Origin of the sequence: Shewanella aquimarina (assembly GCF_023349185.1) — a bacterium.
Classification (GTDB): Bacteria; Pseudomonadota; Gammaproteobacteria; order Enterobacterales; family Shewanellaceae; genus Shewanella; species Shewanella aquimarina.
The window spans coordinates 403,700-456,628 of record NZ_JAKIKY010000003.1 but is presented as its reverse complement, the minus strand read 5'-3'; the positions used below and the strand labels follow the sequence as shown (position 1 = coordinate 456,628).

Here is a 52,929-nt window from a genome sequence, read left to right as displayed (position 1 = left end):
GCAAACCGTTTTAATTCTTGTTTGAGGAATTGGTTGCGGGAGCCGGATTTGAACCGACGACCTTCGGGTTATGAGCCCGACGAGCTACCAAGCTGCTCCATCCCGCGTCCGATGTGATGCAAACCGTTTTAATTCTTGTTTGAGGAATTGGTTGCGGGAGCCGGATTTGAACCGACGACCTTCGGGTTATGAGCCCGACGAGCTACCAAGCTGCTCCATCCCGCGTCCGGATGTTTACTCTAACCTCTGTAGTACCTACAGCTTCTGCCGTTTGGTGCTCAGTGCGTCAAAGCGGGGCGAACTATATCGACATGTGCGTTGCAATGCAAGTCGGCGTCGTGAATTTCTTACCAAGCGTTTATTTATCAGGCAAAGTGCTGGCTTAACGCGCAAACCAGGAAATTTTAAACCTTCATTTGGCAGAACTTTTTATCATTTACTCTGAGGACAAGGTATAATGACGGATTGATTTTTGAAGTGTGTCTATCTATCCATGTTGAATTTTTTTGCCGCAGCCCCAAGAGGCTATGAGTACGCCCTGTCTTTGGAACTGGCTGAGTTGGGCGCCGCCGAGATTAAGGAAAGCGTTGCCGGTGTCTATTTCTCTGCGCCCCTTAATCTGGCTTACCGTATCACCCTGTGGTCGCGACTCGCCAGCCGTATCATTCTAGTGATCTATAAGGGGCCCTGTGAGAATCCTGAGCAGCTCTACAATGCGGCTTATTGCATCGACTGGCAGACCCATTTCTCCAATAAGAGCAGCTTCAGCATAGATTTTCATGGTGTGGGTGGCTTTATTAAGAACTCACAGTTTGGCGCGCTTAAGATAAAAGATGCGGTCGTCGACCGTTTTCGTGACGATGGCTGCCCACGTCCCGATGTGGCCCGTGTCGATGCCGATTTTAAGATAGATGCCCATTATCGCCGGGGTCAGATAACCCTAGGGATTAACTTCTCCGGGCCTGCGCTGCATCAGCGCGGTTATCGCTCCACCACAGGGGAGGCACCGCTGAAGGAAAATCTGGCGGCAAACATGCTGGTGCGTAGTGGCTGGCAGCAGGCGCCTAAAGATCTGCTCGACCCCTTCTGCGGTAGTGGCACCATTTTAATTGAGGCGGCCATGATGGCCTGCGATATCGCACCTGCGCTGCAGCGTCGTCGTTTTGGTTTCGAGCATTGGCTACGCCATCAAGATGCCGACTGGCAGGAGCTGCTTGCTGAGGCCAAGGCCCGCGCCTCTATCGGTATCAAGCGCTGTGAGATCAAGTTTTATGGCTCAGATATCGATTCGCGTCTGGTGGCATTGGCCAAGCGCAACGTGCAAAACGCTGGTGTTGCTGAGCTTATCGAATTTTCAGTGGCCAACGCCCTCAATGTGACGCCGCCGGTGGAGCAGGGCTATCTGATCACCAACCCGCCTTATGGTGAGCGTCTGGGCAATGTCACTTCGCTGTTGCAGCTCTACTATCAACTGGGTGATAAACTCAAGGCCGAATTTGGTGGCTGGCAGGTGGCGGTACTTAACAGCGACATCGAACTCCTCTCTGCTCTTAAGCTTAAAGCCGATAAGCAGATGAAGATGTATAACGGTGCGCTTGAGTGTGCCTTTAACCTCTATACCTTGCATGCCAACAGCACCCGTCGTCTTGACCCTAGCCAGGTGTTGAGCCAGGGCGGTGAGGTGAGCGAGGTCGCCACGGCCTTTAGTAACCGTATCAAGAAAAATCATAAGCAGCTGAGCAAATGGGCTCAGCGCGAGGGGATAGATAGCTATCGCCTCTACGACGCCGATATTCCAGAGTACAATGTGGCGGTGGATGTCTATCTGGACCATGTGGTGATCCAGGAGTATTCGGCGCCTAAGTCGATTCCCGAGGCGGTGACTAAGCGTCGCCTGACCGATGTCTTACTGGTGTTGCCCCAAGCCATCGGCGTTGACCCCGATAAGATTATTCTCAAGACCCGCGAGCGTCAGAAGGGCACCAACCAATACCAGAAGCTGGATGCCACTAAGCTCGAGTTGATCACCACAGAGTACGGGGCCAAGTTTAAGCTCAACTTGAGAGACTACCTGGATACAGGCCTGTTTTTGGATCATCGACTCACCCGTAAGCTAGTGGGCGAGAAGTCGAAAGACAGAGACGTGCTCAACCTGTTTGCCTATACCGGCAGCGCCTCGGTTCACGCCGCCCTGGGTGGTGCCAAGTCGGTGACCACAGTCGATATGTCTAACACCTACCTTAACTGGGCGCAGGATAACTTTGAATTAAACGGCCTAAAGGGCAAGCAGTATCAGTTTATTCAGAGTGATTGCCTGCAGTGGATAGATGACTGCGATACCCAATATGACCTGATCTTCATCGATCCGCCGACCTTCTCAAACTCTAAGCGTATGGAAGACTCTTTCGATGTGCAGCGTGATCATGTCAAGTTGTTGACCGCGTTGGTCAAGCTGTTGCGTCCGGGCGGAGAGATCCTGTTTTCCAACAACAAGCGCAAATTCAAGATGGATAGCGAGGCGTTAAGCGCGCTTGGCTTGTCGATCACTAATTTGGATAAGCAGACACTGCCGCTGGACTATAAGCGTAATCCGCATATTCATAATACCTGGTTGATTCAGCATGCCTAACACCAGCGCCTTTATTCTTTTTCATACCGATGCCTGCCATCTTTGCGAGCAGGCTCAGGCGCTTATCAGTGCGCTGAATATCGATTTTGTCTTGCAGGATATCTGCGATGACGAGCAACTGGCGCAGCGCTACGGCGTGCGTATCCCAGTGCTGTTACGTCAGGCCGATGGCGCCGAGTTAGGCTGGCCTTTCGACAACGAGCAGTTGCAACAATTTACAGGAGCATAAATTGAGTCTGGTTCGTATAAATAACGGCTCATTGGCCTATGGCTACACCCCCTTACTGCAAAATGCTGACTTTACCATAGAGCCGGGCGAGCGCGTCTGTATCGTGGGCCGCAACGGCGCCGGTAAGTCAAGCCTGATGAAGGTGATCGGCGGTGAGGTGTTACTCGACGATGGCGAGTTTAACATTGCGACCGACGTTAAGGTCAGCCGACTGCAGCAGGACCCGCCTAAGGCGGAACAGGGCACTGTGTATGCCTATATCTCGGCAGGTTTGCAGGAGGTGGGTGAGAAGCTAGAGCGTTATCATCAGCTGTCACATGATGTTGCCCATGCCGATTCCCAGGAGATGGAGCGTCTGCTCAAGCAGATGGAGCGTCTGCAGGCAGATCTTGATCATCTCAACGGCTGGCAGCTCGATACCCGCATCAATCAGACCTGTGAACTACTGGGACTGGACGCCGATGCGAGCCTGGCTAGTCTGTCTGGTGGCTGGCAGCGCAAGGTGGCGTTGGCGCGCGCCCTGGTGAGCGAGCCGGATCTGCTATTGCTCGACGAGCCTACCAACCATCTGGACATCGACACCATCGAGTGGTTGGAAGAGTTTCTGCTTAATTATCGCGGCGCCATCGTCTTTATCAGTCACGACCGTGGCTTCATTCAGCGCATGGCGACCCGTATCGTGGATCTCGACCGCGGTGTGGTAACCTCCTGGCCCGGCGACTATCAGACTTATCTTGATGGTAAGGCGGAGTGGCTGAGGGTGGAAGAGGAGAAAAACGCCCAATTCGACAAGAAGCTGGCCGAAGAAGAGGCCTGGATCCGCCAAGGGATCAAGGCGCGTCGTACCCGCAACGAGGGCCGCGTTCGAGCCCTGAAGGCGCTGCGAATGGAGCGTATGGAACGTATCAATCGTCAGGGTGGCGCCAAGATGCAGGTGGCCGATACCGAGCGTTCGGGTAAGCTGGTATTCGATATCAAGGATCTAAATTACAACCTGCCAGACAAGAACCTGGTGAAGAATTTTACTACTTCTGTGATGCGCGGCGATCGCATCGCGCTCATCGGTCCTAACGGCTGTGGTAAGTCGACCCTGATCAAGCTATTGATTGGTCAGCTCGCGCCTCAGTCGGGGGAGGTGAAGGTCGGTACCAAGTTGGAAGTGGCTTATTTTGACCAGTATCGTGAGGCGCTTGATCCGGAAAAAACCGTTGAAGACAACGTAGGTGAAGGCAAGAAGACGGTCACGATCAATGGTCAGGACAGACATATTTTAAGCTACCTGCAGGATTTCCTGTTTTCACCCATGCGCGCCCGCACGCCGGTGAAGGCACTTTCCGGTGGGGAGAAGAATCGGTTACTGCTGGCGCGTCTACTGCTCAGGCCGGCAAACCTGATCATTCTCGATGAACCGACAAACGATCTTGATATTGAGACCTTAGAGTTGCTAGAGTCGCTGTTGACCGATTATCAGGGCACTCTGTTGTTGGTGAGTCACGACCGTGCCTTTATCGACAACACTGTCACCAGCTCCTGGTGGTTCACCGGCAACGGTGGCTGGAGTGAATATGTCGGCGGCTATCAAGATGCCGTGTCTCAGGGGGCAAAATTTTATTCTGAGGAACCAGTTGCCAAGGACGCTGTCCAACCCAAGGTTGCCGAGCCGGTTAAAAAGACCGCCGCTAAGGCAGAGAAGAAACTTTCTTATAAATTACAGAGAGAACTCGATGCCTTGCCTGCCAAGATGGAGCAACTCGAATCGGAGATAGAAAGCTTGCAGGCGGTCATCAATGAACCCGATTTTTATACCCAAGCACAAGATCTGGTCAGTAGTCGATTAAATGAACTGGCGGCACTGGAGCAGGAATTGGAAGTGTGTTTCGAACGTTGGGAAGAGCTAGAAGCTCTCAAATAGACGATAGAATAATAGGAAAAGTACATGAAGTTGAAGTTTGATAGAGCCATCTCTTTAGTTGCCGCCGGAGTGATCACCGCGCTGCAGACGGCTCATGCTGCACCTGTCTATGAGATCCAGAATATCGATGACTATGATCTAAACGGCACGCTAGAGTCGACCATCAACGGCTACGGCATGTTTGTCAATCAGCAAGATAAGATGGTAGGTATCTCTAAGGGTAAGAAGAAGCTTGAGGTAGACGACGAGACTGGTGGCGCTATCGATATCGAAGATGGCATCCCGCCCGAGCAGTTGGTGTCTTACTCTATCAACAAGCCTATCATTGCCAATAACTTCACCTTCAATGCCGACGGCAATGGAGCGAGCGGCAGCTGGATCCCAACCTTCGATTCGGTTTTTGGCACGACTCACCCTAAAGATACCGACGAAGCCTTGCCGGAGACCATTAACTCCATCAATGCCTATTATTACGGCATCAACAACAATGGCATAAAGGTCGGTAGCTATACCGCCCCTGAGCTGAAAACCGAATATACAGGTGAGACAGAAGGTCAGGAGTACTGGTACTACCGTGAATTTGAGGAGCGTGGCTTCCTCAAGACCGCCGAGGGGACTGACATCGCCCTAGTACCGCCTTATACCGTCTACAGTAAGGATGATACCGATGTGATCATGGGTGGTGTGTCGGTTGCAACCGCGATCAACGACAATAACCTTATTACGGGTTACGCGACCACAGATCTGGCCAAGTCGAGTAAGACACGGGTCGATAACTGTATTACCGGTGAGACCTATCCTATCGACGTCTGTGTGCAGAAGGATCAATATCCAGATAGTAACAATATACGCCGTATTCTCTATCAAACGCGCGGGTTTGTGTGGCAGTTTGACGGCACAGATGTTACACCGACCGAGCTACCGCTGGGACTTGAGTCGACCTCAGACAGCGTGTTTACCGCTCAAGGTCTTGGTGTTAATAGCCTGGGAGTTGTCGCTGGCCGCTCTCATGTTTACCGTAACGATGATAAGGATAAGCTGGCGTTCGATGCGGCCTATTGGAAGAAAGATGCTCAAGGTGATTACCAATATCACTGGGTGAAGATGACTAACGATCAGCTCTCCTCTGTGGCTTATGATGTCAACGATAATGGTATCTTGGTGGGTAGCTACCGTCGCTACATCGAAGGCTATCAGCGTGACAAGTTCTTCTATCTGGATACCAACGCCGAAGATCCCACCTTCGTGACCCCTAATGATTTCTATGAGGTGATGTCCGACCGTAGCTCTCGTCCACGAGATATTAACAACAAAGATCAGGTAGTGGGTTTCGTGGAAGTGACCTCAGAGAAAGAGAAGCCACGTATGAAGGGCGCCTTTCTGTATGACAAGGCAAGCGATGAGTTTAGTGTCATCGATGATCTTCTTGTGTGTGAATCGAAAGGCTATGTCAAAGATGATGCCGGTAAGTGGACCCGGAACAAGGTCGAGGTGGTCGACGGTGACGGTAAGACGCTCTACTACGATAGTGAGATCCGCATCGTAGAGGCTAGCAGCATTAACGATGATGGCACCATAGTGGGTACCGCCTTCATCCGTAAGCCTTCTTACCAATATGATGAAGATGGCAACTTGGTTATAGGTGAGAATGGTAAACCATTGTTCGAACTCAACGCCAACGGTCAGCCGGTAACGGCCTACCTGCCGCGTATGGTGGTGCTTAAGCCAACGACATCAGGTTCGGCTTGTGATGTGAAGGAGAATGATGACTCGGGTAATGGTAACTATGAGCGCAAAGGCGCCGCCAGTTTTGCCTGGTTGTTGCTATTGCCTCTGCTCTGGTTGAGACGCCGAGCTCGGGTCTAAGGGCCATTAGAACTTATTGAACTAAAAATCGGGGCTTATGCCCCGATTTTTTATTAATAAGGAACTCATGCGTTTAAATAATAACCCTTTCGAAAGGTAAATTTTTGATTGATCTCGTGATGAAAAAGTTCTATTTCTATGGATGAGGCTTCGGCCTTTAGGATTTGAGAACAGAGGATGCTTGCATGAAAAGACAAAAAAGAGATCGTCTCGATAGAGCTTTTTCAAAGGGATTCCAGGCCGGGATAGGTGGCCGCTCGAAGGATAACTGTCCTTATTCTACTTTAGACTCTAAATCACAATGGCTCGGAGGGTGGCGCGAAGGCGTCGATGGCCGTCTCAGCGGCCTGTTCAACAAGTGATTTAGCTGTTTGCCCTCTGTTTAGAGGGCATTTTCATATCTAGCGCAATGATAATTGCTTAGAAGCTTGAGGTATCGGTAAAGATACCGACTTTTAGATCTGTGGCTGAATAGATCTCGCGGCCATCCACTTCCATCACGGCATCTGCGATACCCATGACTAGCTTTCTATAGACCTTACGCTTGATGGTTAATTTGTAGGTGACTTTCTTGGCATCGGGCAGTACCTGGCCGGTGAATTTCACTTCGCCAACACCCAGTGCGCGACCTTTACCCTGGGCACCTTCCCAACCGAGGAAGAAGCCAACCAGCTGCCACATGGCGTCAAGGCCCAGACAGCCTGGCATCACTGGATCTGTCTCGAAATGGCAATCGAAGAACCAGAGTGATGGATCGATATCCAGTTCAGCTACAATTTCCCCCTTACCAAATTCACCACCGTCATCGTTGATCTTAGTGATGCGATCTATCATCAACATATTGTCGATAGGCAGGCGTGGCGAGTTGGCGCCAAAAAGATTACCGTGGCCGCAGGCGACTAATTCTTCTTTACTGAAACTGTTAGCTTTATTCATTGTTAACTTCACTCTAGCAATTTGAGTCGCCAAGGTTAGCTAACACGTGTACGCCAAACAACTCCGATCAGCTAGAAAGTTTCAGTTTCTGGAGCAAGTTGGCAAAAAAAGATCGCTCTTCATCGGGATAACCCGCGAGTCCTTCTAATCGCGCCTGCACCATGCCATATAGGCTTTCCTCGGGGAACTGGCCATTGTCATCGCGGCTGCCGGCGGGTTTGTTCATCAAGATGGCCACGGCCTGGTCGGTATGCTCGACTTGGTACAGGTGAAACTCTTTTGCCTCTACGGCGGCGATGACCGCCGGGGCCAGGTTGAGTTGCTGAACGTTGGAGGCGGGGATGATCACCCCCTGAGTCCCAGTGAGGCCACGACGTTGGCACAGATCGAAGAAGCCTTCGATCTTCTCGTTGACGCCGCCGATGGCTTGCACCTGACCAAACTGATCTATCGCGCCGGTTGCGGCGATACCTTGGTCAATCGGCTGCTCGGCGATTGCCGACATCAGGGCGCAGTACTCCGCGAGCGAGGCGCTGTCGCCATCGATCTCCTGGTAAGACTGCTCGAATACTATGTTGGCATTAAGGTGCAATGGTGCATCTTTACCGAAGATACGGTAGAGGCAGGAGGTGAGGATCATCAAGCCCTTGGCGTGTATGTTGCCACCCAACTCTACCTTACGTTCGATATCGGCCACTTCACCGTCACCATAATGCACTGCAGCGGTGATCCTCGCCGGTTCGCCATAGGTATATTCGGCGGCGTCTAACACGGTCAGGCCGTTGATCTGGCCAATCATGGCGCCTTTGGTCGGTAGGTTAATAAAGTTATCATCGAAGCTCTGTGCCGACAGGCTCTGAGATGCATTGTGGCGGGCCTGGTGTCTGGCGAGGGCCAGGGTCACACTGTCACCATTTAGCGCCTTGCTGTTGCCGTAGAGGCTGGCCTGAACCATAAGCTGGCTTATTCCTTGAGTCTCCAGGCTCAGATGGCGCTGATGCTCCGCCAGGCGGGCACTGTGATTAAACAGTGGTGCCAAGGCCGATTGCGTTAAGGAGAGCCCATTGGCGTTAGCAATCTCCATCAGGTAATTGCCATAATCCAACTCACTAAATTCATTGAGATCTATTTCATCCACTAATTCACCCAGCAGCGGAAAGGCTGCGGGAAAGTTGCGCTCCTCCAGGTAGCTGACACTATATAAGCTGCTACTGCCTACCAGAATGATCTTGCTGTGTAGGGGGATGGCCGGCCAGCCAGAGTGTAGCGGATACTCACCGCTGTGGGCGGCCTCTATCACCAACTCCCATAGGGCCTCGCGTTTCCACAGTGACTCGGCGCAGATAAACAGGTAATCGCAGTCGGCTAGGGCGCCGGGGTGATAGATATTTGGGTTATGACTATCGAGATGGCCGATGAGATCCCGGCGTTTAATGGCCCCGCTCAAATAGCGATAGGGCTTGCCCGCCTGGCAAAGGCATTCTTCTCCGGCTTCTGTCTGCCACGCCAGGCCGGCATCAGGTGCCTGGCGATTAAGGTAGTGAGTGGGCCTGTTGCCTTGATAGTCAACTAATGCCTTTATCAACGCCAGCCTATCGATACCGCTTTGGTCGGCCAGGTACATATGTTGGCCCTTTGCCTTAGCCAATAGGTTGAAGGCGTCTAGGGTGCGCTCCTGGCCGAGGAGGCGACTGTGAAGATTTGGCTTAAGCTGGTCAACCTGGGGTAAGTCAAATTGGGGCGATAAAGCGGTGGCGTCGATGGAATGTGCGATCATTTCTGGGGTGAATTATTGAAACATGGGCTGATGTTAGCACAGATTAGCCAAGGCTCGATCTTTGTTTCGAGGCGAGATTCCTAAGATTTCTATTTGTTGTGGTGATTTGTCGACAATCTTAGTGGGTTTACTTGGAGGCTGTCGTTAGCCAACACCCATTCTCAAGTGCGCGTACGAGTCGATGTGGCGGGTCGATTAGCCTGTACGGTTTAAATCTAGATGACGGTTTAATGACCTGGTTTAAGGTCGTTTTCTGTCCTGCCTTGTATCGAATTCGTTACGACTTTAGTCGAAAAACAAGTCTTTTTGTCGACAATTTTTGGTGTTTGGCTTGAGAAAGGTGAATTTGGCGGCTATATTGTCGACAACTAATTGTTTGACGGCGATCACAATAATCATGACCCGATACAGCCAAACGCCCGTGACAACGGCAGATAAAACCTTCTATCAACTCAGGCAAGACATTGTCGAAGGGGTGATAGCGGCGGGTGCTAAGCTGAGTGAGACAGAATTGTCGACAACTTATGGGGTTAGCCGAGCAGTGATCCGCGAGGCGATCAATCGTCTCGAATCTTGTCATATCGTCGAGCGCCGCGCCAACGTAGGGGCCAGAGTGGTGGCCTTGAGTGAGGAGGGGCTGCTGGCGCTGTATGAGATCCGTGAATCCCTAGAGGGCATGGCGGCGCGCCTGGCAGCGAAGAACATGAGTGATGAAGAGATAGCCGAGCTCGAAGCCCTGCTTATCAGCCACTTTCAAGACGTCAAACAAGGCGAATCCTATTACCAAGAGGCCGGCGATGTGGATTTTCATTACCGCATCATTCTGGGCAGCAAGAACAAGCATCTTATCTCTATGCTGTTCGACGGCATCTATCATCTGGTGCGTATGTACCGCGTACAGCTTGGCATGGCGGGCCCCAGAGTCACTACCGCCTACGATGAGCACAGACACATAGTGCAGGCGATCGCCAATCGCGATCAGGAGCTGGCCGAGATGCTGATGCGCAGACATATCACCTATTCAAGAAACAACATCAGAAACAAACTCTCATCAATTCAGTCATAAGAGGAAGCGAGCATGAGCGCAGGAAAGAAATTCCGTCAGGCCTTGGCCGACAATAAGCCGTTACAGATTGTCGGTACCATTAATGCCTACACGGCCATGATGGCCAAGCAGATAGGCCACAAGGCCATCTATCTCTCAGGCGGCGGGGTGGCAAACGCCTCTTATGGTCTGCCAGATCTGGGGATGACCTCGTTAAACGATGTGATTGCGGATGTGCAGCGTATCACCTCGGCCTGCGATCTGCCGCTACTGGTGGATATCGATACCGGCTGGGGCGGGGCATTTAACATCGCCAAGACCATCAAAGACATGGAAAAGGCCGGTGCGGCGGCCGTACACATGGAAGACCAGGTGGCTCAGAAGCGTTGTGGTCATCGCCCTAACAAAGAGATCGTCTCGGTTGACGAGATGGTCGATCGCATCAAGGCGGCGGTAGATGCACGCACAGACCCAGACTTCTTCATCATGGCCCGCACCGATGCGTTCGCCCAGGAAGGACTAGAGGCGGCCATCGAACGTGCCAAGGCCTATGTGGCTGCCGGCGCCGACGGTATCTTCGCCGAGGCAGTTAAAACAGAGGAGCATTACCGCGCCTTTGCCGAGGCCTTAGATGTGCCCATCTTGGCTAATATCACCGAATTTGGTCAGACAGAGCTGTGGAATCGCGAGCAGCTGGGACAGTGGGGCGCAGCCATGGTGCTCTACCCGCTAAGTGCCTTTAGAGCCATGAATAAGGCGGCGGAGACTGTTTATCAGACCATTCTGCGCGACGGCGACCAGAAGGCGGTACTCGATACCATGCAGACCCGTATGGAGCTTTATGACTATCTCGGTTATCACGACTACGAGCAGAAGCTCGACAGCCTGTTTGCCGAAGGCAAGAACAAGTAACACCTAAGGGCCCGCCCTGGGTGGGCCAAATTGACAGCATACCCCCTACAACCTAGATAATGCAGTACTAGGGATAGACAAAAATATAATAGGAAGACGTTATGGTAGATAAAAAATTAGGCGGCGCCGGACTACGTGGACAGAGTGCGGGCGAAACAGCGTTATGTACAGTGGGCAAATCAGGCTCAGGCTTAACCTATTGTGGTTACGATGTATCGGATCTGGCCGACAACGCCACCTTCGAAGAGGTTGCTTACCTGCTATTTAATGGCGAGTTGCCCAATGCGGCTCAGCTCGATGCCTACAAGAGCCAGCTGATGTCGATGCGCGACCTGCCGAAGACTCTGAAAGAGGTGCTGCAACGTATTCCGGCCGATGCTCATCCCATGGATGTGATGCGCACCGGCTGTTCTTTCCTGGGTAACCTGGAGCCAGAAACCGATTTCAGCCAGCAGCATAAAGCGGCTAACCGTCTGCTAGCGGCGTTCCCTGCCATCATGTGTTACTGGTATCGTTTCAGTCATGACGGCGTCGAGATCGACTGCGTGACCGACGAAGACTCGCTAGGCGGTCACTTCCTTAAGTTGCTGAACGGCAAGACGCCTTCGGATCAACATCGCCGCGTGATGGATGTGTCGTTGATTCTGTATGCTGAGCATGAATTCAACGCCTCAACCTTCACCGCGCGCGTCTGTGCCTCTACTCTGTCTGACATGTTCTCTTGTATTACCGGTGCTATCGGCTCGCTACGCGGCCCGCTGCACGGTGGTGCTAACGAGGCGGCGATGGAGATGATTCAGAAGTTTAGCTCGCCAGAAGATGCCAAGGTGCAGATGGCGGGTATGCTGGAACGCAAAGAGAAGATCATGGGCTTTGGTCATGCCATCTATCGCGAATCAGACCCACGTAACGTGATCATCAAGGCCTGGTCTGAAAAGCTGGCGAAAGAGTTCGGCGACACCTCACTCTACGATATCTCTGTGGCCTGTGAAGAGTATATGTGGGACACCAAGAAGCTGTTCTGTAACGCCGATTTCTTCCACGCGTCTGCCTATCACTTCATGGGAATCCCAACCAAGTTGTTCACCCCTATCTTCGTCTGCTCACGCCTGACAGGCTGGGCGGCCCACGTGATGGAGCAACGCGCCAACAACCGCATCATCAGACCAAGTGCGGATTATATCGGCTCTGCGCCGCGTAAAGTGGTGCCAATCAGCGAAAGATAAGCCTAGATACCAGCCCCTATGCCTTTAAAGGCTCAGGGGCTGTTTTGGTTTGCTTGCTTTAACTCTTAAATCGTTTGGATGATTTTATGAACTCTCTACATCGTAAACCGCTTCCCGGCAGCGCGCTCGATTACTTTGATACTCGCAGCGCTGTCGAGGCCTTAAGCGCTGGCGCCTATGACAAACTGCCCTATACAGCTAAGGTGCTGGCTGAAAACCTGGTAAGGCGCTGCGAACCTGAATTGCTAAATGACGCCCTGAGCCAACTCATCGAGCGTAAGCGTGATCTCGATTTCCCCTGGTATCCGGCGCGCGTGGTATGCCACGATATTCTCGGCCAGACGGCACTGGTCGACCTGGCTGGCCTACGTGATGCCATCGCCGAGAAGGGGGGGGATCCCTCAAAGGTTAACCCCGTGGTGCCGACTCAGCTGATCGTGGATCACTCGCTGGCGGTTGAACATGCGGGCTTTGAAAAAGATGCCTTCGAGAAGAACCGCGCGATTGAAGATCGCCGTAACGAAGACAGATTCCATTTCATCAACTGGACCAAGACGGCCTTTAAGAATGTCGATGTGATCCAGCCTGGCAACGGCATCATGCACCAGATCAACCTGGAAAAGATGTCACCGGTGATCCAGGCCCGTGACGGCGTGGCCTTCCCCGACACCTTAGTGGGTACCGACAGCCATACGCCTCACGTGGATGCGTTGGGCGTTATCGCCATCGGCGTGGGCGGCCTGGAAGCCGAGAACGTCATGTTGGGCCGCCCATCTTACATGCGTCTGCCGGATATTGTCGGTGTCGAGCTGACGGGTAAGCGTCAGAGCGGCATCACGGCGACGGATATCGTGTTGGCACTGACCGAATTTTTACGTAAGGAGAAGGTGGTTTCTGCCTATCTCGAATTCTTCGGTGAAGGGGCTGCGGATCTCACCCTTGGGGATCGTGCGACTATTTCTAATATGACGCCTGAATTTGGCGCCTCGGCGGGCATGTTCTATATCGACCAGCAGACCATCGACTATCTCACCATCACAGGCCGTGACAGTGAGCAGGTTAAGCTGGTGGAAAACTACGCCAAGACCACAGGCCTGTGGGCCGACAGCCTGAAAGAAGCCGAGTATGAGAGGGTACTGACCTTCGATCTCTCCAGCGTAGTGCGTAACATCGCCGGTCCTTCGAATCCACACCGCCGAGTGGCCACCAGTGAGCTGGCCAGCCAAGGCATTGCCGGCGTGGTCGAGCAGGATGAGAAGCTGATGCCAGATGGCGCAGTGATCATCGCCGCCATCACCAGCTGTACCAACACAAGTAACCCAAGAAACGTGATCGCCGCGGGTTTGCTCGCCAAGAAGGCCAACGAGATGGGCCTAGTTCGCAAGCCCTGGGTGAAAACCTCTTTTGCCCCAGGCTCTAAGGTAGCCGAGCTTTACCTGAAAGATGCGGGGCTTCTGCCTGAGCTTGAGCAACTGGGCTTTGGTATCGTCGGTTTTGCCTGTACCACCTGTAACGGCATGAGCGGCGCGCTGGATCCTGTTATTCAGCAAGAGGTGATAGATAGAGACCTCTATGCCACCGCCGTGCTGTCGGGCAACCGTAACTTCGACGGTCGTATCCACCCCTATGCCAAGCAGGCGTTTCTGGCCTCGCCGCCATTGGTGGTAGCTTATGCCATCGCAGGCACCATCAGATTCGATATCGAAAAAGATATCTTAGGTCATGATGCCAAGGGTGAGCCGATTCGCCTCAAAGATATCTGGCCGAGCGATGAGGAGATCGACGCTATCGTCAAGGCGAGCGTGAAGCCTCAGCAATTTAGGGATATCTATACCCCTATGTTCGACTTGGCGGTGGACTATGGCGAAGATGTCAATCCGCTGTACGACTGGCGTCCACAGAGTACCTATATTCGTCGTCCGCCTTATTGGGAAGGCGCATTGGCTGGTGAGCGCACGCTCAAGGGGATGCGTCCGCTGGCGGTACTAGGCGATAACATCACCACAGATCACCTCTCGCCTTCAAACGCCATCTTGGCCAGCAGCGCCGCCGGCGAATATCTGGCTAAGATGGGGCTGCCCGAGGTGGACTTTAACTCTTACGCGACTCACAGGGGCGATCACCTCACGGCCCAGCGCGCGACCTTTGCTAACCCTAAGCTGATCAACGAGATGGCGCTGGTGGATGGTGAAGTTAAGCAAGGCTCACTGACTCGCCTAGAGCCAGAAGGTGAGGTGATGCGTATGTGGGAGGCGATCGAGACCTATATGGATCGTAAGCAGCCGCTGATCATCATCGCCGGCGCCGACTATGGTCAGGGTTCATCCCGTGACTGGGCGGCCAAAGGGGTGAGACTGGCAGGGGTTGAGGCGATTGTCGCCGAAGGCTTCGAGCGTATCCACCGTACGAATCTTGTGGGTATGGGCGTACTACCGCTGGAATTTAAGGCCGGCGAGAACCGCCACACCTATGGCATCGATGGCAGCGAGACCTTCGATGTGATCGGTGAGCCAACGCCGAGAGCGGATCTCACTGTAGTGATCACCCGTCAAAACGGTGAGCGCGTCGAGGTGCCTGTGACCTGTCGTCTGGATACGGCCGACGAGGTACTTGTCTATCAGGCGGGCGGCGTGTTGCAGCGCTTCGCGCAGGATTTCCTCGAAGCGAATGCCTAAGGCAGTCATAGCGGGTAGGGCAGATGTGTCCTGCCCGCTTCTTAAAGGATAAGCCAATGAAACAGATGAAAATTCCGGCAACCTATATGCGCGGTGGCACCAGCAAGGGGGTCTTTTTTGCGTTAAAGGATCTGCCTTTAAATGCCCAGCAGCCTGGCCCGGCCCGAGATGCCTTGTTGCTGCGGGTGATCGGCAGTCCAGATCCCTACGGTAAGCAGACAGACGGCATGGGTGGTGCCACATCCAGCACCAGTAAGACGGTGATTCTGGCTAAGAGTCAGCGCGATGACCATGATGTCGATTACCTCTTCGGTCAGGTAGCAATAGACAAACCCTTCGTCGACTGGAGTGGTAACTGCGGCAATCTGACGGCGGCGGTTGGCGCCTTCGCTATCAGTCAGGGATTGGTGGACAAGGCTAAGCTTCCTGATAATGGCACCGCCGTGGTGCGGATCTGGCAGGCCAACATCAACAAGACCATCATCGCCCATGTGCCTATGGTGGACGGTGAGGTGCAGGAGCTGGGAGATTTTGAGCTCGATGGCGTGACCTTCCCGGCCGCTGAGGTGCAGGTGGATTTTGTAGACCCAGCAGACGGCGAGGGGGATATGTTCCCCACAGGTAACCTGGTCGATAAGCTTGAGGTGCCGGGCGAGCCGGTTTTCGATGCGACATTCATTAATGCCGGTATCCCAACTATCTTCCTCAAGGCGGAGCAGCTCGGTTACCAGGGCACAGAACTTCAGGAGGCGATCAACGGCGATGCGGCCGCGCTTGAGCGTTTCGAAACCATACGCGCACACGGCGCCCTCAAGATGGGGCTGATAGAGTCGCTCGGCGAGGCGGCGGGTCGTCAGCACACGCCCAAGATAGCCTTTGTTGCGCCGGCTAAGGCCTATACCTCCTCCAGTGGCAAGGCGATTTCGGCAGATGAGATCGATCTGCACGTGCGCGCCCTGTCTATGGGTAAGCTTCATCATGCCATGATGGGCACCGCAGCGGTGGCTATTGGCACGGCGGCTTCGATTCCCGGCACCTTAGTGAATCAGGCGGCTGGCGGTCAGGCTAGTGAGAGCGTGCGTTTTGGCCATCCCTCTGGCACCCTCAAGGTGGGGGCCAAAGCCAGAGAACAGGCAGGCAAGTGGCAGGTCGAAAAGGTCAGTATGAGCCGTAGTGCCCGCGTCTTGATGCAGGGCTGGGTCTGTGTCCCTGAGTCGTTAGGCTAGCGGCCTGCTGAGTCGATAAATCGAGTTGATAAAAAAGGATGCTACGGCATCCTTTTTCGTTTCTATGGGCTAGCGCATTAATGCTTTAGTATGATTGGGCGCCGATGGCTGTGGAACGAGTGCTATAATTGTGGCTTAAGCTTTGCTGCGGATAAAAATAGTTCACTTATAATTCATATGCTTAGTTGAACTTAATTTCCGCTCGCTTCTTTATCCCATTTGGGATAAATTACCAAGTGTTGCCCACATGCCGTATATGTGGGCCGAGTATTCGCTGAAGGGTAGATTCACGTTGATTTCTGTATTTTTAGTTGATGACCATGAGTTAGTGAGAACAGGCATCCGCCGCATCCTTGAGGATGAGCGCGGTATCAAGGTTGTCGGTGAAGCAGGGGATGGCGAATCTGCCGTGCAGTGGTGCCGCAATAACGAGGCAGATGTGATCCTTATGGACATGAATATGCCAGGCATAGGCGGACTCGAGGCGACGCGGAAGATCTTGCGCTATCAGTCCCATGCCAAGATCATCGTCCTGACCATACATACCGAAGATCCTTTCCCGACTAAGGTGATGCAGGCCGGTGCCTCAGGCTATCTCACCAAGGGGGCAACGCCACCCGAGGTGATACAGGCGATTCGTCAGGTGGCCCATGGTCAGCGCTATCTGTCACCTGAGATCGCTCAGCAGATGGCTCTGAGTCAGTTTAATCAGTCGGAAGATAACCCGTTTAAGTCACTGTCTGAACGCGAATTGCAGATCATGATGATGATCACCAATGGCGAACGTGTGAGTGACATCTCTGAGCAGCTCAACCTGAGCCCCAAGACGGTCAACAGCTATCGATATCGTTTATTTGCCAAGCTTGGGATCAGTGGCGATGTCGAGCTGACCAGGCTGGCGATCCGTTATAAGATGTTGGATACTGGCCAATTCTAATTTGTTAACCTGCGCGATGATGGGCTCGATGTGACAGACAGCTTCAATGCGACCCAATTTTTAAAAACCGTTTCTTCCTCCGCCGGCGTCTACCGTATGTATGACGCCGATGGTGTCGTCATCTATGTGGGCAAGGCGAAAGATCTCAAGAAACGCCTAAGCTCCTATTTCAGACGTAATCTCCCTAACGTAAAGACTCAGGCACTGGTGTCTCACATCGCCAACATCGATGTGACCCTGACCCCCAGCGAGACAGATGCACTGATCCTGGAAAACGATTACATCAAGCAGTACATGCCCAGATACAATGTGCTGCTCAGAGACGATAAGTCTTACCCCTATATCTTCTTGAGTGGCCATCGACATCCAAGACTGGCCTATCACCGTGGGCCTCAGTGGGAGAAGGGCCAGTATTTTGGGCCTTATCCTAACGGCGGCGCGGTGAGAGAGAGCCTGCATCTGATGCAGAAGCTGTTTCCTATCCGTCAGTGTGACGATCTTTACTATAAGGCGCGTTCTCGTCCCTGCCTGCAATATCAAATCGCCCGCTGCAGCGCCCCCTGTGTGGGTAAGGTAAGCGATGAGGATTATGCCGAGCAAGTGAAGTTGGCGAGCCTGTTTCTGCGGGGCAAGGATCAGCAGGTGATCGCCACCTTAGTTGCTAAGATGGAACAGGCGGCGATGGCGCTCGATTATGAAGAAGCCGCCCGTTATCGCGACCAGATCAGTGCGCTGCGCCGCGTCGCCGAGCAGCAGGAGGTCTCCAGCGATTCCGGTGACATGGATGTGATTGGCGCCTACTATGCGTCGGGGATCGCTTGTTTTCATCTGCTGTTTATTCGCAGCGGTAAGATCTTCGGTAGTCGCAGCTATTATCCTAGTGTGCCCGACGAGACAGAGGTCAGCGAGGTACTGCGCGCCTTCATGTTGCAGTTTTATCTGAATCTCGACAGCCAGCGGACATTGCCACGGGAGATAGTGGTCAGCCACGAGTTTGACGATATTCATGAGCTCGAAGATGCCATCGCTCAGGCTTCTAACAAGCGTCTGCTGATCAAGACCAAGGTGCGTAGCGAGCGTGCCAGTTTCTTGCGTATCGCCGATGCCAACGCCAAAAATGCGGTTGAGACGCGGCTGTCTCATCAAAATACCGTCGAAGAGCGTTTCCTATTGTTAGAAGAAGCGCTGGAGCAGAGCCAGGCGATCAATCGCATGGAATGTTTCGATATCAGCCATACCATGGGCGAGAGCACGGTAGCCTCCTGTGTGGTCTTTAACCGCGAAGGTCCGGCCAAGGGGGAATATCGCCGTTATAATATTAATGGCATCACCCCGGGGGATGATTATGCGGCGATGAAACAGGCGATCGGCCGCCGCTTCGACAAGATAGAGGCGGACGGTAAGATACCCGATATCCTGTTTATCGATGGTGGTATGGGGCAGCTGAGAATTGCCCAGAAGGTGGTGAATGAAAAGTTTGCCCATCTGGATGTTGCGCCGACACTTATCGGCGTGGCCAAGGGGGAGGGGCGTAAGCCTGGACTCGAGACTCTCATCTATGGCGAAAACGAGGTGGCCTTTAGTTTGCCGGCAGATTCAGGTGCGCTGCACCTGATTCAACACATTCGCGATGAGTCGCATCGTTTTGCCATCACAGGCCATCGTAACAAACGTCAGAAGACGCGTAATACCTCGACACTCGAGTCTATCCCGGGTGTCGGACCAAAGCGTCGTAAGGCGCTGTTGCAATACCTCGGGGGATTACAGCAAGTTAAGGGAGCCAGCGTAGCGCAGTTGTCTAAAGTGCCGGGCATTAGCCTAGAAATGGCACAAACAATACATGATGCGTTGCGAGGGTGAGAAAATTAAGGCAAGATTGGCGCTGCTTTTAGATAATTGGTTTTCACATGCCGTTTAATGTACCGATAGCTCTCACATTTTTTAGATTAATATTACTACCTGTTTTTGTAGTGCTTTTTTACGTGCCCTATAGCTGGTCACCCTTTGCGGCAGCCTTCGTTTTCTGGCTGGCGGCGGTGACCGACGCATTAGATGGCTATGCGGCGCGAAAATTACAGCAATCGACCCGATTCGGTGCATTTTTGGACCCGGTGGCCGACAAGATCATGGTCACTACGGCGTTGGTACTCTTGGTCGCCGAATATCAGAATATCTGGTTGACCTTGCCTGCGCTGTTTATGATTGGCCGCGAGATAGTGATCTCTGCATTGCGTGAATGGATGGCCGAGATAGGGAAGCGCGGTGCGGTGGCTGTGTCCTGGATAGGTAAATATAAGACGGCGGCGCAGATGGTGGCCATCATAGGTCTGATCTGGAAGCCCAATGATTTTCTGACTTATACGGCTATGGCGCTGTTTTATGTGGCGGCTATCCTAACGTTTTGGTCTATGGTGAGCTACATTATGGCCGCCTGGGCAGATCTTACCGACGAATCGAACAATTAAAATGCAATGCGATCACTTAGTGTGCAAACAGTGCATTAAGGTGAAATAGGGCGTTGACACTTGAGGGTAAATCGGTAGAATGCCATTCCGCAGTCAGGGGAAACATTGGTAAGACGCTGACGCGAAATAAGATGAAACAGGCGACATTAGCTCAGTTGGTAGAGCGATACCTTGCCAAGGTATAGGTCATCGGTTCGAACCCGATATGTCGCTCCAATCTTAGCCTAAGGCGCGATGGCAGAATGGCTATGCTGCGGATTGCAAATCCGTCGATCTCGGTTCGACTCCGGGTCGCGCCTCCACTTTATGTTTTAGTGCAACTATGCGGTAAAACACACTTTGCCCGAGTGGTGGAATTGGTAGACACAAGGGATTTAAAATCCCTCGCTGGTAACAGCGTGCCGGTTCAAGTCCGGCCTCGGGTACCATCATTTGATGACAAAAAGGCCTCAACGCAAGTTGGGGCCTTTTTGTTTGTGTACAAACTCTGCTTACCCATTATATATCATAGCCTTATCTCACTTTTATTATGTGCTTGATGGGGTTTGGGTAAGTTAGGGAAGTAGCGAATAAGCCCTTGTGGCACTCTGGTTTACACAGCAATTGACGTTCAAGGCGTCTGACACTGGGGATGGCGGGGCCTGTCCAAGTCCGATAACGCAGAGGGCCGGTTGCTGTGTAAGCCCCGAAGGGCGTGGCCAACAGGCCTATCTGCTGTGTTGTGCTTCTTGCAAAGGACTTGGGCCATTAGCCGCGAACCGCGCCTGCATCCAGGTCTGTAAGCCGACGCAGAGCACACATGGGACCTGTTTGCACCTTCCTCAGTAATACAACGAACGAATTGTTTAATGGATCCATTATTAAGGTCGTGAATCTATATGCGTAAAATTAGCGGGTTTACCCTGATTGAGTTAGTCGTGGTGATAGTGGTGTTGGCTATTCTGGCGGTGGTTGCATTGCCCAGATTTGTTTCATTGAGGCAGGATGCCCACGATAGTGCGGCGAAGGGGGCATTTTCTGCCTTTACCTCAGGTGTGTCACTCTATCACAGCTGTTGGGCCGCTTCCGGGGCCAGCGGCCAAGTGGTAGATCTAGCCTGCTTTGGCGACGGTACAATTGACTCGACCACCACAGGTTATCCATTGGGTAAGACGACGCAAACCGGCGGCAACAATGGTACCCAGTTGCAAGGTGATTTCTGTCGTCAGCTTTGGGAAGGTTTGTTAGATAACAGCGACCACCAGTTGGCATCTCATGATGACGCGTCATTTGGCGGTTCGACCGATATTATCTATTGGTACTCAGGTGGGGACCTAAGCCTCAGTAACACCTATTGTTACTTTAACTATATTCGTGACAACCGTGAAAAAGGGAACGAAAACTGGCAACTAAGGTATTACCCAGCTACGGGGAAAACCCTAATCACACGCTCTACCCTGAGTTGATAGCCCACTCCACCCAGCATTAATTGCCGCTCAAATCTGCTGTATCAACATGCCCGGTTTGTATGGACCGGGCATTAGCTTATAAAAAATCCGTCTTTAGTCACCTAGGTTGGCCTGAGATCTATGAGCCATAATTATCCAAGGAGGTATTTATGGCTTTGAGATGCATTTTCATATTGCTTCTGCTGTGCTGGTCTAGCCTGGTTGTAGCCGACGAGCGACTCGCCGCAGCAAATCAGGCGTTGCTTAATCAGATTGAGGTGATTCATCTTGCCGATGCTTCCAGCGAGTTTGACCATTATCGTCAACAGCTAGCGGCAGAGCAGCCGTTGCCCTCCGAAAAGCTCTATCCCATTGCAGAGGCGGCAGCCAAATTCTGGCAGCGTCAAGAGATACCGACCGGAAATTTATCCTTTGAGCTTAAGGATCCCTTTGCCGCGGTGATCGCCAGCGAGCCCCAAGTGCCAGACTATCTGATGTTGAGTAATCGGGTGCGTTATCTGTTGTGGTTGGCCGGTCATGAATCATGGTCGCCGCTGGCCGTGGAAGGCTGGTTAAGGCTTGGCGATAGCCATAGGGCGATCCCAGAGATAAGAGCGCGCCTGCAGGCCCTTGGCGACTACCCCCAGGGCGATACCAGTGAGCAGTATTTTGATGAGACGTTAAAAGAGGCGCTGATTAAGTTTCAGACCCGCCACGGCCTTAAGCCCGATGCCATTATTGGCCCCGCTACCTTGGGTTGGCTTAATCGCACCCCAAGAGCGCGCGCGCAGTTGCTGGCGTTTAATTTCATCGGCCGAGCTAAATATCTTGCTGGCATAGGGGAGCGCTATCTGCTGATCAACATCCCCGCCTACGAGATGTGGCTGGTGGATGATAATCGCGTGGCACTTAAATCTAAGGTGATCGTCGGTAAGCCCTACCGTCCGACGCCCATTATCAGTGGTGAAATAAAAAATTTAGTACTCAATCCCAGTTGGCGGGTGCCCCGTCGCTTGTTAACCCATGATTTGCTGCCCAAGGTGAGGGAGGATGGCAGCTACATCAGCAGCCGAAATTTTGAGGTGTTTAACTATCGGGGAGAGCGTGTCATTAAGAGTGACGATGAGTGGCGCGACATCGCCAAGGGTAAATTTCCCTACCGTCTGGTGCAAAAGCCTGGAGTTGGCAATACGCTAGGGCGCTATAAGTTCTTCTTTCCTAATGAGTATAGTGTCTATCTCCATGACACCTCTGACAAAGCCTTGTTCCAACGTAGCGACAGGGCGCTCTCGTCGGGTTGCATTCGGGTAGAGAAAGTTGAACAGTTAGCCAACTGGATGGCGTCAAATCTAGTGCGAGATAAGCAGACCTGGGTGCGCATGCAAATTGAGCGAGATAAAACTCAATGGTTTGCCTTCGATGCTGGCCTGCCGATACATCTGGTGTATTGGACCTCGTGGCTGGACGGCGACAATGTTGCCCAGTTCAGGGACGACATATACAAAAAGAATCAAAATATTAGCCTGAGTCTTCAGGCAGCTAAATAGCCGCTAGCCCAGTGTTTATCAGGCTTAGGCATCAACTAACACTTGATCTCCCCGCTATTTAAGGTTAATTTGTCCGCTGTTTTGGTTAAAAAGTAAACGGTGGTGTTGATGTGACGATAGTTTGTCCTGCGCGTAGGCAGTTGTTATTAGGCCTAGGTGGTGTAGCAATGTTTTCTATGGTGCCGTCTAAAGCTCGAGCGAGCCGCTCGACACAAGGAGTAAGAACCTTAGGGTTTTACAATCGACACACTGGAGAACGGGGGCAGGGAAGCTATTGGATTGATGGTGATTATCAAACAAATACCTTGAATGATTTTAATCACCTGTTGCGAGATCATCGTCAAAACGAAACGGCGCCCATGGATAAGCGTCTATTCGATCTACTGTTCTCGCTGAAGCAGACCTTACAGGTTGATGAAGACTTTCATGTGATCTCAGGTTATCGTTCGCCTAAGACTAATCAAATGCTGGCTAGTCGCAGTTCAGGTGTTGCGAAGAAGAGTTATCATATGAAGGGGATGGCGATGGATATCGCACTGCCTGACGTCAATCTTAAAGATCTGCGTGATGCGGCGATCTCCCTTAAACTCGGTGGGGTAGGCTATTACCCAAGCTCGGGGTTTGTGCACGTCGACACCGGCCCGGTCCGTACCTGGTAAGCTAAATGCCGGCTTTTACTCACTTAAGGTTTGTTAAAGCCGGATCACTGTGCTAATATTCGCCCGCTTTAAATGAGGTCATCGTTGGTCGAAAACGATGACCACCTATATTACTATTGATTTAAGTGAGTAAATTATGTCTTACACAATTACCGCACAAACCCGCACTGAAGTTGGGAAAGGTTCGAGCCGCCGCCTACGTCATGCTGGTAAAGTTCCTGCAGTTATCTATGGTGCGGGCAAAGAAGCCGTTTCTATCGAATTCGAACACCGTTCAATCATCAACATCCAAACTAACGATGATTTCTACAACAACGACATCACTATCGTTCTAGACGGTAAAGAAGTTAAAGTTCGTGTTCAAGCTATGCAACGTCACGCGTTCAAGCCTATGATCGAGCACGTGGATTTCAAATTCGCTTAATGGCGAGTCTGAAATAAAAAAAGCGCCCTGGTGGCGCTTTTTTTATGCCTCTAAGCCGCAGGTTCGGATTCCGAAAGCTTCTCCGGGCAGCTGGCAATCACTATTGGCTCGCCCTGTTCGTTGAGCTCCTCCAAGGTAACATTAAAGCCCCAAAGCCTGTGCAGGTGTTTGACCACCTCCTGGCTGCTTTTGTCCAGAGGAATGCGATTGATGGGGATGTAGCGTAGGGTCAAGGAGCGATCGCCAGAGATGGCCACGCTTTGCACCTGAATGTTGGGTTCAAGATTTGACAGATTGTACTGCTGGGACAGTGTCTGACGGATCTCCTGATAACCCAGGTCATCATGAATCGCCGAAATGCTGAGGTAGTTCTTCTTGTCATCGTCTAAGATGCTGAAAAACTTGAACTGACGAATGATGTTAGGCGACATATATTGGCTGATAAAGCTCTCGTCTTTAAAGTTTTCCATGGCGAAGTGCAGGGTATCTAGCCAGTTGCTGCCGGCGATATCGGGAAACCAGCGCTTGTCCTCTTCAGTGGGGGACTCACAGATACGGCGGATGTCGACAAACATATTAAAGCCCAAGGCATAGGGGTTGATCCCCGAATAGTAGGGGCTGTTATAGCTCGGCTGGGCGATCACATTGGTATGGTTCTTTAAAAACTCAATCATGAAACGGTCGGAGACCAGTCCCTCGTCGTAGAGGTGGTTGAGAATAGTGTAGTGCCAAAAGGTGGCCCAGCCCTCGTTCATCACCTGGGTCTGTCTCTGTGGATAGAAATACTGCCCCATCTTACGTACGATCCGCACTATCTCCCGTTGCCAAGGCTCGAGCAGGGGCGCATTCTTTTCGATGAAGTAGAGAATATTCTCCTGGGGCTCGGCGGGAAAATTGGGCGCAGCCTGCTGTTTCTGGGTGTCAGGGGTCAGTGGGATGGTGCGCCAGAGATCGTTAACCTGGCTCTGCAGGTAGGCCTCACGTTCCTTCTGACGGACCTTTTCTTCTTTGAGAGAGATCTCGCTGGGGCGCTTATAGCGATCCACACCATAGTTCATCAGGGCATGACAGGAGTCCAATACCAGCTCTACCTGCTCCTCGCCATAGCGCTCCTCACACTCTCTGACATAGTTTTTGGCAAACACTAGATAGTCGATGATCGAGCTGGCGTCCGTCCAGGTCTTAAACAGATAGTTGCTCTTGAAGAAGCTGTTGTGGCCGAAACAGGCGTGGGCCATCACCAGCGCCTGCATGGTAATGGTGTTCTCCTCCATTAGGTAGGCGATGCAGGGATCTGAGTTAATCACTATCTCGTAGGCCAGGCCCATCTGGCCGCGCTTATAACCTTGCTCGGTTTCGATAAACTTCTTGCCAAAAGACCAATGGGTATAGCCTATGGGCATGCCTATGCCCGCATAGGCGTCCATCATCTGTTCGGCGGTGATCACCTCTATCTGGTTTTTGTAGGTGTCCAAGCGGTAGTGATCCGCCACGCGTTCGATCTCAGTAAGGTAAGTTTCTAATAGCTCGAAGGTCCAGTCTGGTCCATCATTTAATACAGTGCGCTTCTTTTTTGAACTCATAAGGCCCCCTAAACAGCTTGTTTCTTAAACAGTTCTCTAAATACAGGGTAAATGTCCTCGGCCTGCTTAATGTGCTGAACTGCAATATTGTCGTGAGTCTTCTGTAGTCCTTCATATTCGCGCCACAGGGTTTGATGGGCGCGGTTGGTGATCTCGATATAGCTAAAGTAACGCACCACGGGCAGTAACTTGTGTTCCAGCAACTGCCGACAGGTGGGGGAGTCATCGGCCCAGTTATCGCCATCCGACGCCTGGGCGGCATAGATGTTCCATTCACTCTCGGGGTAACGCTCTCGCTGGATCTCATGCATCAGCTTGAGGGCGCTGGAAACTATGGTGCCACCGGTTTCCTGGGAGTAGAAAAACTCGTGCTCGTCCACCTCTTTCGCCTGAGTGTGGTGACGGATATAAACCACCTCCAGATTCTTATAGGTACGGGTAAGAAACAGGTAGAGCAGGATATAGAAGCGTTTGGCCATATCTTTGGTGGCCTGATCCATGGAGCCAGACACATCCATAAGACAAAACATCACCGCCTGGCTAGAGGGTACCTCGCGTTTGGCGAAGTTGTTGTACCTGAGATCGAAGGTGTCGATGAAAGGTACCTTGGCGATCTTAGCCTCTAATTCTGCTATCTGCTCTTTCAGGGCGATGATCTTCTCAGCTTCCGAGCCGGGGGTTTGCTCAAGGGCCTCTAGCTCCGCCTTGAGCTCATTCAGCAGCGCCTTCTTAGAGGAGGACATGGCGATTCGACGGGCCAGTGATGAGCGTAGCGAGCGAATGATGTTGATGTTGGCCGGCACGCCATCGTTGGTAAAACCGGCGCGATAGGTTTGATACTCCACTAGCTTGTTGAGGCGATTGCGCTGCAGGTTTGGTAGTTCCAGATCTTCAAACAGCAACTCGAGGTATTCATCTTTAGAGATCTGAAATACGAAGTCATCCTGGCCTTCGCCGGAATTGGACGCATCCCCTTGACCGCTGCCTTGGCCGCCACCTTGAGGGGGACGTTCAACCTTGTCACCGCGGGAGAATTGATCGTTGCCTGGGTGAACGCGCTCGCGCATGCCGCCCTGTCCCTGATGAAAGGTTGGCTCGCTGATATCCCTAGTCGGGATACTGATCTTCTCGCCCTTATCTATGTCGGTCACGCTGCGTCTGGTCACGGCGTCACTGACGGCCTTTTTGATTTGTTGCTTATAGCGGTTGATAAAACGTTGACGATTGACTGTACTCTTTCCCTTAGTATTCAATCTTCTATCGATAAAATTAGCCATGCGCACCTCCCAAGACTAGCGGGGAGCAAGCTCCCCGTGTACGGGTGATCAAGATGATTTACGAACCCGTAAATACCACTCAGACAGGAGTCTGACCTGTTTCTTGGTGTAGCCTTTCTCCATCATGCGATTAACAAAGTCGTCGTGTTTACGCTGGTCGTCTGTAGAGGTCTTGGTGTTGAAGGAGATGACCGGCAGAAGATCTTCCGTGTTGGAGAACATCTTCTTCTCGATCACTGTGCGTAGCTTCTCATAGCTGGTCCATAGTGGATTTGAGCCCTCGTTGTTGGCCCTGGCACGCAGCACGAAGTTAACTATCTCGTTGCGGAAGTCTTTCGGGTTACTGATCCCCGCTGGCTTCTCTATCTTCTCCAACTCGGCATTGAGGGCGGCGCGATCGAACAGCTGGCCTGTCTCTGGATCCCGATACTCCTGATCCTGGATCCAGAAGTCGGCATAGGTGACATAACGGTCGAAGATATTCTGGCCATATTCCGAATAGGATTCCAGATAGGCGGTCTGGATCTCTTTACCGATAAACTCGATATATTTAGGGGTGAGATAACCTTTTAAAAACTCCATGTAACGCTCAGCCGTTTCGGCAGGGAACTGTTCCTGTTCGATCTGACGTTCTAGCACATAGAAGAGGTGCACAGGATTGGCGGCGATCTCGCTATGGTCGAAGTTAAACACCTTTGAGAGGATCTTAAAGGCGAAACGGGTCGATAGCCCCTGCATCCCCTCATCGACGCCGGCATAGTCGCGATATTCTTGATAAGACTTGGCCTTGGGATCGGTATCTTTGAGGCTCTCACCATCATAGACCCGCATCTTAGAGTAGATAGAAGAGTTTTCTGGCGCCTTGATACGCGACAGTACGCTAAACTGCGCCAGCGTCTCCAGGGTATAGGGCGCACATGGTGCCTGAGCCAACTCTGAGTTGGTCAGCAGTTTCTCGTAGATCTGTATCTCTTCAGATACTCGCAGGCAGTAGGGCACTTTGACTATGTAGACCCTATCCAGGAAGGCTTCGTTAGTCTTGTTGTTTCTAAAGCTGGTCCACTCCGACTCGTTGGAGTGAGCCAATATGATGCCGTTGAAGGGCAGGGCCGACAGGCCTTCTGTACCGTTGTAGTTGCCTTCTTGGGTGGCGGTCAGCAGGGGGTGCAGCACCTTGATCGGCGCCTTAAACATCTCGACGAACTCCATCAAGCCCTGGTTAGCACGGCACAGGGCGCCAGAGTAAGAGTAGGCATCGGCGTCATGCTGGGCGTAGTGCTCGAGCTGACGTATGTCGACCTTACCCACCAGAGAGGAGATATCCTGGTTGTTCTCATCGCCGGGTTCTGTCTTGGCGATCCCCACCTGATCTAGGATGGCGGGGAAGACCTTAACCACCTTGAACTGGGAGATATCGCCGCCAAACTCATGCAGGCGTTTTACCGCCCAGGGCGACATGATGGTCTTTAGGTAGCGCTCTGGGATATTGTACTCGCGCTTAAGCAGCTCTCCATCTTCCTCTGGATTAAACAGGCAGAAGGGGTGGTCGTTGACCGGGCTGCGTTCCCCTTTGGCGCTCAAGACATAGATGGGAACGTGTTGCATCAGCGACTTGAGCTTCTCGGCCAGAGATGACTTACCACCGCCCACAGGGCCGAGCAGATAAAGGATCTGTTTAGATTCTTCCAGCCCCTGAGCCGAGTGCTTGAGGTAGGCGACGATCTGCTCGATCGCGTCTTCCATACCATAGAAGTCTTTAAAGGCGGGATAGCGAGAGATAAGTCTGTTGGAGAAGATGCGGCTGAGCACAGGATCTTTAGAGGTGTCTATGACCTCTGGCTTGCCGATGGCGGTCAGCAAACGCTCGGCCGCCGATGCGTAGGCGATCCTGTCTTCTTTACAGATAGCCAGGAACTCTTGTAGCGAATATTCTTCGTCTAGTTTTTTTTCATAGCGCTGTTGATAATGCTCGAAAATGCCCATGTTCCACCCCCTGAAAAGCCAACGATATGTCTTAAGGGACAACTGAAAATCAGTGACCTACTACTAATAATAGTCTGTAAACGAGATCTGCGTATCAAAAAAGATAATAAAAACAATGACAAACAGTTGCAAATGCAATAGTTGCAACTGTTGCGGATGATTTGTGTGGGTTTGTGTGTAACCTTTTTAGGGGGCTAGCTCTTCCTCGGATACAAAGCAAACACAGGTATCTAAAATGCGTATTAGATAGCGGAAGTTCTGAGTCGTTGGCGGGTTTTATCTCACCGTAAACATGGCCGTATTTGCAAAGATGTACTGTTTCTTAGGCAATAAAAAAGGAGCCGAGAGGCTCCTTTTACACTGGGTCGAAAGATTAAGCAGCGAAGTTGCTGTTAACGAATTCCCAGTTAACCAGGTTCCAGAACGCTGCCATGTAGTCAGGACGAACGTTACGGTAATCGATGTAGTAAGCGTGCTCCCAAACATCAACAGTCAGAAGGGGGGTAACACCTTCTTCAGTCAGTGGGGTTGCAGCGTTGCTAGTGTTTACGATGGCCAGGCTACCGTCAGCCTTCTTCACTAACCAAGTCCAGGCGCTACCGAAGTTGTTAACGGCTGCATCGGTGAACTGTGCCTTGAATGCATCGAAAGAACCGAAGGCTGCGTCGATAGCTGCGGCGATGTCGCCAGTAGCTGCGCCGCCAGCGTTAGGCGCTAGACAGTTCCAGTAGAAAGTGTGGTTCCAGATTTGAGCTGCGTTGTTGAAGATGCCGCCAGTAGAAGTCTTAACGATCTCTTCTAGGCTTTTCTCGGCAAGTTCAGTACCTTCAACAAGACCATTTAGTTTCACTACATAAGTGTTGTGATGCTTACCATAGTGGTACTCGATGGTTTCCTGGGAAATATGGGGCTCGAGTGCGTTCTTCGCATAAGGCAGTGCTGGTAATTCAAAAGCCATGTTTTTTCTCCATTGACATTCAATTGTCTTTTTAGGTTTGCTCACAGATGCACATTCTACCTCATAAAGTTGTGATGTGAATCATTGTTTGTTTGATTTTTTCGATTAATTCAATCGGTATCCTAACTCAGTGAATAACCCTGAAAAAAGTAGGTTTTCGTTATCTGTGAACCTAGCGTACAATAGACTAAATTTGTTGACGTAGCTTTGCTGCAAAATTTAGGAAAGAAGATGGACACAAACGAAACTGTAGAAAAAATCAAACAGCAAATTGCTGAAAATCCTATCATCGTATATATGAAAGGGTCTCCTAAGCTACCTAGCTGTGGATTTTCTTCGCAAGTGGCGCAGATCATGATTAACTGCGGTGCTCAATTTGCCTATGTTGATATTTTGCAGCATCCCGATATCCGTGCCGAGCTGCCTAAATACGCGAACTGGCCTACTTTCCCACAGCTTTGGGTTGAAGGCGAGCTGATCGGCGGTTGCGACATCCTGACCGAAATGTACCAGAAGGGTGAGCTACAAACCCTGATCGCCGATACGGCGGCAAAATATGCAGATCAAGAGGGTGAGGCTTAATCACTGCTAAGGCCTAGCCATAGCGTCAATTAATCTCAGTCAGATTGATATGTAAAAAAGCCCTTCGCATGAAGGGCTTTTTTATGGCTGTTTGGAAGTCTTTAGGCGACTTCCTGCTCCTGATTGGCGTGAACCTCAGGCAGCAAGAGGTTCATGGTGATGGCTACTATGCCACATAGGCTTATACCTGTGAGGCTGAAAGAGCCGATACCAAATGCCATGCCGCCGATACCAAACACCAGGGTGACACCCACGATGCAGAGGTTTCTTGGCTCGCTGAGATCGACGTGATTCTTAATCAGCGAATTAAGGCCGACGGCGGCGATCGAACCGAACAACAGACACATGATGCCGCCCATCACAGGCACGGGAATGGTCTGCATGAGGGCGCCGAGCTTGCCGATAAAGGCCAGCAAGATGGCGGTGATGGCGGTCCAGGTCATAATGGCTGGATTAAAGGCCTTGGTCAGGGTCACTGCGCCAGTCACCTCAGAGTAGGTGGTGTTTGGCGGTCCACCGAGTGCCGATGCGGCAATGGTAGCGATGCCGTCACCGCTCAGGGTGCGATGCAGGCCGGGCTTCTTCATATAGTCTTTGCCGGTGACGTTAGAGATCGCCAGGATATCGCCGATATGTTCGACGGCCGGGGCGATGGCAACGGGTATCATGAAGGCGATGGCATGCCAGTTAAACTCAGGCGCCACAAAGTTTGGCATGGCCAGCCAGCTTGCCTGGGCAACCGGGGAAAAATCTACCACACCGAAGAAGAGGCTGAGGCCATAACCGACTATGATGCCCGCCAAAATCGGCATCAGCTTAACGATACCCTTGGCAAAGATCGCCACTGTGATAGTGGTCAGCAGTGAGGCGAGCGAGATTAGCAGCGCATGTTCGGCGTCGACCAATACCAGGGCGCCATCACCACTCTTGCCCAGGGCCATGTTCACGGCGACCGGTGCCAGACCAAGACCGATCACTATGATCACCGGGCCGACGACAACCGGCGGTAGAAGGCGCTTGATGAAGGCATCGCCTCTAAATTTAACTAAGGTCGCCAGTATCAGATACACGCATCCAGCCGCCATCAGGCCACCCATGGTCGCGGGAATGCCCCAGGTCTGTACACCGTAGAGGATGGGAGCGATGAAGGCGAAGGAGGAGGCGAGAAAGATGGGGACTTGGCGTTTGGTCACGAGCTGAAAGAGCAAGGTGCCTATGCCGGCGGTAAAGAGGGCGACGTTGGTATCGAGCCCGGTTAACAGCGGCATCAATACTAAGGCGCCAAAGGCGACAAATAGCATCTGCGCGCCCTGTAGGGGGATTGCTAAACGTTTCATTGTTATTCTCTTTTTATGGCTAAACCGCACAATGTTAACGTCTTGCTAGCATATTTGCACTTATCTTGATCACATTCTCCGGCCTGCCTCGTCAATGGCGGGCAAAAAAGCGAATTTGCCCCTATTTGCAGACAGGCATGGTCAAGGCTTATGTGTTACACTGCCGCCATTGTATTCGTGAATAGATATAGATACGGATGTTTAAGAGTTTTTTATCTGTGATGCTTGCCGGTGCGCTTTGCGCCGCGAGCCTTAATGTAGCGGCCGTCGAGGTGACCGAGCTGGATAGAAGTGCGATTAAGATCGCCGACCGTAGCCAGCAGGTGAAGAATCAGGCGCTACGCCAGGCGATGGAAGAGGTGGTGTTGAAAAATACCGGCGATCGCATGGCCCTTAGCGAACCCCTGGTGGCTCAGGCGATAGCTCAGCCTACCGCCTATATTCGCCAGTTCGGATATCTGGAGCAGGGTGGCGAGCAGTATCTGCAGGCCTCGTTCGACCATAGCAAGATCATCAGTCTGTTGCGTGAGGCTAAGTTACCCGTGTGGGGCAAGCAACGACCACTAACACTCTTGTGGTTGGCCCAGGAAAATGAAGGCAAGCGTGAGCTACTCAATGACGCCTCAATGTTGGAGAGCCGTAGCCAGATTGCCAACCTCTCTCAGACCCGTGGCGTTCCTATGTTGTTGCCTATGATGGATCTGGATGATGCCATGGCCATCAGTGTCACCGATGTGCGCGGCATGTTTGCCGATACCGTGGCTAAGGCCAGTCAGCGTTATGGCAGTGACTATTTTGCCATGGTGTCACTGGACACTTTGCCCGACGAACTGGTGAATATTCAGCTCGCCCTCTATCCGACAAGCAGCGATCAGCCTTTATTTAACCCTTTGAGCACGCTGTCGACCCAGGTGAAGGGGATGGATGTGGCAGTCTCGGAGATCTTTGGGGCGATCAGTCAATACTATGTGGCACGTTATGCCATCGCCGATAGCGGTGAGGCCAACAGTACCCGGCTTACCTTTGTTGAGATCACCGACCGTCAGCAGCTGCTGGATATCGAGAAGTACCTGCATCAACTCAGCGCGGTTAAGTCAGTGTCGCTGACCAAGGTTCAGGGGATCAGCGCCGAGTTTTCTTTGGAGCTCTTCGGCAGCGAGGAAGATCTATATCGTTTGATCAGCCTGGAGCCCAAGATCCGCAGTATGGAGCCGGCAAACGGTTCGGCTCTGTTAGATAATCCCAATTTGTTAAACAGCCAGTCTGAATTGGGCGGCGATGAGATGGTGGATCCGTTATCATCGTCACAGACTCCGCGCCATGAGTATATTTGGCAAGGACGTTAAGGTAAGCTGGGCGCCTAATGGTAATAGGCTGAGTGCTAAATTAGGTCGCCCAGGCAATACACACATAAGATAAGATCGAGATCCCTATACGTGTCACCCCATTCTCCGGTACAACTTTCTTTACCCGTCTATCTGCCCGACGATGAGACCTTCAACAGTTATTATCCAGCGGCCGGCAATGACGAGCTGATCCAGAGCTTACAGGCATGTGCCGAAGGGCGAGCCGACAAGGCGGTATATCTGTGGGGGCCGGTCAAAGCCGGGCGTACCCACCTGATGCACGCCACCTGTGCCAGAGCCAATGAGCTCAATCGCAGCAGCTTCTATCTGCCACTGGGTATTCATGCCAGTATCTCTACCGAGCTGTTAGAGGGGCTGGAACAGTTGGATCTCGTTTGTATAGATGATATCGATGCCATAGCCGGACATCCCCTGTGGGAAGAGGCGCTATTCGATCTCTATAACCGGGTGGCTGAGCACAAGCGCTGCGCCCTGGTGGTGAGTGCCAGTGCAACGGCCAGCGATGCGGGATTTGCCTTGCCGGATCTGGTGTCTCGCATGCAGTGGGGGCTGACCTATCAGCTGCAACCTATGGCCGATGAGGAAAAGCTGGCCGCGCTGCAACGCCGTGCGGCGATGCGTGGATTGCAGTTACCGGAAGATGTGGGCCGTTTCCTGCTCAATCGGTTGGCGCGGGATCTGCGTACCCTCTTCGACGTGCTCGACCGCTTGGATAAGGCTTCTCTGGTGCATCAGCGTAAGTTAACCATTCCCTTCGTGAAAGAGATGCTGCGCTTGTAGCACTTGTTTCGCTGCCGGGGTAAAGAATCACTGAAGATTACCCATAAAAAAGGCACCTTAAGGTGCCTTTTTCGGTATCTGTGTATGCTATTTCTTTCGCTTCTTCAGTCCAAGCCCTAATTCCCGGCCGCGGATACGTGCGTAGAAGGGCAGAGTGAACATCAGGAGGGTCAGCAGCGCTACCTCACAGATGGCGAAGACCAGCGCCGTCTCGGTGACATAGAGCAAGGTCAGTCCATGCAACATGTAGAGGCAGATGATGAAGCTCGCCCAGGCGTAGGTGTAGGGTTGGCCGGTCAAGATCCCCTTAAGCGGTGCCAGCAGGGGCAAGATCCACAGCAGGCTGAAGATCATTGAGTATTGACCAGTCAATCCTTGATTGCCGAACCAGGCGGTCATCATCAGTAGCAGTGCCACATAGGCGGCGCGGCTAATTTGAAACAGTGTCTTTGAGCTCATATGAACTTTCAGCCTTAAAGAATGGCGAGTACGTTTTCTGGGGGTCTACCGATCGCAGCCTTACCGTTAGCCAGTACGATAGGACGCTCGATAAGCTTAGGGGTGTCGACCATGGCCTGGATAAGTGCCTCATCATCGGTGACTGCGGCCAGGTTTTGCGCCTTGTATTCCTCTTCCTTGGTGCGCATCAGCTCACGTGGCGCCAGGCCGAGTTTATCTAGGATGCTGCGGATCTCTACCTTAGTCAGCGGCGTCTTGAGGTACTCGATTACTTGGATGTCGCAGGCTTTCTCTTCAAGCAACGCCAGGGTCTGGCGGCTTTTAGAGCAACGAGGGTTATGAATTATGCTTACTTGCGTCATGGCAGTTCTATCCATATCTAGAAATTTGCTGTCATTCTACTGCAAAATGTGAGCCGAGTCACAGGGCCTTGGCTCACCTTTATTGGTTTAAAGCAGTTTGTGATTGCTTTAGAGCAGTTCGAGTTGCTTCTTAGATTGCTTGAACTGGCGGATCCTGGCCTCAATTTTTGCCAGCTGCAGCGGATTTTTCTCCGACAAACGGTAGGCAAAGTTGAGCTGATCGATGGCGCCATCATAGTCGGCGGCCAGCGCCATGGTCTCCGCCTTGGCAAAATGCTCCATGGCACGGTTGCCGGTCTGCTTATAGGCGTCGCTCAGCAGCTGTAGCGGCAGCTGATTCTGCTTATCCAGGAAGATCATATCCTCCAGCAGGGGAATGGCCTGCTTCGCTTGACCGCTCTCGATCAGCGCATTGGCCAGGTTGATATTGATCACCTGAGAGGTGGGCTTTAGCTTACGCTCTCGTGTGAGTAGATCGATCGCCTGTTGGTGTTCATGCCTTTCAAGCAAGAGATCTGTCTTAGTATCGATATAAAACAGGTTGTTGGGATCCTTAGCGAGTAGCTGGTCTATGATGACCTCAGATTCCTTGGCCTTGTCTGCACGCAGCAGGGCAAGTGCCTTACCGTACAGGGCCGCCTCCTCAAACTCGTAGCTGTGCTTCCTGATCTGGTCGTTAAACAGGGCGAGCGCCGCCTCTTCGCTGTAACTGGAGAAGCGCACCTGAATACGCGCCTTGGCCAGCTGAAAATCCAGGTTATCGGGCACATATCTGTGGGGATATTGCGCCGCCCGGTTTCTGGCCTCTGCGATACGTGATTCTGGTAGCGGGTGGGTCAGCAACATCTGTGGCGGCTTGGTGGTAAAGCGGTAGCGAGTGGCTAGCTTGGAAAAGAAGTCTGCCGCGCCGTTAGGATCGAACCCCGCGTCCACCAGGATCTGCATGCCGATACGGTCTGCCTCCTTCTCGTGTAGGCGGGTGTAGTTGATCTGTGCCTGAGTCGCCAGTGCCTGAGTGGTCGCCATGGCGGCCATCCCCACCTGAGGTGCGGCAATGGTGAGCAAAATTGCGCCGAGCAGGCCCGCGATAGTTGCGGGAGAACTCTTCTGCTGCGCCTCGAGAGAGCGCGCCAGGTGTCTCTGGGTCACGTGGGTGATCTCGTGGCCCAGTACCGAGGCTATCTGGCTCTCGTTATCGGCATTGAGGAACAATCCCGTATGCACGCCCACATGGCCGCCGAAGAAGGCGAAAGCGTTGATCTCATCGTTTCTTAGCAAGAAGAAATAGAAGGGAGTCTTCACGCCAGTCGCATGGGCCACCAGACGGTTACCCAGCTCGGTTAGGTATTGATTGAGCACAGGATCGTTAAGCATGGGCGCCGATGAGCGGATCACCCGCATATAGGCGTCGCCGTAACTGTTTTCCTTCTCCAGGCTAAAGGTGTTCACCGCCGCGGTGCCTAGATCCGGCAGATCATTATTGGCAAATCCTAAGGGGACGATAGAGAACAGGGCCATCGACAAGGCGCCGGCAACCAGGGATTTTGCTTTGTTAACTTTACTCAAACTTATCCTTAGCGATTATAGATAACTGGGTCTGTTTAGTTGGAACCACAGCAAGCTAATTAGTTCCGTTTGTCTGGCAGATGTGGCAAGCGAGTTGCTGCCATTGTTCGCTTGTGGTTTCACTGGAGACTTAGGATAATAGCCCGAGTTTGCCTTTAGCAAGATCATTATGACTTTTATTGACTTAACCCACTACCGATGTCCACTGGCCTTAGTTAAGCTAAAGATGGCTCTCAAGCAGTTGCCCGGTGGCGAAGTGCTGCGGGTACAGCTTAAAGACAGTGGTTCGCGCCAGGATGTGCCCAGGTTCCTTGAGAAGGCCAACTGGCAATATGTTGAAATACATAATGATGCTGAGCTCTTGGAGCTGTCGATAACGCGAGGCGATTAGTTTTTACCTGAGTAAGGTACCTTAGTCAGGTTTAGGTATCGGGCCAGGTTAGGCTAGGTAAAGAGAGACCCACAGGCGCCGATTAATTATTTTTCATGATGCTCGATATTGCAGAGCCTATATTACAAGGCCTATGTGACAAACTTTATGTTGCAAGCCTTGCATTGTAAATCCAATCTTGCCTGCTTAAGGTGGCCCATTGGGCACCTGTTTACAGGGCGGCAGATCTTGGTTTCTAAATTAGGAAGAGTAGATGTTTTCATTCATTACCAATTGGTATAAAGAGAGATTTAGTGATCCCCAAGCGGTGACCCTGATGCTGATTTTGCTGGGGATCGCCCTGACCATCTATTTTGCAGGCGGACTATTGGCTCCCTTGCTGGTCGCCCTGGTGCTGGCATTTCTGCTCGAATGGCCGGTCGCCCAGATGGTCAAGATAGGCATCAATCGCACCACAGGCGCCTCTCTGGTACTTGTGCTATTTGTTGGGGTGATGCTGCTGATCACCTTCGGCCTAGTGCCCAGCATCTGGCGCCAGGGGGTAGCCCTGGTGACGGATCTGCCGACCATGTTGGATAAGGGGTTAATCACCCTCAAAGGGTTAGTCGATCAGTATCCGCAATTCTTAAGTGTGGAGCAGCTCGATGCCTCTGTCGGCGAGCTTAAGAAGTTGCTGGATACCCAGCACATACTGGATCTGGGTAAACAGTTGATCGGTTACTCTGCCTCGCTGTTGGTACTCATGGTCTACGCCATCTTGGTGCCCCTGTTGGTGTTCTTCTTCCTCAAGGATAAAGATGAGCTGATCCGGGGGAGTAAGCGTTTCATCCCCGCCAACCGCGACCTGGCCCGTAAGGTATGGCTGGAGATGAATCAGCAGATCTTTAACTACATTCGCGGCAAGGTGATTGAGATTGTGATCATCGGCGCCGCCAGTTATATTTTCTTCGCCGTCATGGATCTGCGCTATGCAGCACTGCTCGGTGTGTTGACCGGCTTCTCCGTGTTAATCCCCTATGTGGGGGCGACGCTGGTGACCCTGCCGATCGCCCTGGTTGCCTTCTTCCAGTGGGGGATCAGCCCGGAATTTGGCTACCTGATGCTGGGATACGGCATCATTCAGGCGCTCGATGGTAACCTGCTGGTGCCCATCCTCTTCTCCGATGCGGTGGATCTGCACCCAGTGTTTATCATCGCGGCCGTCTTGGTTTTCGGTGGACTCTGGGGCGTCTGGGGGGTGTTCTTCGCCATTCCGCTTGCTTCCTTGGTGAAGGCGGTGGTTAACGCCTGGCCTAAGTCCGATAAACCTGAGGCCGAAACAGAGCAGGGCGCCGTCTAAACTCAATCGAAATCCTAAAGGAGCCATAAGGCTCCTTTTTTGTCACCGCATCTGCCCGCCAGTTTCCGCTATAGCCTGGCTTGCTATCTTAAAGCCTGGCTTGCTATCTTAAAGCCTGTTTTGCGGTTGCCGCCAGGGCGCGGTAGACCAGTGTGGTCTGTTTGGCCTTAATGTTCCAGTGCTGCCAGTAGAGGGGCACCTTCATGGTGCAGCCAGGGGCGATGAGCTTAAGCGCGCCGCTTTGCAGCAGCGGCTCGGCCTGTAGATGACCCACCAGGCCATAACCCATGCCGAGTAATATCGCCTCGAGAAAGCTCTCGGAAGAGGGGATCTGATGCTCCCGCCATTGCTCAGGTTCTATGGCAAAATGCTCCCCTAAGAATTTTTCATGCAGCTTATCTTTGGTGGAAAACACCACGGCCGGTGCCTGACGCAGGCGGCTCTGTGTCACGCCGCCTGTAAAGTAGTCTTCAATAAAGTCCTGGGTCGCGACGCACAGGTACTCCATCTGGCCAAGATATTCGCTTGAGCAACCGGCCAATGGCGCTTCTGTGGTCGTCACGCAGCCAACCGCCTCGCCGCTTTTGAGTAGATGGTGAGTGTAAGACTCATCATCGACAATCAGCTCCAGCAGCCAGCGGTGGCGCTTAAACAGCTCGGCGAGGGCCGGGAGAAACCAGGTGGCGAGACTGTCGGCATTGACGGCGATCTTCACCACGGTGGGCAGCGAAGGGTCATCGGCGTCTATCTCGGCGCTCAGCTCGCTCTCCAGCAAACTCACCTGAGCATAGTGTCTGAGCAGGCGTTTGCCCATAGGGGTCGCCTGTACCGGATTACTGCGAATAAGCAGGGTCTGGCCGACTCGCTCTTCCAGCGCCTTGATCCGCTGGGACACCGCCGATTGGGTGATAAACAGTGCCTTGGCGGCACGTTCGAAGCCGCCTTCGGCGATCACTACACTCAGGGCTTTCAGGTGGGCGTAATCCAGCATCGAAACATCCAAATTATCATTATAAGTTTGACTAATGATACATTAAATTTATTAGCTAGGTTTATTTTTAGAAGCTAGCTATGCTTGCGCCCTGAAATTAGTCGTGGTTCTTTTTGGAGTTTTCTCGTGCAAGCATTCATTCAGGGGATTGGGGTCGGTGGTAGCCTAATCATCGCCGTTGGGGCGCAAAATGCCTTCGTATTGAAACAAGGGTTAAAGCGGGCCCATTCATTGCCTATCGCCGCACTGTGTTCTTTTATCGATGCCGTGATGATCACTGCAGGTGTGGCGGGCCTGGGACATTTGATTCTGGCCTTTCCTTTAATCAAGGATATCGCGAGCCTAGGTGGGGCGGCCTTCCTGCTGGTCTATGGCGGACGGGCCTTACAGGCCTCTTTCCATGCACAAGGCCTGGATACCGAGTCGACTCAGGGGGCTGATACGCTGAGGGCTGCACTGTTAACGACCCTGGGGATCAGCCTGCTTAACCCGCATCTGTATCTGGATACCGTGGTGTTGCTGGGTAGCATCAGTACCCAGTTTGAGCAGGAGGACAGGCATCTGTTTGGCGCCGGCGCCGTACTGGCCTCTTTTGTGTGGTTCTTTGCCCTTAGCCTAGGCGCAAGGTACCTAAGCCCCTTGTTCAAGCGACCCAAGGCATGGTGTTACTTAGACAGGTTCATCTTCCTCACCATGTGGAGCATAGCTGCGGCGCTGTTGTGGCCCTATGTTAGCGCCTTCTTTGGTTGATATTTAGCTAGGCGAATACTTCTGAGCTAACTACTTAAATGAGCAAATACTTAAATGATTTAGTACAGTAATGAGTGAGTAGAGTATTGAGTTAGTACAGTGACGAGGTTAGCCAGACAGGTTAACTAATAATAAAAAAGCCGGCATTGCCGGCTTTTTTGTCGAAAATGAGCGTGTGCTAGCTATTTTCCTGAATATAATTCAAGACAACCTCATGGTGGTCTTTGGTCTTAAACTTATTAAACACATGGGCCACCTTACCGTCTTGACCTATCAGGAAGCTGAGGCGGTGAATGCCGTCATAGATCTTACCCATAAATTTCTTCTCACCCCAGACACCGAAGGCGTCGGCAACGCTATGATCTTCATCGCTGAGCAGGCTGAAATTCAGCTCATGCTTATCGGCGAAGCGGGCAAGCTTGGCCACTGGGTCCGGGCTGATGCCAAACACGGTGACCTTCTGAGTGTCTAGGTCTGGTTTGCTGTCTCTTAAGCCGCAGGCCTGCACAGTACAGCCGGGGGTCAGGGCCTTTGGATAAAAATAGACCAGTACAGGGCCCTGTTTGAGGGCATCGCTGAGGGAGACTGTCTCATCGGCCTGGTTTTGTAGGGTAAAGTTAGGCGCCATTTCGCCCTGGGTTAAGGTTTTCATAGGTCATCCTTAGGTTGTGTTTCGATACCCTGCATACGTTCGATATGGCAGCTTAGGTTCATCTCTTCGGCGAGGGCGGCGATATTTTGTTCGAGTTTTTCGATATCCACCTTCTCTGGCACATTGATGGTTAGGAAGACATTCTGCACCGGCTCGCCGTCTGATGTCTCTTCGGCATGGGAGCGCACGGCGGCCAGATCCAGTGAACGATCGGCCAGGAACTGGGTGATACGCTTCATGGTGCCACGCTGGTCCTTACCGTTAAAGGTCACTTCCAGGCGTGAAACATAGTTTGGCGGCGTATGCTGAGAGCAACGCTTCATTACCGTCAGCAGACCAAGTTCGACACTCAGGGCAGGGAGGCTGGCTTCCATCTTAGTGATCGATGCCCAGGCGCCTGAAATCATCATGATCAAGGTAAACTCACCACCAAAGAGGGCCATACGGCTATCGACGATATCGCAATCGCATTCGCTTGCGAGTCTGGCAAATTTACTGACGATACCAGGACGATCAGAACCCAGTGCGGTAACGACCAGATGATTGGACATGAAATTCCCCCATTGATTGGTAACTCGTTGTACAAATAAGCGTCGATTGACATTTTCGGCGTTTTTTAAGGAGGCTTATGCTATCACAAGTTATCAGTTTTGAGATCCCTGTCGTGATAAAGAGTCAAACATTTGACCTATGGGGAGCGGTGTTATCATTCTCTGTGATCTAGGGATACTTATGCTTGTTTTTACCTGTGAGCATCAGTACCATAGCCAGTCCTGAATCCTTGGGGAAATCACATGATAAACGGAAGCATCGTAGCCTTAATCACACCCATGAATCGTGATGGCTCAGTCGATTATGCAAGTCTCGAGAAGTTGGTTGAGTACCATATTGAACAGGGTACTGACGCCATCGTTGCCGTCGGCACGACCGGCGAGTCAGCCACTTTACCTCTTTCAGAACATATTGAAGTGGTTGCCCACACGGTAAAATTTGCCGCCGGACGCGTTCCTGTTATCGGTGGTAACGGCGCAAATGCCACCGCCGAAGCGATCGAGTTGACCAAGGCGCAGGCCAATCTTGGGGTGGCCGCCATGTTAGGCGTGACGCCTTACTATAACAAGCCGACACCTAAAGGCTTGGTGGCCCATTATCGCGCGGTCGCGGCCGCGACCGATATTCCACAAATTCTTTACAACGTGCCCGGCCGTACCTCGGTGGACATGTTGCCTGAAACCGTCGCCCAGTTGGTCGAGGTGCCAAACATCATAGGCCTAAAAGAGGCGACCGGCGATCTCAGCCGCGTGGCAAAGCTGCGTGAGCTTTGTGGTGATGACTTCATGCTCTATAGCGGTGATGACGCGACGGCTCGTGAGTTTCTGACCCTGGGTGGCAATGGCGTGATCTCTGTGGCGAATAACATAGTGCCTAAGCAGTTTAAGCTGATGTGCGACGCAGCCCTTAAGGGCGATCTCGAAGGTGCCCTCAAGGCTGAGGCGCCAATGAAAGCGCTGTTCGGCGCGCTCTTCTGTGAAGCCAATCCTATCCCTGTGAAATGGGCGGCGCACCGTATGGGCTTGATCAGTCAAGGACATATTCGCTTGCCATTAACGGAACTTTCCGAGCAATATCATGGTCTGTTGCTAGAAGCGATGAAGAATGCCGGAATAGAGGTTCAATAATTAGATGCTAAAGCAAGTTACTCCAATCCTACTGGTTGCCGCCGTAACGGCCTGCAGCACGCCTATCGACAGACGTCAGGCCAATGGCAATGACGAATATGCCACTGTGACGGCTGCGCCTAAACTGGTGATCCCAGAAGGGTTGAATCAGCCTAAATATAACACCGAATACGATATTCCAGAGGTTGGCAGCAAGGTCGATAGAACCTTAGTTGGCAAGAAACTCGATATTCGTCCACCGTTACAGGTACTGCCGATGGCAGAAGGTACCCATGTGGAAGAGTCTAGCGACAGCATCAAGATTGTGGTCGAGTCTATCGATAACGATATCGACCTGCGCAGCGAGCTGTTCGGCATCTTGGATGAATATTTTAGTCAGCACGAGATCAAGATCCTCAAAGAGGATAGAGAAACCGGTGTTATCGAAACTGATTGGATTGAAAATCAAGAGGTTATCGACTCATCTATGTGGGGTGCCGACGAGGTTTACTCGGTACGTCAACGCTATCGTTTCACCGTCAATGTGCGTCCACATGGCCGTAGCGGTAACCTTGCTATCGAATTGATTGATCACGAAGAGAGCTTCGATGGTAAGGCGCAGGATATCCTGCTGACCGGTGAAGATAAGCGTCGCTATACGGTTGATATGCTTAACAACACCATCGCCTACATGAGCGTGAAGCGTGCGAAGGCGATCAAGGCCAAGCGCCTGCGTGAGAGCTTGGGCATCGAGGTAGACTTGGTGAAGGCTCCAACTGTGGCCGAAGATGAGACGCCAGTGCAGAGCTACTGGTTGGCAGATGCCAGCTACAGCCGTACCTGGGATCGTCTGCGAATCGTATTGCCAGAGCTAGGCTTTGAAATCGTCGATATGGATAGCAACAAGGGGCTTTATTATATCAACGTGAGCGATGATTCAGGTTTCTGGAGTTCATTGTGGAGCGATAAGAAGCTGCCGATGGAAGAAGGGTCCTATCGCCTGCAAATTGAGCAAGATAAGCGTGATAATGCCAAGACTCGCATCTACCTGAAAGACAAGGAAGATGCTCCGGTGAGTAATGCTGTGGTCGAGACCGTATACGATGGCATGGCCGAGCTGATGAGTGAAGACCGCAAAGTCAGATAGACTCAGATAAGCTTATCCAAATAAAAAGAGGCCATGAGGCCTCTTTTTTGTTTCTCCTCTTCAGTCTAGCGCGCCATAAAGTGGCTGGAAGCATGCCGCTATTCGTTAGCCGTGCTTTCGCAGTCCTTTAAATACGCTTTGTGCGTAAGCGTTAGTCCCTCTGTGTTGGGCATCATGGAGCTATTCAGCCTGTTTCCCCCATCGTGTTCCTGCGGCCCGTTTCCTGTGGCGGCCGATGGCGAGCCAAGCATCTATGCCATATAGTTAGTGATATTATCAGTCATTAGATTGACGGAAATGTTTAGCCGAGGTTGAGATGCCAGCTAAGGTGCCACTGCAGGATGTAGACGCAAAATATCTGAAGATTATCAGTGAGTTTGCTATCGACATGCTCTCGCTAAGCGGGGTAGATGAGATCCTTTGGCACCTGGCACAGAATGTGGTTTCCCAGTTAGGCTTTGATGATGTGGTCGTCTACCTGCTGGATCCTGCGCGGGGCGTCTTGATGCAGAAGGCCAGCTTCGGTGATAAGAACCCTAGCGGTCATGAGATCCTCGCGCCTATCGAACTCAAGGTGGGGGAGGGCGTTGTCGGCACAGTGGCTAAGACCAAACAACCCTTGATCGTCGGTGATACCCGGCAGTTTCCTAACTATATCGTCGATGACGCCCCCAGGCTTTCAGAGCTTGCGGTGCCCATGTTGATGGATGGTGAACTGATAGGGGTGATAGACACCGAGCATCCTAAGAAGAATTTTTACACCTCTCAGCATGAGCGCATCTTGTTTGCCCTTGCCTCCATCGCTGCACTGAAGATCCACAGGGCCAACAATCTGGTGACACTGCAAAAGCGGGTGGCGGATCTGGAATATGCCAGTAAGATCCAAGACACCCTGTTTGCCATCGCGGAGATCATCTTCGAGACCGACTCGATTAGAGCCTTCTACCAAAGGCTACACGCCTGCATTGCCCGCCTGGTCAAGGCGGATAACTTCTATGTCGCGCTACTGAGTGAAGATGGCCAAACGCTGCACTTTCCCTATCATGTGGATCAATACGAACAGCTCGCCGAAGATACCGAATTGCCGCTGTTACCCTCATGCCTTGGGATCACCGCCTATACGCTGCTGAAAAACAAACCACTCCTGGTGGACGAGGCGCAGATTAAGGCTTTGGTGGCTCAGGGAGAGATAACGATCAATGGCGCTATGCCAAGGGCCTGGCTCGGTGTACCCTTCGGCGACGAGGCTTTTCGTGGCATCGTCGTGGTGCAGAGTTATCATGGTGATTATCGTTATAGCGAAGCCGATCAGCAGCTGCTGGTGTTTTGCGCCAAACATATACGCAATGCCATTAGCCGCATGAATGTTAAGGCCAACCTGACGCAGATGGCTCTCTATGATGGCTTAACTAAGCTACCCAATCGTATGCTATTTATCGACCGCTTAAATCAGGCGATCGCTAAGCTCAATGAAGCCGCCGAAAATGGCGTTTCTGCCAAAGGGCTCGGCCTAGTGCTGCTCGACATAGATCACTTTAAGGCTGTTAACGATACCTATGGTCATCACTTAGGGGATGAGCTGCTAAGGGTGTTTGCACAGCGCACAGAGGCAGCTATCGCGAGCCAGGACACCATTTGTCGGCTGGGAGGGGATCAGTTTGGCCTGCTCTTGATGGGTATCGAATCAGAATCTGAGTGCCTTTCGCGGGTCGACGCCCTGCGCGAGCAGATGCAGGCGGTGTTGGATCTTGGCGGGATCTCTCTCGCGCTGTCGGTTAGCCTGGGGCTGGTGACCTGCTTCTCATCCGGGATGCGGGCGTCAGATCTCTTGCGCAGGGGCGATCAGGCGCTGCTTAGGGCAAAATTGATGGGGCGGCAGCGTCTTTGTGTGTTCAGCAGTGGTGAGCAGACCGAGCTGCAGGAGACGCAGATTTGTCAGGAGTTTCAGCTAGCCGCCGCCCAGGAGGAGCTCTATTTCAGCTTTCAACCTCAATACCGGCTCAAGGATGGCAAACTGATCGGTGCCGAGGCGCTGTTGCGCTGGGAGCATCCCAGCTATGGAACCATTTCACCCCGGCGATTATTGGCGCCGCTGCGCCGCCAGGGGGCCCTTCAGCTGGTCGATGCTGTGGTCGCCAGGCTTATACTGGCCCATCTCAAACGCTATCACGGCACCTATCCTGAGGACTTTCGCGTGAGCGTGAATCTCGCCAGTGACGGCAGTGCTCTGTTTGATGAACTGGAGGGGATGGTAACAAAGGGGGAGGATCTGGCCAAATTCTTGGGCTTAGAGATCCCGGAGGCCAGCATAGTCGCCGGCTTCGACAAGGTGAAGCACTGTATTGCCAGGGCAAAGTCCCTCGGCGTACTGGTGAGCCTGGATGACGCGGGCGCCAGCCATGCAAGCTTTGGGTATTTGCAGACACTCAGGTTCGATCGCCTCAAGATAGCCCAGGGACTCATCAGTCCCATGAAGATGGCATACGATAACCAAATGATCTTAGAGACCATCATCAATCTCGCCAGCAGCTTGAATATCGATACTCTGGCTCAGGGGATAGAAACCCGCGAGCAATATCAGACGTTACTGTTGTTTGGTTGTGACTATGGTCAGGGGGAGTTTATGAATCCCTCCGTTAGCGAGGAAAAGCTGCTGCTTATGCTGACTCAGTCGCCCTTCTTTAGATGATCAAGCGTATCATTTAGCGATTGATACTATACTCTTTTGTGCCTCATGGCGGGCAAAAATGTAAATGGTGTATTAAGTTTGTAAGCAAAGGTAAAACGCCTTGAAGCACCTACATTCCAAGGTAAACTACCGATAACATAATGCGCATTCTTTCGGAAGATTGATGAAAAAAACGATAATAATCTCAATGCTTTTAGCGGCAGGCGCCGCCACCTACTATTTCACTCAGCAAACCGAAACGCCTAAGGGGCCGCGCGGGCGACCCACGCCGAATGTGGTGGTGGCAAAGGCCGAAATGCAGCCTATTCGCGACGAAGTTGAGGCCTTGGGTACAGGTAAGGCAAACGAATCTATCACTGTGACCCCCAAGGTTACCGACATGGTAACCGAGATTAATTTCAGCGACGGTCAGATGGTGGAGAAGGGCCGGCTTCTGGTACGTTTGCAAGACAGAGAACAGATCGCCCGTGTGACAGTGGCCCGGGTTAAGATGAAAGATCATCAGCGCGAACTGGCGCGGATCAGCTCCCTGGTGACCAGCCAGACGGTCGCTGCATTGGAGCGTGACAGGCTGCAGACCCTTATCGATACCGCCAAGGCCGAGTTAGAACAGGCCGAATCCTCCCTCAAAGACAGACGCATCTTGGCGCCGTTTTCGGGACGCCTGGGTCTGCGTCAGGTGAGTCAGGGGAGCCTGGTGACCCCAGGCACTGTTATCACCACCTTAGATGATATCTCCACCATCAAACTGGATTTCTCAGTGCCGGAGCGCTTCCTGCAGTCTTTGGCTATTGGTAAGTCGGTCGAGGCCAGTGCCGTGGCCTTCGAAGGCGAGTTGTTTACCGGTAAGGTGGTGTCTGTCGATAGCCGGGTCAATCCGACGACTCGCGCCGTGACGGTCAGGGCCGAGATCCCCAACAAGGGGCTGCGCCTGCTGCCCGGTATGTTGATGAAGGTGAAGCTGATCAAGCAGAGCCGCGAAGCGCTTATCATTCCAGAAGCGGCGATTATTCCTATTCAGAAAGATCACTTCGTTTATCTGGTGAACGAAGAAAACGTGGTCGAGCGTCGTCAGGTGCAACTAGGCCTACGTAAGCGCGGCTGGGTAGAGATAGTCGGCGGCGTCGAGGTGGGCGAGCAGGTGATGGTGCGTGGCATCCTCAAGGTGCGCCCAGGAGATACGGTTAAGGTGCAGTACAGTGAACACTTTAGTTTCAACCAACAAGCTAAGGTGGAGCCGCTAGCATGATCTTGACGGATTTGTCGGTAAAACGACCGGTTTTTGCGTCCGTCATCAGCATACTCCTGATCGCCTTTGGTCTGGTCTCCTTCGAAAAGCTGCCCTTGCGCGAGTATCCCAATATCGATCCGCCTATCGTCTCGGTGCAGACCAGCTACCGCGGCGCCAGTGCGGCTGTGGTGGAGAGTCGTATCACTCAGCTGGTGGAAGACAGGATCAGTGGCGTGGAGGGGATACGTAACATCAACTCCTCCAGCAGCGATGGTCGCTCATCTGTGACGCTAGAGTTTGACGTCGGCCGGGATATCGAGGCGGCGGCCAACGATGTGCGCGACCGCATCTCGGGTTTGCTCAATAACCTGCCGGAAGAGGCCGATCCCCCAGAGGTTCAGAAGGCCAATGGCGGTGATGAGGTGATCATGTGGCTCAACTTGGTCTCGGATCAGATGAATACCTTGCAGCTCACCGACTATGCCCGCCGCTATCTGGTGGATCGCTTCTCGGTGATCGACGGCGTGGCCAATATTCGTATCGGTGGGGGTAAGGTGTACGCCATGCGGGTGTGGATCGACCGTCAGGCCCTGGCGGCCCGAGATCTGACGGTGTCGGATATCGAGTCTGTGCTGCGCTCGGAGAACGTCGAGCTACCGGCTGGTTCGGTGGAATCCCAAGATAGACACTTTACCGTGCGCCTGGAGCGCACCTTCAAGACGGCGGAAGATTTCAATAATCTGGTGCTGGCCGAAGGGGAAGATGGCTACCTCATCAAGCTCGGCGACGTGGCTAAGGTAGAGATAGGCTCGGAAGAGGAGCGCATCACCTTCCGCGGTAACCGTGAGGCCATGATAGGCCTGGGGATCTCCAAGCAGTCTACCTCTAACACCCTAGAGGTGGCTCGCGCCGCCAACGCCCTGGTGGACAAGATCAATCCGACACTGCCTGCGGGCATGGAGATCAAACGCTCCTACGATAGCTCTGTGTTTATCGAGGCCTCCATCAAGGAGGTGTACCAGACCCTGTTTATCGCCATGTTCCTGGTAATTGTGGTGATCTATCTCTTCCTTGGCAGCGTGCGCGCCATGCTGATCCCGGCGTTGACGGTGCCTGTGTCCTTGATGGCAACCTTTATCGTGCTCTACGCCCTGGGTTACACCATTAACCTGCTGACCCTGCTGGCGATGATCCTGGCCATCGGTATGGTGGTGGATGACGCCATCGTGGTGCTGGAAAACATCCACAGACGCATCGAGGAGGGCGACTCACCACTGAAGGCGGCTTTTCTCGGTTCACGCGAGGTAGCCTTTGCCGTGGTCGCCACCACCCTGGTCTTGGTGGCTGTGTTTATGCCGATCACCTTCCTTGAAGGGGATCTGGGTAAGCTGTTTAAGGAGTTTGCGGTGGCCATGAGTGCGGCGGTGATCTTCTCGAGCCTGGTGGCCCTGACCCTGAGCCCCATGATGTGCTCTAAGCTGCTTAAGCCTGCCGGGCAAGATCCTTGGCTGGTGCGCAAGATAGATGCGGGCATGAACTGGTTGTCTGCGGGTTACCGTACCACGCTCAAGCGCGCCATGACCCATCCCTTTATCGTCAGCTCCCTGGTGGTTATCGCCTTAGGGCTTAGCGGCTATCTGATGACCAAGGTACCTCAGGAGTTTGCGCCAAGAGAGGACAGGGGCTCTATGTTCCTGATCGTCAACGGTCCTCAGGGGGCGAGTTTCGAATATATCACCCCCTATATGGATGAGATCGAGGAGCGTCTGATGCCGCTGGTCGAAAGCGGTGACATCAAACGCTTGCTGATCCGTGCGCCTCGCGGCTTTGGACGCAACGCTAACTTCTCCAACGGCATGGCGATTATCGTGCTGGAAGACTGGGCGACCCGTCGTAGTGCCTTCGAGATCATAGGTGACATTCGTGCCCGTCTGTCGGATCTCGCCGGTGTGCGCGCTTTTCCCGTGATGCGTCAGGCCTTCGGTCGCGGCGTGGGTAAGCCGGTGCAGTTTGTACTGGGCGGCCCAAGCTATGAAGAACTCGCCAAGTGGCGCGACATATTACTGGAGAAGGCCAAGGAGAATCCGAATCTGGTGGGCCTTGATCATGACTACAAGGAAACCAAGCCGCAGCTGAGGGTGGTGATCGATAAGGACAGGGCGGCGGATCTCGGCGTCTCTATCTCCCATATCGGCCGCACTCTGGAGTCTATGTTGGGGTCGCGCCTGGTGACCACCTTTATGCGCGACGGTGAAGAATATGACGTGATCATCGAGGGTAACCGGGATAATCAGAATACCGCCAGCGATCTGAGTAACATCTATGTGCGCTCGGATAGAAGCCGCGAGCTTATCCCCCTGGCTAACTTAGTGTCGGTGGAGGAGTTTGCCGACGCCAGTCAGCTAAACCGCTACAACCGTATGCGCGCCATTACCATAGAGGCCAACCTAGCCGATGGTTATAGCCTGGGTGAGGCGCTCGATTACCTCAACGATCTGGCCTACACCTATCTGCCGGCCGAGACGGTGATCAGCTACAAGGGGCAATCGCTGGATTATCAGGAATCGGGTAACTCCATGTATTTCGTCTTCCTGTTGGCACTAGGCATCGTCTTCTTGGTGCTTGCGGCGCAGTTCGAGAGCTATATTCACCCCATGGTGATCATGCTGACCGTGCCCTTGGCGACCTTGGGTGCCTTGATAGGCCTGTGGATCACAGGGCAGAGCCTGAACATCTACAGCCAGATCGGTATCATCATGCTGGTGGGACTGGCGGCCAAGAACGGTATCTTGATCGTCGAGTTTGCCAATCAGCTGCGTGATAAAGGCATTGCGTTCGATACGGCGATCATCCAGGCGGCCAGCCAGCGTCTTCGTCCCATCTTGATGACGGGGATCACCACGGCGGCTGGAGCCATTCCACTGGTGTTGGCTCAAGGGGCGGGCGCCGAGACGCGTTTCGTCATAGGCGTGGTGGTATTGTCGGGTATTATTCTGGCGACCTTCTTTACCCTGCTGGTGATCCCGGTTGCCTATGGCTTGATCGCGCGAAATACAGGTTCGCCAGAAGAGATCAGCCAACGTCTCGAGGCAGAACTTGCGCTAGATACACATCATGAGTCAGGCTTACGAAACGCCGATTAGCGCCCAGATTAGCGCTTGGTATTAGGACTGAGTAATAGTTCTTAGTATTAGTTCTTAGTATTAGGACTTAGTATTAGTGTTTAGTATTAGCAAATAGTACGAGTGATGAGTAAGTTCAAAGGCCAATCTTTTTTGATTGGCCTTTTTTATGCCTGCCAAGTCACAAATGGGCAGTGGTAAAGGGGAAGCCAGGGGGCTAGAGAAAATCACTGTCTGTGTCATCCTAGCTTGCCATACAGCTAGTGCCACAAAACCGATTGCACACTAACGTCTCATTAACAAGAAGGGGCGAATATAGTAGAGTGAAACCAACAATTAGATGCAACACTTAGATGCAACAGGGAGTAATGCAGATGACATTATCTATCGAGACTGCGCAGCGTCAGCCCAAATCGGCACCGGCCACGCTGCAGAAGAATGCCATTCGAGTCGATGGACGACTCACCATGAGCCGCGAAGCGCTGGATTTTAAATCTGTCAGCTCAGACTGCCTCTACGGCCCATACCACCTGCCTTTAAATGAGATAGTGAAGGTGGAGACCTGCTGGGGCAAGGGGGCAGGGATTCTGCCTATCACGCCCGATGGGATCCAGGTGAGCCTCAGCAATGGTGAACGTTATCAGTTTATCGTCGCCGATCCCGAGGACTGGGTGCAGCGCCTCTCATCTTAACTTTCATTTTAACTCTTAGCTTAACTCTCATTGTAAGAATGCCTGCTTAAGTTTATATCGAGAAAAGGCTAGCCCTCATCTGGGCTGGCTTTTTTATTTTCCACATGCGTCGTATTTGCCCTTATGGCTATGGGGCAAGCGAGCATTTATATCGCTGCCGTACAACTGATGCGGTTAAGCTGCTGAGAAAGAGACTTAGCTAAGACTGATACAGCCAATCCGATACAGCCCATCAATCACAGCCCATCAATTACAACTAACTAAACGCAGCTAATCCAACGAGACTTATTCCGACGAGACTTAATCCGACAAGGGCTTAATCAGGCTCGTTTAAACCATACACTCGGCGAGCTTTCCTTTTCAGTCTATTACCCTGGTTGACATTTCTTGACGCAAAAAGTTTGTCATAGGTAAGGCCTTTGTAATTAATCTGTTAAGGAAATTTATGTTGATTAAAAAATGCAATCTAAAGTTGGCACTTTTCGCGGGTTTGGCCCTGGTTATCACCGGTTGTGGCTCAGATGAGTCGAGTGAAAATAAGGCTGCCTATATCCAGTTTTATAATGCATCGCCAAATAGCGTGGCGAGCCATTTGGTACTCGATGAATATGCCTATACTGCAGTTTCTTATAGTGATGCCTTGCCTCGCTATGAATATCCAACAGGGGAAACCGACGCTAGCATTCGTGGCTATGACGCCAACGGTGACAGTGTCGAGCTTCATGAATTCACACTCGATCTTAAGGAAGGTGACAACCGCCTTTTGGTGCTTGTCGGCGATTACGAGAAGAGTGAATACCTGGACATTCGATATGAGCGTGATGAGATGGATGAGGCCAACGGCGATCTCGACAGTGACGAAAGCAAGATGCAGGTCTTGGCTATACACGCTGCCATGGGCGAGGGCGCCTATGATCTCTATCTGGCCAAGGCGAGTGAAAGTTTTAACGAGGCGCAGCTGCTGGGCAACTTAAGTTATATGCAACATACCCAGGCCCTGATGCTAGACACTGGAGAGTACTTGCTGTACCTGACTGAACCTGGTCAGGCGGAACCTGTATTTCGTACGGGTACGTTGATATTGACCAGTGAAACGGTCAACAAACTAGTCATTCATAACAGTTTCGGCCCTGGAGAGCCTAAGTTGATCGTCGATAATGTCGATTCGACAGGGACGCCGGTTGCCTATGTCAACCAAGATGCCGATGCCGAATTTAGGGTCTATAACGCGTTAAACCAAGACAGCGCCCTCGATCTGCAGCTGAGTAGCGATGCCGAGAGTGTTCTCTTACCTGGGCTCTCGCCCCATGCGCTGAATGATTTCAAGGCGATAGATTACAATGATTATGGGGTGAGTGTTTTCTCGAGTGACACCAATGAGCTGCTGGCTAACAACCTCTTGGTGACATTTAATCAGGATGAGAGTAAGACACTGGTGATCTTTGACAATGCCGTCGGGCAGACCCTGGGGATGACCATTGCCCACGATCACAGGCCAAATGCCTTCGAGCATACCCTGTCGGTAGCAAATCTTATCGACAGCTTTGACAGCCTAGATCTCTACTTCGTGCGCCCAGGTGAGACGATTGACACGGCTGTCTATAAGCTGACTTACTTGAGCTTTACCGAGCTGGCGCAAATCAACCTGCCGAGCGGGGACTATGATATCAGCTTGGTCCATAAGGAAGAGAATGGCACTCTGACCTTAGTATATCAATCGGGCGCTATGGCGATCGATCAAACCGGCAACTACACCTTGGTGTTGAGTCGTGATGACACCCAGCCCTTGGGACACAGGGCAAAACTGTTTCAGTGATTGAAGGCCCTTATAAGCAGAGGGGCCTTCACATAGAAAAGGCTTACCTAGGTAAGCCTTTGTCTTGTTGTAGCTTTTGATAGCAGTTTTTACTCGCAGCTCTTATCAGCAGCTCTTATCAGCGAATGACGGCGAAAGCTAAGTTGGCGCCAGAGAGCGCTTAATCCTTGTCTTTGGCTGCGTCGTCAGTCTTGCTCGCCTGCTTATCACCTATGGGCGTATCGAGTTTGCGAGTCTCATCATCTTTGCCTGCATCTTGATCTGCCTCACCGCGCGCAGTTTTCGCATCGGGTTTTTGATGCGGC

The 52,929-nt window shown here is 52.3% G+C and carries 44 protein-coding genes and 5 tRNA genes (1 of these 49 running past the window's edge); 33 read left to right on the top strand and 16 right to left on the bottom strand.

Annotated elements, in window-relative coordinates; translation table 11 throughout:
- Positions 1 to 30: 30 nt before the first annotated feature.
- Positions 31 to 107, bottom strand: a tRNA-Met gene (locus L2731_RS06210).
- Between the two features lie 41 nt (positions 108 to 148).
- Positions 149 to 225: transfer RNA gene (locus L2731_RS06205), tRNA-Met, on the bottom strand.
- Positions 226 to 493: 268 nt separating this feature from the next.
- Here L2731_RS06205 and rlmKL point away from each other — a divergent pair.
- The 5 genes from rlmKL (at position 494) to rmf (ending at position 6,998) form a co-directional block, all read left to right on the top strand.
- Positions 494 to 2,629, top strand: a complete 2,136-nt coding sequence (rlmKL, locus tag L2731_RS06200) for a bifunctional 23S rRNA (guanine(2069)-N(7))-methyltransferase RlmK/23S rRNA (guanine(2445)-N(2))-methyltransferase RlmL (protein WP_249252267.1) — start codon at positions 494 to 496, stop codon at positions 2,627 to 2,629.
- On the top strand, positions 2,622 to 2,858 hold the full coding sequence (locus L2731_RS06195) for a glutaredoxin family protein (RefSeq protein WP_239850415.1): 237 nt from the start codon (positions 2,622 to 2,624) through the stop codon (positions 2,856 to 2,858). The genes rlmKL and L2731_RS06195 overlap by 8 nt, the downstream gene beginning before the upstream one ends.
- 1 nt (position 2,859) lies before the next feature.
- Positions 2,860 to 4,770: an ABC transporter ATP-binding protein gene (locus L2731_RS06190; protein WP_249252264.1), complete on the top strand. Its 1,911-nt coding sequence runs from the start codon at positions 2,860 to 2,862 to the stop codon at positions 4,768 to 4,770.
- A 24-nt stretch (positions 4,771 to 4,794) separates the two neighbouring features.
- Complete coding sequence (locus tag L2731_RS06185) at positions 4,795 to 6,636, top strand: DUF3466 family protein (protein WP_249252262.1); 1,842 nt, start codon at positions 4,795 to 4,797, stop codon at positions 6,634 to 6,636.
- 185 nt (positions 6,637 to 6,821) lie between these two features.
- A complete protein-coding gene (gene rmf, locus L2731_RS06180) occupies positions 6,822 to 6,998 on the top strand; it encodes a ribosome modulation factor (RefSeq protein ID WP_082035666.1) in 177 nt (58 codons plus the stop codon).
- 58 nt (positions 6,999 to 7,056) lie between these two features.
- Here the strand turns inward: rmf and fabA are convergent, their stop codons facing one another.
- Positions 7,057 to 7,572 carry a bifunctional 3-hydroxydecanoyl-ACP dehydratase/trans-2-decenoyl-ACP isomerase gene (gene fabA / locus L2731_RS06175; RefSeq protein ID WP_041511383.1) on the bottom strand — a complete coding sequence of 172 codons (516 nt, stop codon included), beginning with the start codon at positions 7,570 to 7,572 and terminating at the stop codon, positions 7,057 to 7,059.
- 67 nt (positions 7,573 to 7,639) lie between these two features.
- Positions 7,640 to 9,349 carry a S16 family serine protease gene (locus L2731_RS06170; RefSeq protein WP_249252259.1) on the bottom strand — a complete coding sequence of 570 codons (1,710 nt, stop codon included), beginning with the start codon at positions 9,347 to 9,349 and terminating at the stop codon, positions 7,640 to 7,642.
- A gap of 397 nt (positions 9,350 to 9,746) precedes the next feature.
- Between L2731_RS06170 and L2731_RS06165 the strand changes: the two genes are divergently transcribed.
- The 15 genes from L2731_RS06165 (at position 9,747) to rplY (ending at position 23,892) form a co-directional block, all read left to right on the top strand.
- Positions 9,747 to 10,415 carry a GntR family transcriptional regulator gene (locus tag L2731_RS06165; protein ID WP_041511381.1) on the top strand — a complete coding sequence of 223 codons (669 nt, stop codon included), beginning with the start codon at positions 9,747 to 9,749 and terminating at the stop codon, positions 10,413 to 10,415.
- Positions 10,416 to 10,427: 12 nt separating this feature from the next.
- Complete coding sequence (gene prpB / locus L2731_RS06160) at positions 10,428 to 11,306, top strand: methylisocitrate lyase (protein ID WP_239850419.1); 879 nt, start codon at positions 10,428 to 10,430, stop codon at positions 11,304 to 11,306.
- Between the two features lie 101 nt (positions 11,307 to 11,407).
- Positions 11,408 to 12,532, top strand: coding sequence for a bifunctional 2-methylcitrate synthase/citrate synthase (gene prpC, locus L2731_RS06155; RefSeq protein WP_249252257.1), 1,125 nt, complete (start codon positions 11,408 to 11,410; stop codon positions 12,530 to 12,532).
- A gap of 86 nt (positions 12,533 to 12,618) precedes the next feature.
- Complete coding sequence (gene acnD, locus L2731_RS06150; RefSeq protein WP_249252255.1) at positions 12,619 to 15,207, top strand: Fe/S-dependent 2-methylisocitrate dehydratase AcnD; 2,589 nt, start codon at positions 12,619 to 12,621, stop codon at positions 15,205 to 15,207.
- Positions 15,208 to 15,263: 56 nt separating this feature from the next.
- Positions 15,264 to 16,433: a 2-methylaconitate cis-trans isomerase PrpF gene (prpF, locus tag L2731_RS06145; RefSeq protein ID WP_239850422.1), complete on the top strand. Its 1,170-nt coding sequence runs from the start codon at positions 15,264 to 15,266 to the stop codon at positions 16,431 to 16,433.
- A gap of 292 nt (positions 16,434 to 16,725) precedes the next feature.
- Positions 16,726 to 17,370, top strand: coding sequence for a UvrY/SirA/GacA family response regulator transcription factor (gene uvrY, locus L2731_RS06140; RefSeq protein ID WP_041407121.1), 645 nt, complete (start codon positions 16,726 to 16,728; stop codon positions 17,368 to 17,370).
- Between the two features lie 30 nt (positions 17,371 to 17,400).
- A complete protein-coding gene (gene uvrC, locus L2731_RS06135; protein WP_249252253.1) occupies positions 17,401 to 19,230 on the top strand; it encodes an excinuclease ABC subunit UvrC in 1,830 nt (609 codons plus the stop codon).
- 47 nt (positions 19,231 to 19,277) lie between these two features.
- Positions 19,278 to 19,835 carry a CDP-diacylglycerol--glycerol-3-phosphate 3-phosphatidyltransferase gene (gene pgsA, locus L2731_RS06130; RefSeq protein WP_041511375.1) on the top strand — a complete coding sequence of 186 codons (558 nt, stop codon included), beginning with the start codon at positions 19,278 to 19,280 and terminating at the stop codon, positions 19,833 to 19,835.
- A 140-nt stretch (positions 19,836 to 19,975) separates the two neighbouring features.
- Positions 19,976 to 20,051, top strand: a tRNA-Gly gene (locus L2731_RS06125).
- A 12-nt stretch (positions 20,052 to 20,063) separates the two neighbouring features.
- Positions 20,064 to 20,137: transfer RNA gene (locus tag L2731_RS06120), tRNA-Cys, on the top strand.
- 39 nt (positions 20,138 to 20,176) lie between these two features.
- A tRNA-Leu gene (locus tag L2731_RS06115) sits at positions 20,177 to 20,263 on the top strand.
- Between the two features lie 450 nt (positions 20,264 to 20,713).
- Positions 20,714 to 21,280, top strand: coding sequence for a prepilin-type N-terminal cleavage/methylation domain-containing protein (locus tag L2731_RS06110; RefSeq protein WP_249252251.1), 567 nt, complete (start codon positions 20,714 to 20,716; stop codon positions 21,278 to 21,280).
- Between the two features lie 152 nt (positions 21,281 to 21,432).
- The gene (locus L2731_RS06105; RefSeq protein ID WP_249252250.1) at positions 21,433 to 22,809 is read left to right on the top strand and encodes a L,D-transpeptidase family protein; all 1,377 of its coding nucleotides are present in this window, start codon (positions 21,433 to 21,435) and stop codon (positions 22,807 to 22,809) included.
- A gap of 110 nt (positions 22,810 to 22,919) precedes the next feature.
- Positions 22,920 to 23,468, top strand: a complete 549-nt coding sequence (gene mepK / locus L2731_RS06100) for a peptidoglycan L,D-endopeptidase MepK (protein ID WP_239850426.1) — start codon at positions 22,920 to 22,922, stop codon at positions 23,466 to 23,468.
- A gap of 136 nt (positions 23,469 to 23,604) precedes the next feature.
- A complete protein-coding gene (gene rplY / locus L2731_RS06095) occupies positions 23,605 to 23,892 on the top strand; it encodes a 50S ribosomal protein L25 (RefSeq protein WP_041511371.1) in 288 nt (95 codons plus the stop codon).
- A 50-nt stretch (positions 23,893 to 23,942) separates the two neighbouring features.
- On the opposite strand, the gene L2731_RS06090 is transcribed toward rplY, so the two are convergent.
- The 4 genes from L2731_RS06090 to sodB form a co-directional block, all read right to left on the bottom strand.
- On the bottom strand, positions 23,943 to 25,475 hold the full coding sequence (locus tag L2731_RS06090; RefSeq protein WP_249252249.1) for a SpoVR family protein: 1,533 nt from the start codon (positions 25,473 to 25,475) through the stop codon (positions 23,943 to 23,945).
- An 8-nt stretch (positions 25,476 to 25,483) separates the two neighbouring features.
- Positions 25,484 to 26,752, bottom strand: coding sequence for a YeaH/YhbH family protein (locus L2731_RS06085; RefSeq protein WP_041511369.1), 1,269 nt, complete (start codon positions 26,750 to 26,752; stop codon positions 25,484 to 25,486).
- 48 nt (positions 26,753 to 26,800) lie between these two features.
- Positions 26,801 to 28,735, bottom strand: a complete 1,935-nt coding sequence (locus tag L2731_RS06080) for a PrkA family serine protein kinase (RefSeq protein ID WP_041511368.1) — start codon at positions 28,733 to 28,735, stop codon at positions 26,801 to 26,803.
- A gap of 373 nt (positions 28,736 to 29,108) precedes the next feature.
- Positions 29,109 to 29,693, bottom strand: coding sequence for a superoxide dismutase [Fe] (gene sodB, locus L2731_RS06075; RefSeq protein ID WP_239850428.1), 585 nt, complete (start codon positions 29,691 to 29,693; stop codon positions 29,109 to 29,111).
- A gap of 231 nt (positions 29,694 to 29,924) precedes the next feature.
- Between sodB and L2731_RS06070 the strand changes: the two genes are divergently transcribed.
- Positions 29,925 to 30,275, top strand: coding sequence for a Grx4 family monothiol glutaredoxin (locus L2731_RS06070; protein ID WP_011865633.1), 351 nt, complete (start codon positions 29,925 to 29,927; stop codon positions 30,273 to 30,275).
- Between the two features lie 101 nt (positions 30,276 to 30,376).
- Here the strand turns inward: L2731_RS06070 and L2731_RS06065 are convergent, their stop codons facing one another.
- Positions 30,377 to 31,612 (bottom strand): uracil-xanthine permease family protein, encoded by a 1,236-nt coding sequence (locus tag L2731_RS06065; RefSeq protein ID WP_041511366.1) that lies wholly within the window; start codon positions 31,610 to 31,612, stop codon positions 30,377 to 30,379.
- Positions 31,613 to 31,809: 197 nt separating this feature from the next.
- Here L2731_RS06065 and L2731_RS06060 point away from each other — a divergent pair, with 197 nt between their 5' ends.
- Complete coding sequence (locus L2731_RS06060) at positions 31,810 to 32,958, top strand: DUF2066 domain-containing protein (protein ID WP_239850429.1); 1,149 nt, start codon at positions 31,810 to 31,812, stop codon at positions 32,956 to 32,958.
- A 90-nt stretch (positions 32,959 to 33,048) separates the two neighbouring features.
- A complete protein-coding gene (hda, locus tag L2731_RS06055) occupies positions 33,049 to 33,759 on the top strand; it encodes a DnaA inactivator Hda (protein ID WP_041511365.1) in 711 nt (236 codons plus the stop codon).
- 87 nt (positions 33,760 to 33,846) lie between these two features.
- On the opposite strand, the gene L2731_RS06050 is transcribed toward hda, so the two are convergent.
- The 3 genes from L2731_RS06050 to bepA all read right to left on the bottom strand — a co-directional run bounded on the left by L2731_RS06050 (position 33,847) and on the right by bepA (position 36,146).
- Positions 33,847 to 34,218, bottom strand: a complete 372-nt coding sequence (locus tag L2731_RS06050) for a DUF2069 domain-containing protein (protein ID WP_239850430.1) — start codon at positions 34,216 to 34,218, stop codon at positions 33,847 to 33,849.
- Between the two features lie 14 nt (positions 34,219 to 34,232).
- Positions 34,233 to 34,580 carry an arsenate reductase (glutaredoxin) gene (arsC, locus tag L2731_RS06045; protein ID WP_239850431.1) on the bottom strand — a complete coding sequence of 116 codons (348 nt, stop codon included), beginning with the start codon at positions 34,578 to 34,580 and terminating at the stop codon, positions 34,233 to 34,235.
- A 108-nt stretch (positions 34,581 to 34,688) separates the two neighbouring features.
- Positions 34,689 to 36,146, bottom strand: a complete 1,458-nt coding sequence (gene bepA, locus L2731_RS06040; RefSeq protein ID WP_462939099.1) for a beta-barrel assembly-enhancing protease — start codon at positions 36,144 to 36,146, stop codon at positions 34,689 to 34,691.
- 169 nt (positions 36,147 to 36,315) lie between these two features.
- On the opposite strand from bepA, the gene L2731_RS06035 reads away from it, so the two are divergent.
- Positions 36,316 to 36,537: a sulfurtransferase TusA family protein gene (locus L2731_RS06035; RefSeq protein WP_249252248.1), complete on the top strand. Its 222-nt coding sequence runs from the start codon at positions 36,316 to 36,318 to the stop codon at positions 36,535 to 36,537.
- Between the two features lie 253 nt (positions 36,538 to 36,790).
- Positions 36,791 to 37,876, top strand: coding sequence for an AI-2E family transporter (locus L2731_RS06030; RefSeq protein WP_249252247.1), 1,086 nt, complete (start codon positions 36,791 to 36,793; stop codon positions 37,874 to 37,876).
- 103 nt (positions 37,877 to 37,979) lie between these two features.
- On the opposite strand, the gene L2731_RS06025 is transcribed toward L2731_RS06030, so the two are convergent.
- Complete coding sequence (locus L2731_RS06025) at positions 37,980 to 38,867, bottom strand: LysR family transcriptional regulator ArgP (RefSeq protein ID WP_249252246.1); 888 nt, start codon at positions 38,865 to 38,867, stop codon at positions 37,980 to 37,982.
- 126 nt (positions 38,868 to 38,993) lie between these two features.
- Here L2731_RS06025 and L2731_RS06020 point away from each other — a divergent pair, with 126 nt between their 5' ends.
- Entirely contained in the window at positions 38,994 to 39,617 is a 624-nt protein-coding gene (locus L2731_RS06020) for a LysE/ArgO family amino acid transporter (protein WP_239850435.1), read from the top strand.
- 178 nt (positions 39,618 to 39,795) lie between these two features.
- Here L2731_RS06020 and bcp read toward each other — a convergent pair whose 3' ends face one another.
- Complete coding sequence (gene bcp / locus L2731_RS06015; RefSeq protein WP_239885863.1) at positions 39,796 to 40,269, bottom strand: thioredoxin-dependent thiol peroxidase; 474 nt, start codon at positions 40,267 to 40,269, stop codon at positions 39,796 to 39,798.
- Positions 40,266 to 40,820 (bottom strand): glycine cleavage system transcriptional repressor, encoded by a 555-nt coding sequence (locus L2731_RS06010; protein ID WP_041511358.1) that lies wholly within the window; start codon positions 40,818 to 40,820, stop codon positions 40,266 to 40,268. The genes bcp and L2731_RS06010 overlap by 4 nt, the downstream gene beginning before the upstream one ends.
- 243 nt (positions 40,821 to 41,063) lie before the next feature.
- Here L2731_RS06010 and dapA point away from each other — a divergent pair, with 243 nt between their 5' ends.
- From dapA to L2731_RS05975, 7 genes are all read left to right on the top strand, one after another.
- Positions 41,064 to 41,948, top strand: a complete 885-nt coding sequence (gene dapA / locus L2731_RS06005) for a 4-hydroxy-tetrahydrodipicolinate synthase (protein WP_239885861.1) — start codon at positions 41,064 to 41,066, stop codon at positions 41,946 to 41,948.
- Positions 41,949 to 41,952: 4 nt separating this feature from the next.
- A complete protein-coding gene (gene bamC, locus L2731_RS06000; protein ID WP_249252245.1) occupies positions 41,953 to 43,074 on the top strand; it encodes an NlpB/DapX family lipoprotein in 1,122 nt (373 codons plus the stop codon).
- A gap of 316 nt (positions 43,075 to 43,390) precedes the next feature.
- A complete protein-coding gene (locus L2731_RS05995; RefSeq protein WP_249252244.1) occupies positions 43,391 to 45,763 on the top strand; it encodes an EAL domain-containing protein in 2,373 nt (790 codons plus the stop codon).
- Positions 45,764 to 45,926: 163 nt separating this feature from the next.
- Positions 45,927 to 47,012, top strand: coding sequence for an efflux RND transporter periplasmic adaptor subunit (locus L2731_RS05990; protein ID WP_239850440.1), 1,086 nt, complete (start codon positions 45,927 to 45,929; stop codon positions 47,010 to 47,012).
- Entirely contained in the window at positions 47,009 to 50,137 is a 3,129-nt protein-coding gene (locus L2731_RS05985) for an efflux RND transporter permease subunit (RefSeq protein WP_249252242.1), read from the top strand. The genes L2731_RS05990 and L2731_RS05985 overlap by 4 nt, the downstream gene beginning before the upstream one ends.
- Before the next feature lie 353 nt (positions 50,138 to 50,490).
- Positions 50,491 to 50,808, top strand: coding sequence for a hypothetical protein (locus L2731_RS05980; protein WP_239850442.1), 318 nt, complete (start codon positions 50,491 to 50,493; stop codon positions 50,806 to 50,808).
- 445 nt (positions 50,809 to 51,253) lie between these two features.
- Positions 51,254 to 52,624 (top strand): hypothetical protein, encoded by a 1,371-nt coding sequence (locus L2731_RS05975; RefSeq protein WP_249252240.1) that lies wholly within the window; start codon positions 51,254 to 51,256, stop codon positions 52,622 to 52,624.
- Positions 52,625 to 52,784: 160 nt separating this feature from the next.
- On the opposite strand, the gene L2731_RS05970 is transcribed toward L2731_RS05975, so the two are convergent.
- Positions 52,785 to 52,929 carry the 3' portion of a DUF2897 family protein gene (locus L2731_RS05970; RefSeq protein ID WP_239850444.1) on the bottom strand. The gene runs 110 nt beyond the window's last position, so only the last 145 of its 255 coding nucleotides appear in the window; its start codon lies off the right edge, out of view; the stop codon is at positions 52,785 to 52,787.

What these genes read in the sequence shown, in the direction of transcription:
- L2731_RS06060 (WP_239850429.1), top strand. Translation starts at nt 31,810, where the DNA reads ATGTTTAAGAGTTTTTTATCTGTGATGCTTGCCGGTGCGCTTTGCGCC.
- rplY (WP_041511371.1), top strand. Translation starts at nt 23,605, where the DNA reads ATGTCTTACACAATTACCGCACAAACCCGCACTGAAGTTGGGAAAGGT.
- L2731_RS05985 (WP_249252242.1), top strand. Translation starts at nt 47,009, where the DNA reads ATGATCTTGACGGATTTGTCGGTAAAACGACCGGTTTTTGCGTCCGTC.
- L2731_RS06085 (WP_041511369.1), bottom strand. Translation starts at nt 26,752, where the DNA reads ATGGCTAATTTTATCGATAGAAGATTGAATACTAAGGGAAAGAGTACA.
- rlmKL (WP_249252267.1), top strand. Translation starts at nt 494, where the DNA reads ATGTTGAATTTTTTTGCCGCAGCCCCAAGAGGCTATGAGTACGCCCTG.
- L2731_RS06185 (WP_249252262.1), top strand. Translation starts at nt 4,795, where the DNA reads ATGAAGTTGAAGTTTGATAGAGCCATCTCTTTAGTTGCCGCCGGAGTG.
- L2731_RS06105 (WP_249252250.1), top strand. Translation starts at nt 21,433, where the DNA reads ATGGCTTTGAGATGCATTTTCATATTGCTTCTGCTGTGCTGGTCTAGC.
- sodB (WP_239850428.1), bottom strand. Translation starts at nt 29,693, where the DNA reads ATGGCTTTTGAATTACCAGCACTGCCTTATGCGAAGAACGCACTCGAG.
- rmf (WP_082035666.1), top strand. Translation starts at nt 6,822, where the DNA reads ATGAAAAGACAAAAAAGAGATCGTCTCGATAGAGCTTTTTCAAAGGGA.
- L2731_RS06035 (WP_249252248.1), top strand. Translation starts at nt 36,316, where the DNA reads ATGACTTTTATTGACTTAACCCACTACCGATGTCCACTGGCCTTAGTT.
- L2731_RS06195 (WP_239850415.1), top strand. Translation starts at nt 2,622, where the DNA reads ATGCCTAACACCAGCGCCTTTATTCTTTTTCATACCGATGCCTGCCAT.
- L2731_RS05995 (WP_249252244.1), top strand. Translation starts at nt 43,391, where the DNA reads ATGCCAGCTAAGGTGCCACTGCAGGATGTAGACGCAAAATATCTGAAG.
- L2731_RS06025 (WP_249252246.1), bottom strand. Translation starts at nt 38,867, where the DNA reads ATGCTGGATTACGCCCACCTGAAAGCCCTGAGTGTAGTGATCGCCGAA.
- dapA (WP_239885861.1), top strand. Translation starts at nt 41,064, where the DNA reads ATGATAAACGGAAGCATCGTAGCCTTAATCACACCCATGAATCGTGAT.
- L2731_RS06165 (WP_041511381.1), top strand. Translation starts at nt 9,747, where the DNA reads ATGACCCGATACAGCCAAACGCCCGTGACAACGGCAGATAAAACCTTC.
- L2731_RS06050 (WP_239850430.1), bottom strand. Translation starts at nt 34,218, where the DNA reads ATGAGCTCAAAGACACTGTTTCAAATTAGCCGCGCCGCCTATGTGGCA.
- fabA (WP_041511383.1), bottom strand. Translation starts at nt 7,572, where the DNA reads ATGAATAAAGCTAACAGTTTCAGTAAAGAAGAATTAGTCGCCTGCGGC.
- arsC (WP_239850431.1), bottom strand. Translation starts at nt 34,580, where the DNA reads ATGACGCAAGTAAGCATAATTCATAACCCTCGTTGCTCTAAAAGCCGC.
- L2731_RS06080 (WP_041511368.1), bottom strand. Translation starts at nt 28,735, where the DNA reads ATGGGCATTTTCGAGCATTATCAACAGCGCTATGAAAAAAAACTAGAC.
- L2731_RS06010 (WP_041511358.1), bottom strand. Translation starts at nt 40,820, where the DNA reads ATGTCCAATCATCTGGTCGTTACCGCACTGGGTTCTGATCGTCCTGGT.
- L2731_RS06070 (WP_011865633.1), top strand. Translation starts at nt 29,925, where the DNA reads ATGGACACAAACGAAACTGTAGAAAAAATCAAACAGCAAATTGCTGAA.
- L2731_RS05980 (WP_239850442.1), top strand. Translation starts at nt 50,491, where the DNA reads ATGACATTATCTATCGAGACTGCGCAGCGTCAGCCCAAATCGGCACCG.
- L2731_RS06170 (WP_249252259.1), bottom strand. Translation starts at nt 9,349, where the DNA reads ATGATCGCACATTCCATCGACGCCACCGCTTTATCGCCCCAATTTGAC.
- L2731_RS06030 (WP_249252247.1), top strand. Translation starts at nt 36,791, where the DNA reads ATGTTTTCATTCATTACCAATTGGTATAAAGAGAGATTTAGTGATCCC.
- bamC (WP_249252245.1), top strand. Translation starts at nt 41,953, where the DNA reads ATGCTAAAGCAAGTTACTCCAATCCTACTGGTTGCCGCCGTAACGGCC.
- L2731_RS05990 (WP_239850440.1), top strand. Translation starts at nt 45,927, where the DNA reads ATGAAAAAAACGATAATAATCTCAATGCTTTTAGCGGCAGGCGCCGCC.
- L2731_RS06090 (WP_249252249.1), bottom strand. Translation starts at nt 25,475, where the DNA reads ATGAGTTCAAAAAAGAAGCGCACTGTATTAAATGATGGACCAGACTGG.
- bcp (WP_239885863.1), bottom strand. Translation starts at nt 40,269, where the DNA reads ATGAAAACCTTAACCCAGGGCGAAATGGCGCCTAACTTTACCCTACAA.
- L2731_RS06065 (WP_041511366.1), bottom strand. Translation starts at nt 31,612, where the DNA reads ATGAAACGTTTAGCAATCCCCCTACAGGGCGCGCAGATGCTATTTGTC.
- L2731_RS06110 (WP_249252251.1), top strand. Translation starts at nt 20,714, where the DNA reads ATGCGTAAAATTAGCGGGTTTACCCTGATTGAGTTAGTCGTGGTGATA.
- L2731_RS05975 (WP_249252240.1), top strand. Translation starts at nt 51,254, where the DNA reads ATGTTGATTAAAAAATGCAATCTAAAGTTGGCACTTTTCGCGGGTTTG.
- prpB (WP_239850419.1), top strand. Translation starts at nt 10,428, where the DNA reads ATGAGCGCAGGAAAGAAATTCCGTCAGGCCTTGGCCGACAATAAGCCG.
- prpF (WP_239850422.1), top strand. Translation starts at nt 15,264, where the DNA reads ATGAAACAGATGAAAATTCCGGCAACCTATATGCGCGGTGGCACCAGC.
- pgsA (WP_041511375.1), top strand. Translation starts at nt 19,278, where the DNA reads ATGCCGTTTAATGTACCGATAGCTCTCACATTTTTTAGATTAATATTA.
- prpC (WP_249252257.1), top strand. Translation starts at nt 11,408, where the DNA reads ATGGTAGATAAAAAATTAGGCGGCGCCGGACTACGTGGACAGAGTGCG.
- acnD (WP_249252255.1), top strand. Translation starts at nt 12,619, where the DNA reads ATGAACTCTCTACATCGTAAACCGCTTCCCGGCAGCGCGCTCGATTAC.